The sequence below is a fragment of the Novosphingobium nitrogenifigens DSM 19370 genome, from assembly GCF_000192575.1.
GTDB lineage: Bacteria > Pseudomonadota > Alphaproteobacteria > Sphingomonadales > Sphingomonadaceae > Novosphingobium > Novosphingobium nitrogenifigens.
This window is the reverse complement of record NZ_GL876926.1, coordinates 342727-400397: the sequence shown is the minus strand read 5'-3', so window position 1 is coordinate 400397 and position 57671 is coordinate 342727. Positions and strand designations below refer to the sequence as shown.

Annotated in this window: 51 protein-coding genes (1 of these 51 running past the window's edge); 25 read left to right on the top strand and 26 right to left on the bottom strand. The window is 64.1% G+C overall.

Going from position 1 to position 57671, the window contains the following annotated elements; translation table 11 throughout:
- The first annotated feature begins 78 nt into the window (after positions 1 to 78).
- Together Y88_RS02160 and Y88_RS02155 are read left to right on the top strand one after the other, a co-directional pair.
- Complete coding sequence (locus Y88_RS02160) at positions 79 to 2892, top strand: ATP-dependent DNA helicase (RefSeq protein WP_018075241.1); 2814 nt, start codon at positions 79 to 81, stop codon at positions 2890 to 2892.
- Positions 2889 to 3434, top strand: a complete 546-nt coding sequence (locus Y88_RS02155; protein ID WP_008065829.1) for a SixA phosphatase family protein — start codon at positions 2889 to 2891, stop codon at positions 3432 to 3434. Before Y88_RS02160 ends, Y88_RS02155 begins: the two co-directional genes overlap by 4 nt.
- 66 nt (positions 3435 to 3500) lie before the next feature.
- On the opposite strand, the gene Y88_RS02150 is transcribed toward Y88_RS02155, so the two are convergent.
- The 5 genes from Y88_RS02150 to rpmF all read right to left on the bottom strand — a co-directional run bounded on the left by Y88_RS02150 (position 3501) and on the right by rpmF (position 6993).
- Complete coding sequence (locus Y88_RS02150) at positions 3501 to 4115, bottom strand: MerR family transcriptional regulator (protein WP_008065828.1); 615 nt, start codon at positions 4113 to 4115, stop codon at positions 3501 to 3503.
- A 10-nt stretch (positions 4116 to 4125) separates the two neighbouring features.
- The gene (locus Y88_RS02145) at positions 4126 to 4425 is read right to left on the bottom strand and encodes an integration host factor subunit alpha (protein ID WP_026166765.1); all 300 of its coding nucleotides are present in this window, start codon (positions 4423 to 4425) and stop codon (positions 4126 to 4128) included.
- 145 nt (positions 4426 to 4570) lie between these two features.
- On the bottom strand, positions 4571 to 5557 hold the full coding sequence (locus tag Y88_RS02140) for a beta-ketoacyl-ACP synthase III (RefSeq protein WP_008065826.1): 987 nt from the start codon (positions 5555 to 5557) through the stop codon (positions 4571 to 4573).
- Positions 5554 to 6663, bottom strand: coding sequence for a phosphate acyltransferase PlsX (gene plsX / locus Y88_RS02135; protein ID WP_008065825.1), 1110 nt, complete (start codon positions 6661 to 6663; stop codon positions 5554 to 5556). Before plsX ends, Y88_RS02140 begins: the two co-directional genes overlap by 4 nt.
- 150 nt (positions 6664 to 6813) lie before the next feature.
- Positions 6814 to 6993: a 50S ribosomal protein L32 gene (gene rpmF / locus Y88_RS02130; protein ID WP_018075242.1), complete on the bottom strand. Its 180-nt coding sequence runs from the start codon at positions 6991 to 6993 to the stop codon at positions 6814 to 6816.
- A 232-nt stretch (positions 6994 to 7225) separates the two neighbouring features.
- On the opposite strand from rpmF, the gene Y88_RS02125 reads away from it, so the two are divergent.
- The gene (locus Y88_RS02125) at positions 7226 to 7615 is read left to right on the top strand and encodes an MAPEG family protein (protein WP_008065820.1); all 390 of its coding nucleotides are present in this window, start codon (positions 7226 to 7228) and stop codon (positions 7613 to 7615) included.
- 9 nt (positions 7616 to 7624) lie between these two features.
- Here Y88_RS02125 and Y88_RS02120 read toward each other — a convergent pair whose 3' ends face one another.
- Both Y88_RS02120 and Y88_RS02115 read right to left on the bottom strand, forming a co-directional pair.
- Positions 7625 to 8305: an MBL fold metallo-hydrolase gene (locus Y88_RS02120; protein ID WP_036499972.1), complete on the bottom strand. Its 681-nt coding sequence runs from the start codon at positions 8303 to 8305 to the stop codon at positions 7625 to 7627.
- Between the two features lie 42 nt (positions 8306 to 8347).
- A complete protein-coding gene (locus Y88_RS02115; protein WP_008065806.1) occupies positions 8348 to 9100 on the bottom strand; it encodes a S24 family peptidase in 753 nt (250 codons plus the stop codon).
- Positions 9101 to 9204: 104 nt separating this feature from the next.
- On the opposite strand from Y88_RS02115, the gene Y88_RS02110 reads away from it, so the two are divergent.
- Positions 9205 to 9747, top strand: a complete 543-nt coding sequence (locus Y88_RS02110) for a hypothetical protein (protein ID WP_008065805.1) — start codon at positions 9205 to 9207, stop codon at positions 9745 to 9747.
- Positions 9748 to 9862: 115 nt separating this feature from the next.
- Here Y88_RS02110 and cysS read toward each other — a convergent pair whose 3' ends face one another.
- The 4 genes from cysS to Y88_RS02090 all read right to left on the bottom strand — a co-directional run bounded on the left by cysS (position 9863) and on the right by Y88_RS02090 (position 14781).
- Entirely contained in the window at positions 9863 to 11320 is a 1458-nt protein-coding gene (gene cysS, locus Y88_RS02105; protein WP_008065804.1) for a cysteine--tRNA ligase, read from the bottom strand.
- A 96-nt stretch (positions 11321 to 11416) separates the two neighbouring features.
- Positions 11417 to 13234, bottom strand: a complete 1818-nt coding sequence (gene cobT / locus Y88_RS02100) for a cobaltochelatase subunit CobT (protein WP_026166766.1) — start codon at positions 13232 to 13234, stop codon at positions 11417 to 11419.
- Positions 13235 to 13308: 74 nt separating this feature from the next.
- Positions 13309 to 13962, bottom strand: a complete 654-nt coding sequence (fsa, locus tag Y88_RS02095; protein WP_008065802.1) for a fructose-6-phosphate aldolase — start codon at positions 13960 to 13962, stop codon at positions 13309 to 13311.
- Positions 13963 to 14103: 141 nt separating this feature from the next.
- Positions 14104 to 14781: a DUF4197 family protein gene (locus Y88_RS02090; protein ID WP_008065801.1), complete on the bottom strand. Its 678-nt coding sequence runs from the start codon at positions 14779 to 14781 to the stop codon at positions 14104 to 14106.
- Between the two features lie 79 nt (positions 14782 to 14860).
- Between Y88_RS02090 and Y88_RS02085 the strand changes: the two genes are divergently transcribed.
- The 4 genes from Y88_RS02085 to Y88_RS02075 all read left to right on the top strand — a co-directional run bounded on the left by Y88_RS02085 (position 14861) and on the right by Y88_RS02075 (position 19934).
- Positions 14861 to 17026, top strand: a complete 2166-nt coding sequence (locus Y88_RS02085) for a primosomal protein N' (protein ID WP_008065799.1) — start codon at positions 14861 to 14863, stop codon at positions 17024 to 17026.
- Positions 17027 to 17162: 136 nt separating this feature from the next.
- The gene (locus Y88_RS19090; protein WP_157132568.1) at positions 17163 to 17366 is read left to right on the top strand and encodes a hypothetical protein; all 204 of its coding nucleotides are present in this window, start codon (positions 17163 to 17165) and stop codon (positions 17364 to 17366) included.
- A gap of 6 nt (positions 17367 to 17372) precedes the next feature.
- The gene (locus Y88_RS02080) at positions 17373 to 18260 is read left to right on the top strand and encodes a bestrophin family protein (RefSeq protein ID WP_008065790.1); all 888 of its coding nucleotides are present in this window, start codon (positions 17373 to 17375) and stop codon (positions 18258 to 18260) included.
- A 51-nt stretch (positions 18261 to 18311) separates the two neighbouring features.
- Positions 18312 to 19934: a cryptochrome/photolyase family protein gene (locus Y88_RS02075; RefSeq protein ID WP_008065788.1), complete on the top strand. Its 1623-nt coding sequence runs from the start codon at positions 18312 to 18314 to the stop codon at positions 19932 to 19934.
- On the opposite strand, the gene ada is transcribed toward Y88_RS02075, so the two are convergent.
- Complete coding sequence (ada, locus tag Y88_RS02070; RefSeq protein WP_026166767.1) at positions 19886 to 20929, bottom strand: bifunctional DNA-binding transcriptional regulator/O6-methylguanine-DNA methyltransferase Ada; 1044 nt, start codon at positions 20927 to 20929, stop codon at positions 19886 to 19888. The genes Y88_RS02075 and ada overlap by 49 nt on opposite strands.
- A 119-nt stretch (positions 20930 to 21048) precedes the next feature.
- Between ada and Y88_RS02065 the strand changes: the two genes are divergently transcribed.
- The 6 genes from Y88_RS02065 to Y88_RS02040 all read left to right on the top strand — a co-directional run bounded on the left by Y88_RS02065 (position 21049) and on the right by Y88_RS02040 (position 27789).
- Positions 21049 to 22647 carry a S1C family serine protease gene (locus Y88_RS02065; protein WP_018075246.1) on the top strand — a complete coding sequence of 533 codons (1599 nt, stop codon included), beginning with the start codon at positions 21049 to 21051 and terminating at the stop codon, positions 22645 to 22647.
- 235 nt (positions 22648 to 22882) lie between these two features.
- Complete coding sequence (locus tag Y88_RS02060; RefSeq protein ID WP_008065783.1) at positions 22883 to 23437, top strand: F0F1 ATP synthase subunit delta; 555 nt, start codon at positions 22883 to 22885, stop codon at positions 23435 to 23437.
- 33 nt (positions 23438 to 23470) lie between these two features.
- Positions 23471 to 25000 (top strand): F0F1 ATP synthase subunit alpha, encoded by a 1530-nt coding sequence (gene atpA / locus Y88_RS02055; protein WP_008065782.1) that lies wholly within the window; start codon positions 23471 to 23473, stop codon positions 24998 to 25000.
- 128 nt (positions 25001 to 25128) lie between these two features.
- The gene (locus tag Y88_RS02050) at positions 25129 to 26001 is read left to right on the top strand and encodes a F0F1 ATP synthase subunit gamma (RefSeq protein ID WP_008065781.1); all 873 of its coding nucleotides are present in this window, start codon (positions 25129 to 25131) and stop codon (positions 25999 to 26001) included.
- A gap of 29 nt (positions 26002 to 26030) precedes the next feature.
- A complete protein-coding gene (atpD, locus tag Y88_RS02045) occupies positions 26031 to 27476 on the top strand; it encodes a F0F1 ATP synthase subunit beta (protein ID WP_008065778.1) in 1446 nt (481 codons plus the stop codon).
- A gap of 58 nt (positions 27477 to 27534) precedes the next feature.
- Positions 27535 to 27789, top strand: a complete 255-nt coding sequence (locus Y88_RS02040) for an ATP synthase F1 subunit epsilon (protein ID WP_018075247.1) — start codon at positions 27535 to 27537, stop codon at positions 27787 to 27789.
- A gap of 160 nt (positions 27790 to 27949) precedes the next feature.
- Here the strand turns inward: Y88_RS02040 and Y88_RS02035 are convergent, their stop codons facing one another.
- A complete protein-coding gene (locus Y88_RS02035; protein ID WP_018075248.1) occupies positions 27950 to 28675 on the bottom strand; it encodes an MIP/aquaporin family protein in 726 nt (241 codons plus the stop codon).
- A gap of 169 nt (positions 28676 to 28844) precedes the next feature.
- Between Y88_RS02035 and Y88_RS02030 the strand changes: the two genes are divergently transcribed.
- Both Y88_RS02030 and Y88_RS02025 read left to right on the top strand, forming a co-directional pair.
- Complete coding sequence (locus Y88_RS02030) at positions 28845 to 29516, top strand: response regulator transcription factor (protein ID WP_008065772.1); 672 nt, start codon at positions 28845 to 28847, stop codon at positions 29514 to 29516.
- A gap of 51 nt (positions 29517 to 29567) precedes the next feature.
- Entirely contained in the window at positions 29568 to 30356 is a 789-nt protein-coding gene (locus Y88_RS02025; protein ID WP_008065770.1) for a glycosyltransferase family A protein, read from the top strand.
- Positions 30357 to 30410: 54 nt separating this feature from the next.
- Here the strand turns inward: Y88_RS02025 and Y88_RS19310 are convergent, their stop codons facing one another.
- From Y88_RS19310 to Y88_RS01990, 6 genes are all read right to left on the bottom strand, one after another.
- Positions 30411 to 31043, bottom strand: coding sequence for an RcnB family protein (locus tag Y88_RS19310; protein WP_008065764.1), 633 nt, complete (start codon positions 31041 to 31043; stop codon positions 30411 to 30413).
- An 86-nt stretch (positions 31044 to 31129) separates the two neighbouring features.
- Positions 31130 to 32557: an efflux transporter outer membrane subunit gene (locus tag Y88_RS02010; RefSeq protein WP_008065760.1), complete on the bottom strand. Its 1428-nt coding sequence runs from the start codon at positions 32555 to 32557 to the stop codon at positions 31130 to 31132.
- Positions 32554 to 33663 (bottom strand): HlyD family secretion protein, encoded by a 1110-nt coding sequence (locus tag Y88_RS02005; RefSeq protein WP_008065757.1) that lies wholly within the window; start codon positions 33661 to 33663, stop codon positions 32554 to 32556. The genes Y88_RS02010 and Y88_RS02005 overlap by 4 nt, the downstream gene beginning before the upstream one ends.
- 15 nt (positions 33664 to 33678) lie before the next feature.
- Positions 33679 to 34398 (bottom strand): ABC transporter ATP-binding protein, encoded by a 720-nt coding sequence (locus Y88_RS02000; RefSeq protein WP_018075251.1) that lies wholly within the window; start codon positions 34396 to 34398, stop codon positions 33679 to 33681.
- 2 nt (positions 34399 to 34400) lie between these two features.
- On the bottom strand, positions 34401 to 35537 hold the full coding sequence (locus tag Y88_RS01995) for an ABC transporter permease (RefSeq protein WP_008065752.1): 1137 nt from the start codon (positions 35535 to 35537) through the stop codon (positions 34401 to 34403).
- Positions 35538 to 35650: 113 nt separating this feature from the next.
- The gene (locus Y88_RS01990) at positions 35651 to 36556 is read right to left on the bottom strand and encodes a LysR family transcriptional regulator ArgP (RefSeq protein WP_008065746.1); all 906 of its coding nucleotides are present in this window, start codon (positions 36554 to 36556) and stop codon (positions 35651 to 35653) included.
- A 74-nt stretch (positions 36557 to 36630) separates the two neighbouring features.
- On the opposite strand from Y88_RS01990, the gene Y88_RS01985 reads away from it, so the two are divergent.
- The 4 genes from Y88_RS01985 (at position 36631) to Y88_RS01970 (ending at position 40051) form a co-directional block, all read left to right on the top strand.
- Positions 36631 to 37251, top strand: coding sequence for a LysE/ArgO family amino acid transporter (locus Y88_RS01985; RefSeq protein WP_008065744.1), 621 nt, complete (start codon positions 36631 to 36633; stop codon positions 37249 to 37251).
- Positions 37252 to 37276: 25 nt separating this feature from the next.
- Entirely contained in the window at positions 37277 to 37507 is a 231-nt protein-coding gene (locus Y88_RS01980) for an FMN-binding negative transcriptional regulator (RefSeq protein WP_008065742.1), read from the top strand.
- A gap of 171 nt (positions 37508 to 37678) precedes the next feature.
- Entirely contained in the window at positions 37679 to 39001 is a 1323-nt protein-coding gene (locus Y88_RS01975) for a GGDEF domain-containing response regulator (RefSeq protein ID WP_008065740.1), read from the top strand.
- Between the two features lie 117 nt (positions 39002 to 39118).
- Positions 39119 to 40051 carry a CHAD domain-containing protein gene (locus Y88_RS01970; RefSeq protein WP_008065738.1) on the top strand — a complete coding sequence of 311 codons (933 nt, stop codon included), beginning with the start codon at positions 39119 to 39121 and terminating at the stop codon, positions 40049 to 40051.
- Here the strand turns inward: Y88_RS01970 and Y88_RS01965 are convergent.
- From Y88_RS01965 to Y88_RS01950, 4 genes are all read right to left on the bottom strand, one after another.
- Entirely contained in the window at positions 40041 to 41477 is a 1437-nt protein-coding gene (locus Y88_RS01965) for a M20/M25/M40 family metallo-hydrolase (protein ID WP_008065736.1), read from the bottom strand. The genes Y88_RS01970 and Y88_RS01965 overlap by 11 nt on opposite strands.
- 489 nt (positions 41478 to 41966) lie before the next feature.
- A complete protein-coding gene (locus Y88_RS01960) occupies positions 41967 to 42956 on the bottom strand; it encodes an NADPH:quinone oxidoreductase family protein (RefSeq protein WP_026166771.1) in 990 nt (329 codons plus the stop codon).
- Positions 42957 to 43107: 151 nt separating this feature from the next.
- Positions 43108 to 44697 (bottom strand): flavin monoamine oxidase family protein, encoded by a 1590-nt coding sequence (locus tag Y88_RS01955; protein WP_008065730.1) that lies wholly within the window; start codon positions 44695 to 44697, stop codon positions 43108 to 43110.
- Positions 44698 to 44766: 69 nt separating this feature from the next.
- On the bottom strand, positions 44767 to 45219 hold the full coding sequence (locus Y88_RS01950) for a c-type cytochrome (RefSeq protein WP_008065727.1): 453 nt from the start codon (positions 45217 to 45219) through the stop codon (positions 44767 to 44769).
- A gap of 274 nt (positions 45220 to 45493) precedes the next feature.
- Between Y88_RS01950 and Y88_RS01945 the strand changes: the two genes are divergently transcribed.
- Positions 45494 to 46009 carry a Rid family hydrolase gene (locus Y88_RS01945; RefSeq protein ID WP_008065723.1) on the top strand — a complete coding sequence of 172 codons (516 nt, stop codon included), beginning with the start codon at positions 45494 to 45496 and terminating at the stop codon, positions 46007 to 46009.
- Between the two features lie 53 nt (positions 46010 to 46062).
- On the opposite strand, the gene Y88_RS01940 is transcribed toward Y88_RS01945, so the two are convergent.
- The 3 genes from Y88_RS01940 to Y88_RS01930 all read right to left on the bottom strand — a co-directional run bounded on the left by Y88_RS01940 (position 46063) and on the right by Y88_RS01930 (position 49417).
- Positions 46063 to 46983, bottom strand: coding sequence for a response regulator transcription factor (locus Y88_RS01940; RefSeq protein WP_008065721.1), 921 nt, complete (start codon positions 46981 to 46983; stop codon positions 46063 to 46065).
- Between the two features lie 2 nt (positions 46984 to 46985).
- Positions 46986 to 48863, bottom strand: a complete 1878-nt coding sequence (locus Y88_RS01935) for an ATP-binding protein (RefSeq protein WP_232280886.1) — start codon at positions 48861 to 48863, stop codon at positions 46986 to 46988.
- A 350-nt stretch (positions 48864 to 49213) separates the two neighbouring features.
- Entirely contained in the window at positions 49214 to 49417 is a 204-nt protein-coding gene (locus Y88_RS01930; protein WP_008065717.1) for a hypothetical protein, read from the bottom strand.
- A 345-nt stretch (positions 49418 to 49762) separates the two neighbouring features.
- Between Y88_RS01930 and Y88_RS01925 the strand changes: the two genes are divergently transcribed.
- From Y88_RS01925 to glgC, 4 genes are all read left to right on the top strand, one after another.
- On the top strand, positions 49763 to 51784 hold the full coding sequence (locus Y88_RS01925; protein WP_008065715.1) for a TonB-dependent receptor plug domain-containing protein: 2022 nt from the start codon (positions 49763 to 49765) through the stop codon (positions 51782 to 51784).
- A gap of 266 nt (positions 51785 to 52050) precedes the next feature.
- Positions 52051 to 54489, top strand: coding sequence for a glycogen/starch/alpha-glucan phosphorylase (locus tag Y88_RS01920; protein WP_008065714.1), 2439 nt, complete (start codon positions 52051 to 52053; stop codon positions 54487 to 54489).
- Between the two features lie 89 nt (positions 54490 to 54578).
- A complete protein-coding gene (glgB, locus tag Y88_RS01915) occupies positions 54579 to 56759 on the top strand; it encodes a 1,4-alpha-glucan branching protein GlgB (protein ID WP_008065713.1) in 2181 nt (726 codons plus the stop codon).
- Positions 56756 to 57671, top strand: partial view of a glucose-1-phosphate adenylyltransferase gene (gene glgC / locus Y88_RS01910; RefSeq protein WP_026166772.1) — the 5' portion only. 359 nt of this gene lie beyond the right edge of the window; 916 of the gene's 1275 nt are visible here — the first part of the coding sequence; it begins with the start codon at positions 56756 to 56758; its stop codon lies off the right edge, out of view. The genes glgB and glgC overlap by 4 nt, the downstream gene beginning before the upstream one ends.

Genomic DNA, 57671 nt, shown 5'->3' with positions numbered 1-57671 from the left:
ACGGGCGCGCCATCCGTTTAAGGGGGAAATTGCGCGCGCCGTTTACTTTGACCGGCAACCCCGCCAGAGGACGGGGTGATGATCCCCGCCCCTGCCCTCTCCCTGCCGGCCCTTCACGCAAGCCACGGCGGATGCTGGCTGGACGACGGCAAGTCGGGCGAGGGAAACAACGCCCGCGCCGTCGGAAAGGGCGAAGCGATCGTCGCGGCAGCCGATACCCCGCTGATCGTGCTCAATGCCCCGCTCGTGGCCAGCCGCCTGGGTTATCCCGACTTGTCCGGGCTGGACCTCCTCGAACTGTTTGCCTTCGTCTTTCCCGCACGCTTCGTTGTCCCGACCCCGCGTGGTCTGGCGCAAGCCCTCGACTTGCCCGAACCTGCCGGTGACGCGGCCGTTCCCGGTTTCCTGAGACAGGCCGCAGCTGCTCTTCTGGCAACAACCGGTCGGGCGGACTGGGAACAGCGCGAGGGCGCCTGGACCGTCCTGCAGTCGCTGGCCCGCCAGCGCTGGCCCTGGACAGCCCTCCTGACCGACGCAATCGCCCGTCCCGACCGCGCCGAACGATGGCTCTTTACGCGCCTGCCCGAATGGGATGAAGCCGCCCCGCGCCCGCAACCGGCCCAGATCACACTGGAACCGGACGAGATCACCGCGCAGCTTGCCGCGATCACCGGCCATGGCGCCGAGGAACGCCCCGCCCAGCGCGCGTTCGCCTGCGAAGCGGGAGAAGCCTTTGCCCCCCGTCGCGAGGTGCAGACGCCCCATGTCGTGCTGGCGCAAGCAGGGACCGGGACCGGCAAGACATTCGGGTATCTTGCCCCGGCCTCGCTATGGAGCAGATTGTCGGGTGGGACCGTCTGGGTTTCGACTTACACCAAGGCGCTGCAGCGGCAGTTGCGGCGCGAAAGCCGCCGAGCCTATCCCGACCGGCGCGGCACTCAACCCGCCGTCGTCGTGCGCAAGGGACGCGAGAATTATCTCTGCCTGCTCAATCTCGAAGACGCGCTGCAAGGCGGGTTTCAAGGGCGCGCGGCGATCCTTGCCCAACTCGTCGCGCGCTGGGCCGCCTATAGTCAGGACGGCGACATGGTCGGCGGCGACTTGCCCGGCTGGCTCGGCACCTTGTTCCGGCGGCGCGGCATTTCGGCCCTGACCGACCAGCGCGGCGAATGCATCTATGCCGCGTGCCCGCATTACCGCAAATGCTTCATCGAGCGGGCAACCCGCGCCTCGGTCGAAGCCGATCTCGTCATCGCCAATCATGCCCTCGTCATGATCAATGCCGCGCGCGGCCGGGAAAACGGTGGCCAACCGACCCGTATCGTCTTTGACGAAGGCCATCATGTCTTCGACGCTGCCGACGCGACGTTCGCCGCCGCACTGACGGGCGCGGAAACCATCGAACTGCGCCGCTGGGTGATCGGCCCCGAAGGGAAATCGCGCGGACGCAGGCGCGGCCTAGCCGCCCGACTCGCCGACGTTGCAAGTTATGACGAGGAAGGTGCGCTTGCCATTTCGAGCGCCCGCGCGGCGGCCGAAGCCCTGCCCGGCGAAGGCTGGCTCGCCCGGATCGGCGAAGGCGCGCCGTGGGGTCCGGTCGAAAACCTGCTCGCCGCCACCCGCGCAACGGTTCATGCCCGCGACGAAAGCGGCGGCAGCGAAGCAGGATATGGTCTCGAGACCGAAGCGGCAGGCCTTGACGGCGACATCATCGTCAAGGCCGCACTGGCGCAGGATGCTCTCGAAGCCTTGCGCCAGCCCCTGCTCAAGCTCAACGCACGGCTCGAGGCGATCCTGAGCGATCCCCCCGACTGGCTCGACGGGGCCGCCCGCGCCCGGATCGAAGGCGCGCGCGGGTCGATCCAGTGGCGCAGCGACCTGCTCTCTGGCTGGATCGCCTTGCTTGCCCGCCTTGGCGGCCCCGCTGATCCCGATTTCGTCGACTGGCTCGCGGTCGAACGCTCCGAAGGGCGCGAGTGGGATATCGGTCTTCATCGTCACTATCTCGACCCGGTGAAGCCTTTCGCCATGACCGTCCTCGCTCCGGCGCACGGCGTCTTGATGACCAGCGCGACCCTGTGCGACCGCACCGCCGACGGGCCGGACTGGGAATCAGCGATCGCGCGCAGCGGTGCGGGATACCTTGCCGGGGCGCCACATCTCTTCGCGGTCGAAAGCCCGTTCGACTATGCCAATCAGGCCGAAGTGCTGATCGTGACCGATGTCCCGCGCGGCGACATCGCGGCTTTGGCTGCGGCCTATGCGCGGCTGATCGAGGCGGCGGGCGGCGGAGTGCTCGGGCTGTTCACGGCAATTCGTCGCCTCCGTGTCGTCCATGGCCGGATCGTCGATCGCCTCGCTCGCGACGGCCTGCCGCTCTATGCCCAACACGTCGACCCGATCGACACTGGCACGCTCGTCGACATTTTCCGCGACGATCCCCGCGCTTCGCTCCTCGGGACCGACGCTCTGCGCGACGGGGTCGACGTTCCGGGCGAATCGCTGCGAGTCGTGGTGATGGAACAGGTGCCCTGGCCCAAGCCATCGATCCTGCACCGTGCACGCCGACTGGCGGCAGGCGCGAAGGCCAACCGCAATGAGGGATCGCGCAGCAATGGAGGCCAGGCGCACGACGACGCCATCATCCGGGCCCGGCTGGCACAGGCCTTTGGCCGCCTGATCCGCTCGGGCGAGGACCGCGGTCATTTCGTCGTACTTTCGTCGGCCTTCCCATCGCGGCTGTTGAGCGCTTTTCCGGCGGGGACTCCGGTACGCCGCGTAACACTCGATGCCGCTTTACAAAGTATCGCCGGCGGTGTTTCTGGAACTCGCCGCGCCATCCCCGGCCCTGTCGGGGCCGACACACCTAACGATGACGGGAAACCTGCGTGAAGACGCTCGCCCTGTTCCGCCATGCCAAGTCCGACTGGTCCGATGCCCGCGCGCGCGATTTCGATCGCCCGCTCAATGAACGCGGGCAGCGCGGTGCAATCGCGATGGGGCGGCACATCCGCAATGGCCGCTGGCGCTTCGACCGCATCATTGCCTCGCCCGCTGTACGCGTTGCCGAAACCATCGAAACAGCCAGCCGCGCCTGGGGCCGCGCCTTTCCGGTCGAATGGGACCGACGCATCTATCTCGCCAGTTCAGCGACTCTCATCGACCTGCTGCGCGAAATGGACGGCGATCCCGAAAGCGTGCTCATGGTCGGGCATAATCCGGGGCTCGAAGACCTGATTTTCGATCTGGTGCCCGATGACGGCAGCAGCCCCTTGCGCGAGATCGTCGAGCGGAAATTCCCGACAGCTACCTTTGCCGTCCTGGAGCTGGCCATCGACCGCTGGGAAGACCTTGACCTGGGATGCGCGCGGCTCGTCGAACTCACGCGCCCACGCGACCTCGACGCCACGCTCGGGCCCGAACTTCCCGACTGAACCGGCGCCGACACTACGGTGCCATGCCGGTTGTCGGGTTTCGTACCACGCATCAAGAGCGGAGGATCAGTCCTCTGAAATAGCGGCCGAAAGTCGGCTTCGCACCCCTTCGAGATGCCCGCGAAGAAGAAGCAGCGCTTCGACAATGACCTGTTCGGCATCCGAGCCCACCGGATGGTCCGCTGTTGCTTGCGGCTCTGCCACAGCTTCCGTCATCGGTTCGACGGCAAGGCTTTCGAGCGAAGGGAGCGCCTCCGGCTCGGTGTCCAGCGCCTCGCTTGCCGCAGCAGAGCGCACTCGGGACGGACGGCGACCGAGCGCCTGCCTTGCCCCGCGAATGGTATACCCCTCGCGGTTGAGCAGCCGGTCAATCTCGATCAACAGGGCGATGTCTTCGGAACGGTAATAGCGCCGTCCCCCGGCCCGCGTCAGCGGGGTCAATGTCGGGAACTGCTCTTCCCAATAGCGCAGGACATGCTGGCGCAAGCCCAAAGCCTTGGCCACTTCACCGATGGTGCGCAGCGCGTCGACATCCTTGCCGTCATTGAACAGTTCGTCATGACCAGTCCGGTCACCTGCGGTTCGCTCTGTCGCAGCGCGCGTGCGCGTTTCACTCGCACGACGACGGACAGGTGTCTTGCGCCCCGCAGGCGCTCCGGTTGAACTCGTTGCGGCACTCATCCGCGCACGCTCAGTCGCCTGTGCAAATGCGATCCTTCAGCATCTGGCTGGCGCGGAACGTCAACACCCGGCGCGGGGTGATCGGCACTTCCACGCCGGTCTTGGGGTTGCGACCGATCCGCTCCGCCTTGTCGCGCAGCAGGAACGTGCCGAAACCGGAAATTTTCACATTCTCGCCTTCGGCGAGAGCGTCACACATCTGCGACAGAATGGCTTCGACCATCTCAAGCGATTCCGCGCGGGAAAGCCCCACACGGCGATTGATGCTTTCGGCCAGATCAGCTCGCGTCAACGTACCAATAGAGCGCATCCTCAAGTTCCCCCAATTTGGAACAGTTCCCCACTACCCAACGGCAAAATAGCGTTTTTTCCGGGCAACGCAATGCAGGCCGGGAACCAGCCGAGGACAAACATCTCCATCATCGTGCGATGTCGGGACAACTGTGGCCTGTCGCTCACACTCGCGCGAGCGCAGCACCCCACGTAAAGCCGCCGCCCATGGCCTCGAACATGACCAGTTGGCCCGGACGGATGCGTCCGTCGCGAACCGCTTCGTCATAGGCCAGCGGCACCGAAGCCGCGCTGGTGTTGGCGTGATGATCGACCGTGACGACCACTTTCTCGGCCGGAAGCCCCAGTTTGCGGGCAGTCGCGTCGAGAATGCGGAAATTGGCCTGGTGCGGGACAACCCAGTCGATGTCCGATGCCTGACGCCCGGTCGAGGTCAGAACTTCCTCGAGAACGCTGGCGAGATTGACCACGGCGTGACGGAACACTTCGCGCCCCTTCATCCGCAGCTTGCCGACCGTCTGCGTCGTCGAAGGTCCGCCATCGACATAAAGCATGTCGTTGTAGGCCCCGTCGGCGTGAAGGCGGCTGGCCAGAATGCCCGGCGCCTGCGGATCAGTCGGATCGACGTCGCGCGCCTGAAGCAGCATGGCACCGGCACCGTCACCGAAGAGAACGCACGTCGTGCGATCTTCCCAGTCGAGAATCCGGCTGAAGGTTTCTGCGCCGATGACCAGAGCGCAACGGGCATTGCCCGCGCGCAGCATCGCATCAGCCGTCGTCAGGGCATAGAGAAAGCCCGAGCAGACCGCCGCGATGTCAAACGCGATCCCGCCGTTGCAGCCCAGATTGTGCTGAACGATCGTCGCGCTCGCCGGAAAGGTCTGGTCCGGAGTCGCGGTTGCCAGAATGATGAGGTCGACGTCCTTGGCATCGACTCCGGCCGCATCCAGAGCGCGGCGAGCAGCAAGCGTCGCCAACGAACTGGTGGTTTCGCCTTCCCCGGCGATGTAGCGGGCGCGAATGCCGGTCCGCTCGACGATCCATTCGTCGGTCGTATCGACCATCTCCGCCATTTCGGCATTGCTCACGATGCGTTCGGGCAAAGCCGAACCGCTGCCGATAATGACGGCGCGACGTTCAAGTACGCTCATGCGCCCTGCTCCGAGGCGAGATCGGATTGAGGAGAGGCTTCAACCTGACCGCGCTGCCCCGCACGAGCGGGATTCTGGATCATTTCGGCTCCGACATTGGCAAGGTCGGCGGCAATGCGCTCGGTCAGATTTTCCTCCAGCAGGCGGGCAGTGATTTTGATGGCATGGGCCACGCCGACGGCCGAAGCCCCGCCGTGACTTTTCACCACGACGCCATTGAGACCCAGAAAAATGGCGCCATTGTGTTGGTTGGGATCGAGATGGTGGCGCAGGAGATCGGTTGCCGGACGCGAAATGAGGAAGCCGAGCTTCGAGCGCAGCGAACTGGCGAAGCTGCGGCGCAGGAGATCGGCGACGAACCGCGCCGCACCCTCCATCGCCTTCAACGCGATATTGCCGGAAAAGCCGTCGGTCACGGCCACGTCGACATCGCCACGGCTGAGCTTGTCCGCCTCGATGAACCCTTCGAAGCTCAGCGCCAGCGAGCCGTTGACCTGCTTGAGCAAGGCAGCGGCATCGCGCAGATCTTCGGTGCCCTTCGTCTCTTCGGAGCCGATGTTGAGCAGGCGAACGCGCGGACTGGCAAGACCGTTGACGATCCGGGCATAGGCAGCCCCCATGATCGCGAACTGAACGAGATTGCGTGAATCGCAATTCGTGTTCGCGCCGAGATCGAGCATGACGAGATCATGGTTGCCCAGAGTGGGCATCAGCGCGGCAAGCGCGGGCCGGTCGATCCCGGAAATCGTGCGCAAGGCGAGCTTGGAGATCGCCATGAGCGCGCCGGTATTGCCCGCGCTGACCGCGGCTCCGGCATCGCCCCGCTTCACGGCATCGACGGCCATGCCCATCGACGTCGTACGCGCCCGTCGCAAGGCCTGCGTCGGACGTTCGTCGCCCGAAATGACTTCGGGCGCATGTCGGATCTCAACCGCTTCGGCAAGACCGGGATAAAGCGCGAGCCTTTCGGCCACCTTTGCTTCATCACCGACGAGCAGGAAACGAAGGGAGGGATTGCATCCGTGAGCGAGAGATACACCCTCGACCATCACGCGAACGCCTTCATCACCGCCCATCGCGTCAATTGCGATACGCGGCAGGCTCATGACGCAAAAATCCCCCCTGATGCGCTTGGCGAGTGCCCTGCCCGATGAGGGGAGGCAATCGTGACCACTTGGTCGAAACGCACGTCGATCTCGATTCGTTTATCGGAATTTGCGCGCCGAATCATGCGATCCGGCGCAGCCCTGTCCGACTCAGTTTCCGACAGCGAGAACTTCGCGGCCGTTGTAGTGACCGCAAGCGGTGCACAGCATGTGCGGACGCTTGAGTTCACCGCAGTTCGAGCATTCGTGGAAGGCTTCAGCCTTCAGAGCGTCGTGGCTGCGGCGCATGCCGCGACGGGACGGCGAGGTCTTTCGCTTGGGGACGGCCATTTCGGCACCTGTTCCTGATTACTGTCTATCTGAGTCACGGGCGCGATAGGCAAATCCGGTCTGCCAGACAACCCCCACATGTCTTTTCCAAGACTCATGGAGGGTGTGCGAGGCGTTGTTGGCCGAAAGGTGCCGTTCGCGGGCGAAGGCGCGCCTATACGCATTTCTGGATGATTTGCAAGCATAGCTGGGTTAGCCTCCTGCAAAACAGAACATGTGGAGGGACGAGAGGATGTACCTGCCCATTACACTGACAGCTGCCGCAGCCGCCGCTTTCATCAATCTGTGGCTGACCTTGCGCGTCGGCATGGTGCGCACCACGCGAAAGATTTCCATCGGCGACGGCGGCGACGAAGAACTGATCCGCCGCATGCGCGCGCAGGCCAATTTCATCGAGAACACCCCGATCGTGCTGATCCTGATCGCCGCGATCGAGGCGTCCCGTCCCGCAAGCGGCTGGCTGGCGGGCGTCGCGCTCGTCTATACGCTGGGGCGCGTTGCCCACGGCATCGGCATGGACGGCGGTCCGCTCAAAGGCGGACGCCCGCTCGGCACGCTCATCACGATGGCAACTCTGCTGGGCCTTGCGGTCTGGGCCGTCACCATCGCTCTCGACAGATGAGTCTATAGATCAGGCCAGAGCGCTGTCCGCGACATAGGGATTGCTCTGGCGCTCGCGCCCGAACGTGCTGACCGGACCGTGCCCGGGAACGAAAGTCACATCGTTGCCGAGCGGCCAGAGCTTCTGCGTGATCGAATCGATGAGCTGCTGGTGATTGCCCAGCGGAAAGTCAGTGCGCCCGATCGATCCCTGGAACAGGACGTCGCCCACGATCGCGAACCGCGAAGGCGCGTGGTAAAAGACGACATGCCCCGGCGTGTGCCCCGGGCAGTGCAGGACATCGAGCACGCATTCGCCGATCGTCACCGTGTCGCCGTCATGAAGCCAGCGATCGGGCTCGAACACTTCGCCGGTAATGCCATAGCGCGGCCCGTCCTCGTCCAGCTTCGCGATCCAGAAGCGGTCAGCCTCTTCGGGCCCCTCGATGGGAACGCCCAACTCGCGGGCAAAGGCAGCCGTGCCGCCGCAATGGTCGATGTGGCCATGGGTGACGAGCAGCTTTTCCACTGTCACGCCCGTCTTGGCGATCGCCTGGCGCAAAAGCGGCAAGTCGCCGCCGACATCGATGAAAGCCCCGCGCATCGTTTTCGTGCACCACACCAGCGTGCAGTTCTGCTGCAAAGGGGTAACGGGGATGATCGCCACTTTGAGAGGGGGCGTTGCTTGGGCGGGGGGCGTTGTCTGGGTCATCGCCGGCCAAGATGATGTGCCCCGCCCCACTTCGCAACCCTTTCAGATACGCCCGCCTTTCCAGACCACCCGTCCGATAATCGCGACATCCTCGTACGCGCGCTCGATACGCGGATAGGCGGGATTGTCGCTCATCACCCGAATGGTCCCGGCCGGCCCCGTTTCCAGCCGCTTGACCAACAGCACCTCGTCGATCCGCACGACATGAATGCCGTCGCGCCAGGGACGCGGGCTGCGATCGACCAGAATCTCGTCCCCGTCATGCAAAGTCGGCTCCATCGAGTCGCCTGCGACCTCGATCACCGAAAGCTGCCCCGGATCGAGCCCCAAAGTCCGCAGCCAGCGCTGACTGAACCGCAGCCGCCCACTTTCCGCTTCATCGAGCGCCAAAGTGCCCGGCCCCGCCGAAGCGCCCAGAGCAAGGCGCGGAATGTCGACCCATTCAGCCTCGACCGGCCGAGATGCGCTCCTCGCGCTCCCGTTTCGGGCAAAGGCCAGTCGCCCGCCCGATTGCACCACCGCAACCTCGTTCGCGGCCGGGGCGCCCAGTTCGCTTTCATCGACACCGAAAAACATCGCCAGCGTGCGACGGTCGTTTTCCTCCAGCTTGCGCGGCGACCCCTTGCGCACGAACTGCTGGAGATAGGCAGCATTGCGCCCGATCATGCCCGAAAGCGCAGACAGACTGACGCCCCGTTCGCGCGCCAGCGCAACCAGCCGCGCCTGTGGCCCCGCCGCATCGCCCGCTTCGCCGTCTCCGTGCGATCCTCCAGAAAGGCCCGGCGCTTTCCCCATTCTTGCCAAATCCTTACCCCAAATTCGAAGGATATTTCCTAGACCGAAGGATATTTTCGGTCAATCTAAGAAATATCCAATATCGAATCGCAGGAAAGATCACCATGTTCATCGACCGCTTCGCTCGCTCCATGCGCACCTCGCTCGCCATTGCGACCGGCAATGCCATCACCCGCGATCCAATTTCCCGTGGCGGCCGCCAAACCACTCCCACGCACGGCGAAGAACGGGCGGAACATTTCATGAACAACGATTGGAGCACTCCCATGTGGCGCAATTCGGACCAGACGCTCACTCCGCCCCACCACAGCCTGCGCAAGCCGATGCGCAAGCCCATGACGAGCGGCCAGAAGCTCGCCCAAGCCCTGTTCGACCGCGCAGGCCCCCTCGCCCGTCTGGTCCGCCATGGGGAAACGCAGTGGTCGAGCGCGACGTTCACCGGTGCCCGTCACACCTTCGTCCTGCGCTTTAGCGGTCATGAGGCCGTCGCGGACGCCGAAACGCTGACCATGCTGATCGCGGACGAGGAACTGACCATCCCCGGCGCACTCATCGCGGAAATCGACGTTCGCCGCTTTACCCAGACGCTGCTGCCCCATCCCGAGGCCGAACTCGAGATCGCGGTGCTGCTGCTCGATCGCCATTGATCCGCCGCGCACGAGGATGACGCAACGCGCAAAGCGAACTCGTCATCCTCAGATATGCCGATGTCAGCGGAAGAGGCGAACTGCCCTAGATCATCCCCGGCGATCCTGACGAGGATCAGGCGGGCTTCCAGTCCCAGCCGAGCGGGTCGCCGTCCATCACGTCCACGCCTGCAGCGGCCAGTTCGTCGCGAAGCGCGTCGGAACGGGCAAAGTCCTTGTCCGCACGGGCGGCGCGACGCGCGTCGAGCACCTCGGCGATCGCTGCCTCGTCGATGGTCGCAGTGCGGGGACGCAGGCGCAGCGCAGCCCGATCGAGCGTGAGCAGATCGAAACCGAGGACGGAATCGACAAGCGCGATCGCCGCCAGCTTTTCGGCCGGATCGACTTTCTTCATGCCCACGATCTCGTCGAGCACAGTCAAGGCGACCGGGGTATTGAGATCCTCGCTCATCGCCGCATCGAACCGGTCGAGCGCGTCGGCAAACTTCGGCCCGGGGGCGGCGGCGGGCTCGGCCGCACGCTCCTTGAGCTGCCCCACCGCCATGACCAGCCGCTTCAGCCGGGTCAGCGCGGCACCAAGCCCTTCCCAGGAGAATTCCAGTTCGCTGCGGTAATGCGCCTGAAGGCACATCATGCGGTAGGCGAGCGGATGATAGCCGCGGTCGATCAGCAGTTGCAGGCGCAGGAACTCGCCCGAGCTTTTTGACATCTTGCCCGAGCGTTCGACCAGGAAGTTGTTGTGGAGCCACATGCGGGCGCCCGAATTGGCCGGATCGGTCAGGCTGCCTGCGCAGCGGAACGCCTGATTCTGCGCGATCTCGTTGGGATGGTGGATTTCGCGATGGTCGATCCCGCCGGTGTGGATGTCGAAGGGAAAGCCGAGCAGAGCCCCACTCATGACCGAGCATTCCAGATGCCAGCCGGGCGCACCGCGTCCCCATGGCGAATCCCATTCCATCTGCCGCTTTTCACCCGGCGGCGTCTTGCGCCAGATCGCGAAGTCGGCCTTGTGCCGCTTGCCTTCGACGTCCTCGATCCGGCCTTCGCCTTCCTCGGTCGTCGCGCGCGCAAGCCGACCGTAATCGGCAACGCTGCCTACGTCGAAATAAAGACCGGTCGGCAATTCGTAGCAGTGCTTGTCGGCGATCTTTTCCGCAAAGGCGATCATCTGCGGAATGTAATCCGTCGCAATCGACCACTGGGCGGGCTGACGGATGTTGAGCGCGGCGATGTCGGCCCAATAGGCCTGCGTATAATGGCGGGCGATGTCCCAGATCGACTGTGCCCCTTGCGCGGCGGCCTTTTCCATCTTGTCCTCGCCATCGTCCGCGTCGTCGGTCAGATGGCCAACGTCGGTGATGTTGATGACATGGGTCAGCTTGTAGCCTTTGTAGGTCAGCGTCCGCCCGAGCACGTCGGCAAAGACATAGGCCCGCATGTTGCCGATGTGGGGATAGTTGTAGACGGTCGGCCCGCACGAATAGACGCGTGCCTCGCCGGGGTGGACCGGCTGAAACGGTTCGGACTGACGGGTCAGGCTGTTGAACAGCACGAGCGGGCGCGGATCGGTCATGGCGTGGGGCCTTGCCTCTTCCGCGCCCGCACCGTCAAGTGCGGGTTGCAGGGACGACAGTCACAGCCGCGCCCCTTCCCGGTGCGACCCCGCCCGTCAATCCGTCTCGAACAGGTCCGCAAGCTGTTCGACGATCGTCCCGCCGAGCTGTTCGACATCCATGATCGTCACCGCGCGGCGATAATAGCGCGTCACGTCGTGGCCGATGCCGATGGCGACAAGCTGCACCGGCGACTGCTTCTCGATCCAGTCGATCACTTTGCGCAAATGCTGTTCGAGATAGCCCGCGCTGTTCACCGACAAGGTCGAATCGTCGACCGGTGCGCCGTCGGAAATGACCATGAGGATACGACGGTCCTCCGGTCGGGCCAGCAGGCGGGTATGCGCCCAGAGCAAGGCTTCGCCGTCGATGTTTTCCTTGAGCAGCCCTTCGCGCATCATCAGGCCGAGATTCTTGCGCGCGCGGCGCCAGGGCTCGTCGGCCTTCTTGTAGACGATGTGGCGCAAGTCGTTGAGGCGCCCGGGGCTCGCCGGCTTGCCGCCCGCAAGCCACGCCTCGCGCGACTGCCCGCCCTTCCAGGCGCGGGTGGTAAAGCCCAGCACCTCGGTCTTGACCGCGCAACGCTCGAGCGTGCGCGCCAGAATGTCGGCGCTGATCGCCGCGATCGAGATCGGACGCCCGCGCATCGACCCCGAATTGTCGATCAGCAGCGTGACGACGGTATCCTTGAACTCGACGTCGCGCTCAACCTTGTAGGACAGCGAATGCCCCGGCGAGATCACCACGCGAGCGAGCCGCGCGGCATCGAGCAGGCCTTCTTCCTGGTCGAAATCCCACGAACGGTTCTGTTGCGCCATCAGGCGGCGCTGCAGGCGGTTGGCAAGACGCGTGACGACGCTCTGCAACCCCTTCATCTGCGCATCGAGATATGTGCGCAGGCGGGTCAGCTCGTCCTCATCGCACAGATCGCTCGCCGCGACGACTTCGTCGAACTGCTCGGTATAGGCGTGGTAGTCGAAATTGTCGGGAATGTCGGTCCAGGGACGATTGGGCCGGGTCGGCAACATGCCTTCCTCGCCCTCGTCGGAAATGTCGGCGTCCGCGCTTTCCTCGGTTTCGCCGGTTTCCTGCTCCTGCTCGCTGTCCTCGCCGCCTTCGCTGGTTTCACCCGCGACTTCGCTCGGGCTCTGCTCGGGCGAATCCTCGTTCTGTTCGGGCTGTTCCTCGCCGTCGTCCTCTTCGTCCTCGGCGTTCTCATCCTCGGAATCGGTTTCGGGCGCATCGGTCGGCTGGGTCAGTTCGAGATGCCCGAGCATGTCGAGCGCGAGCTGCTGGAACGATTTCTGATCCTCGAGCGCGGCGGCAAGCGCGTCGAAGTCCTTGTCGGCGCGCGCTTCGACCCAGCTGCGCACCATATCGGTGCCCAACCGGGCTGCCTCGGGCACCGGTTGTCCGGTCAGCCGTTCGCGCAAGAGCAAGGCGACGGCCGTCTGCAACGGCACGTCGCTGGCCCGGGCCGCGCGGGAAATGGGGTCGCTGGCCACGCGCATGTCGGTCGCGGCACCGATATTACCGCGAATCCCGGCATAGCCCTCGGACCCCAGCGCTTCGTAACGGACCTGTTCGATCGCATCATAGACCGCGCGCGCGACCGGTTCGCCCGGCGCGCGGCTCTGATGCAGCGCCGCATTGTGGAAACGCAGCTTGAGCGCCATCGAGTCGGCAAAGCCGCGCGCCTCGGCCACTTGTTCGGCCGGAAGCGCGCGGGGGGGCATCGGCACCCGCAAGGCCGTGCCCGACTGCCCCGGTGCATCGGCGGTCCATGCCACCTCGATTTCCGGTTCATCGGCCAGGGCCCGTGCCGTTCCAGTCAGAGCGGCACGGAATTGATCGAGAGGCGATTCGTCACGCAAGGCCACAAAGTATCCCTGATTGAAAGCGTATCCCTGATCGAAAACCAGGGTGGGCCGCAGAACGGCCCCGACTGTCAACCAATGCTTTGACCGGTCTTTGCCCAATCCGCAAGGAAGCCTTCGATCCCCTTTTCGGTCAGGACATGACGGAACAGTCCCTTGATGACCGCCGGCGGAGCCGTGATCACGTCCGCACCGATCTTCGCGCTTTCAAGCACATGGACGCCGTGACGGATCGAGGCGACCAGGATTTGCGTCGCATAGTCATAGTTGTCGTAGATCAGGCGAATGTCGCTGATGAGCTGCATCCCGTCGAAACCGTTGTCGTCGTGACGACCGACGAACGGCGAAACGAACGTCGCACCGGCCTTGGCCGCGAGCAGCGCCTGCGTCGCGGAGAAGCACAGCGTCACATTGACCATGGTGCCGTCGGCGGTCAGCTTCTTGCAGGTCTTGAGCCCGTCGATGGTCAGCGGAACCTTGACGCAGACGTTGTCGGCAATCTTGCGCAGGATTTCTGCCTCGCGCATCATGCCTTCATGGTCGAGAGCGACCACTTCGGCGCTGACGGGACCAGCCGTCAGCTTGCAGATTTCCGCCGTGACTTCGAGGAAATCGCGGCCCGACTTGGCGATCAGGCTGGGATTGGTGGTGACGCCGTCCAGAAGGCCGGTCGCGGCAAGGTCGGAGATTTCGGCAGTGTCGGCGGTGTCGACGAAGAACTTCATGGGGAATGCGTCCTGAAAAACGAAGGGCGCACCCGCAAGCGCGCCAGATCATGCTGGCGCGCCCTATAGGCAAAAGCCGCGCCGGGGCCAATCCCGCTTAGCCGATCACGCTTCACCGGTCCGCAGGAGCAAGGTCGTCCCTCAACGCGTCCCCAGAACGGCCGCCAGTTGCGGGTCGCCACCCGCCGTCGGATCGGCACGGATCGCGGCTTCCTCGTCGCCCACCGCATCCCAGACTGCTTCATCGGCATGGTCCGCAAACGTGCGGGCCAGCCCGTCCGCCCCGATCCCGGCAAGGGCACTGATAATCGGCCCCAGCACGGGATCGTCGAGCAGGCGGAAGAAATCGCGAAACTCGGGAAACATCGCCTCGACCACCGCAGGCCCCATCGAACTGCGCAAGAGATCGGTCGCGGCATGGGGCCCTCCGGCCAGAACCGCGCGGGCATTGGCAATGCCGATCGTGCGGACTGCCGCCGTGATGCGCGGCGCTGCGTCCCTTGCCGCGCGCATCGCCACGGGACGCAGCGTTTGCGCCAGCCGCTCGCGAAAGGCGGGGGAGGTCAGCGCAGATTGCAGCAGCAATCCGGCCGGGCCATATGTCTGGGGCAAGGCTGCACGGGCAAGAAAATGATCCCATGCCCCGCCGGGCTCGGCAAGCCGCGCGAGCGCCCGATCCGTCGAACGGCGCAACAGGCGTCGCACCGCTTCATCGAGGCTGAGCGGCGGCAACGAGGCGCAAGCGCCAAGCGCAAGGCTGGCACACAAGACCAATCCGCCTCCCAGCATGTCCCGTCGCAATAGGACCCGGTCGATCATTCCTGCCTCCGATTTCCGTATTCAATATCCGGCTCGGGGCTTGGCCCGGCCCGGCCCTGCCCCCTATAGACGCCCGAACATGAACCGTTGCCGATGCCTTGTCCTCAATGCCGCACTGGGTCCGCTCGACTATCGCGTGCCCGACGGCATGCATGTCGAACCCGGCAGCGTGGTGGTCGCTCCGCTTGGCCCCCGGCAAGTCATGGCCGTGGTCTGGGACGAAGGGCGCCTGCCCGGCACCGAAGTTCCCGCAGGCAAGCTGCGTCCCCTGCTCTCGGTCCTGCCGGTGCCGCCGCTGGCCGCACCCTTGCGACGACTGATCGAGTGGACCGCCGACTATTACCTGGCTCCGCTGGCGTCGGTCGTGCGCATGGCACTTTCGAGCAGCGCCGCGCTTCAGGGCGGCGGCATGGTCACCGAATATCGCCTGACCGGTGCGGAACCCGGCCGCCTGACCGCACAGCGGACACAGGCCCTGGAACGGCTGGAAGGGCAACAGGCAACGATTCGCGAACTCGCCGAGATCGCGGGCGTCTCCGACAGCGTCCTGCGCGGCATGGTCGGCGCCGGTCTCCTCGAAGCGGTCCGCGTCGACAGCGATCGCCCCTACCCAGAACCCGACCCGCACCATGCCGTACCCGATCTCAGCCCGGCACAGGCGGAAATCGCCGCGCGGCTGGTCGCCGTCGTCGAGGAACACCGGTTCCAGCCCTTTCTCCTCGACGGGGTGACCGGCTCGGGCAAGACCGAGACTTATTCCGAAGCGATTGCCGCCGCGATCGAAGCGGGACGACAGGTATTGATCCTCCTGCCCGAAATCGCGCTGACCCAGAATTTCCTCACCCGTTTCGAGGCGCGTTTCGGCTGTCCCCCGGTCGCGTGGCATTCCTCGCTCAAGAGTTCGGAACGGCGCCGGGCCTGGCGCCAGGTCGCGTTCGGCGGCGCCAAAGTGGTCGTCGGTGCCCGCTCGGCGCTATTCCTGCCCTTTGCCGCGCTTGGCCTCATCATCGTCGACGAAGCCCACGAAATCGCGTTCAAGCAGGAAGACGGCGTGCGCTACAACGCCCGCGACGTCGCCGTGATGCGCGCACGTTTCGAACAGATCCCGGTCGTTCTCGCCAGTGCAACGCCCGCGCTCGAAAGCCTGCAAATGGCCGAAGCCGGGCGGTACGAGCGCCTGATCCTGCCCGACCGGTTCGGCGGGGCCCAAATGCCCGACATCAAGATCGTCGATTTGCGCACCGAACAACCCGAACGCGGGCACTGGCTCGCTCCAACGCTCGTCCGCGCGCTGGTCGAACGTGCCGAACGGGGGGAACAGAGCCTGCTGTTCCTCAACCGGCGCGGCTATGCCCCGCTGACCTTGTGCCGGACATGCGGCTATCGATTCCAGTGCCCGAACTGTTCCGCATGGCTGGTGGAGCACCGGCTGTCGCGGCGGCTGGCCTGTCACCACTGCGGCCATGAAGTCCCGACGCCCGAACGCTGCCCCGAATGCGGCGAGCCCGACTGCCTTGTCGCCTGCGGTCCCGGCGTCGAACGCATCGCCGACGAAATGGCCGAAATCCTGCCCGACGCGCGCGTGGCGGTGGTCACATCCGACACACTGACGAGCCCGGCCAAGGCCGCCGAATTCGTCGACCTTGCGACCCACGGCGGCATCGACGTGATCGTCGGCACACAGTTGGTGACCAAGGGCTTTCACTTCCCCGAACTCACGCTGGTGGGCGTCGTCGACGCGGACATGGGTCTTGAAGGCGGCGACTTGCGTGCGGCCGAGCGCACCTATCAACAGATCGCCCAGGTCGCCGGACGCGCCGGGCGCGGGGAAAAACCGGGCGAAGTCCTGCTTCAGACCCGCCATCCCGAAGCCCCGGTGATCGCCGCCCTTGCCTGTGGCGACCGCGATGCCTTTTACGCCGCCGAAACCGAGGCTCGCCGATCGGCCGGAGCACCGCCGTTCGGTCGTTGGGCTGCGATCATCGTCTCGAGCGAGGACGAGGCCGAAGCCCGCGAAGCCGCACGGGCCATCGGCGGCACGCGCCCGGCACTTGACGACGTGATGATCCTCGGCCCGACCCCGGCGCCGCTCGCTCTCCTTCGCGGACGGTACCGCTATCGCCTGCTCATCAACGCGCGACGGTCGAGCGGCCTGCAGACGATCCTGCGCGAATGGCTCGAACCCCTCAAATTCCCGCCCGGGGTCCGTGTCGCGGTCGACATCGACCCCTACAGCTTCGTCTGAGGACGGCTGTGCATCACCGGCTTGCCGCACCGCACCATCGTTGTGCGGCGCGATAACATTTTGTTACAAAGCGGCAATTCAAAGGACAGATCGTTCGGCCAAATGAGGAGGCGTCCAGAAGATCAAGGAGTTGCCGATGTCTTCCGAACCACCCGCGCCAAAATCCGTCGCTCGCCCCGCACGCCGCCCGTCGCGGCGGGCCATGATCGAACTCACGCTGTTCTGCTGTGCAGTGCTGACGTATCTGGTCGCGACCGGGCGCCCTGAATGGTTCGACCTCTCTTCCGCCACGGCCACGCCGGTGGCATCCTTCCTGGCTCAGGCTCCCCACGGTAACTGATACCCCATGATCCTCAGTACGCCTCATACACTCAGAAACATTGCCGGGGCGATCCGCACGCCGGTCATCCTGCTGTTCGTCTGGGACGTGATCGTCACGGTCACTTATTACCTGTTCCCGTTCCCCGCGCCGGGTCTGCCGCTTACCCTCTTCGGCAGCGCGCTCGCGCTCATTCTCGGGTTCCGCAGCACCTCGGCCTATCAACGCTGGTGGGAAGGACGCGGTCTCTGGGGGCTGATGATCAACGCCAGCCGCAATCTGGCGCGCGCCGCGCGCAATTTCATGCCCGGCGAGGAAGGCTCGCGGCTGGCCCGCGCCATCGTCTTGCGCCAGATCGCCTATGTGAACGCGCTGCGCTGCCAGTTGCGCCGCCTGCCGCTCGACGCGTCGATCCTGCCGACCATTCCCGCCGGGGAAGCGAGTGCAGCCCTTGGCCGCACCAATGTCGCCAATGCCCTGCTCGACGAGACCGGCCACCAGATCGCCGACGCCCGCGCCAAGGGCATCATCGACACGATCCAGCAAGCCCAGCTCGAACGCGTCCTGGTCGACATCGCCAATTCGCAGGGTGGTATGGAACGGCTGAAAAATACGCCCCTGCCCTCTCAATTCCGGCTGTTCCCGACCTATTTCACCCATCTCTTCTGTATTCTCCTTCCGTTCGGACTGGTCGAGGCACTGGGCCCGGCAACGCCGCTCGGCTCGACCGTTGCGGGCATGATGTTCATGGCGGTGCTGGCCATCGGCGACGATCTGGTTGATCCTTTCGCCAACACCATTCACGACCTGCCGCTCGATGCCATGTGCCGCACGATCGAAATTGACCTTCTGCAAGGCCTTGGCGAACCCGCGCCCGCACCGGTCACGGCGAACGACGCCAACGTGCTCTGGTAACACCCCAAGGGGCAGCTTGATCGCCCCCCCTTCGAAGCGCAGCCGGGGTCGATGCACGCCATCGGCCCCGTTCTCGTTCCCGTCCTCGGGGATCAGTTGTCCCCGGCGATTTCCAGCCTGTCGGATCGCACGCGCAAGGATACCGTCGTCCTGATGATGGAAGTCGGTCAAGAGACCGGATACGTCCGCCATCATCAGGCCAAGATCGCCCTGATCCTCTCGGCCATGCGCCATTTCGCACAGGACCTGCGCGCCGACGGCTGGCAGGTTGACTATGTCCGCCTCGACGATCCCGACAACACGCACAGCTTTTCCGGGGAAGTCGAACGCGCGGCCCGCCGCCACCGGGCTCGCGGCATACAGGTGACCGAACCGGGCGAATGGCGCGTGCGCGCGATGATGCACGAATGGTCGGCAACCCTGGGCCTGCGCGTGCGGATCATGCCCGATACCCGTTTCATCTGCCCCTTGCCCGATTTCTTCCAATGGGCCGCCGGACGCAGCGAATTGCGGATGGAATGGTTCTACCGCACCATGCGCCGCAAGACCGGGCTCCTCATGGACGGAGACAAGCCTGTCGGCGGACGCTGGAATTTCGATGCGGAAAACCGTTCCGGCCCCGAGCCCGGCCTCTCGCCCCCCGCCCTACCCCGGTTCACGCCCCATTCGATCACGGGCGACGCGATCACGCGCGACGTGCTCGATCTGGTTTCCGACCGCTTTGGCGACCATTTCGGATCACTCGACGCGTTCGGCTGGCCGGTGACGCGACAGGACGCAGAGACCCTGCTCGACCACTTCATCGAACGGTGCCTCCCCCATTTCGGCCATTGGCAGGACGCGATGATGGCGGGCCACGACACCATGTTCCATTCGCTGCTCGCCCCGGCAATCAATCTTGGCCTTCTCGACCCGCTTGCCGTGTGTCGCCGTGCCGAAGCGGCCTATCGCTCCGGACAAGCGCCGATTGCCGCAGTCGAAGGGTTCATTCGCCAGATCATCGGCTGGCGCGAATATGTGCGCGGCATGTACTGGCTCGACATGCCCGGGCTTGCGGGGGCAAATGCTCTGGACGCGCAGCGACCGCTGCCCGAATTCTGGTGGACCGGGCAGACGCCGATGCGCTGCCTTGCCGAAACGGTCCGCTCCACGCGCGAGAACGCCTATGCCCACCATATCCAGCGCCTGATGGTGATGGGCAATTTCGCCCTGCTTGCCGGATTGCGGCCGCAAGAGGTCGCCGACTGGTTCCTTGCCGTCTATGCCGACGCCTTCGAATGGGTGGAATTGCCCAATGTCGCCGGCATGGCGCTCCACGCCGATGGCGGTCGCCTCGCGTCGAAACCTTACGCAGCGAGCGGGGCCTATATCGACCGCATGAGCGATTATTGCGGTGCCTGCCGCTATGACGTGAAGCGCAAGACCGGGCCGGACGCCTGCCCGTTCAATGCGCTCTACTGGCATTTCCTCGATCGCAATGCCGATCGCCTGTCCGGCAATCCCCGCCTTGCCTATCCCTATGCCACATGGGCACGGATGAGCCCGGAAAAACGGGCTGAAACCCTCGCCAGTGCCGAAGCCTTTCTCGCGACACTCCAACCGGCTGCCCCCGGCTGGGCCCGCAGTCAGGATTGCTCGCGGTCGAGCAACGCCTGCTTGATCGCCAGACCATAGGCATAGCCGCCAAGGCTGCCGTCGGTGCGAATCACCCGGTGACAGGGAACCAGCACCGCCACCGGGTTGGCGCCATTGGCACTGCCCGCCGCGCGCACGGCTCCCGGACTGCCGACCGCAGCCGCAATCTGCGCATATGTGCGGGTTTCCCCCGGCGGAATCGTCCGCAAGGCGCGCCAGACGGCCTCCTGAAACGCGGTCCCGCGCACATCGAGGGGGATATGATCCGCTCGCCCCGGCGTCTCGACTGCCGCCACGACCTGGGCGAGCAAGGCTGCGAATTCCTCTCCGCCCTCGATCCGCTCGGCGTTGGGGAAACGGGCTGCCAGCGATTCGCCATCCTCTCCAAAGGCCAGACGACACACCCCCTTTTCCGTCGCCGCGACCAGCATCGATCCCAAACTGGTCGGAACCACCGCCCATCGGATGCTCGTCCCGCGCCCGCCATCCACCCATGCCGAAGGCGTCATGCCCAACCTCTCCTGTCCTGCCTCGTAAAACCGCGACGGCGCGGAAAAACCAGCCGCATAGATCGCCCCTGTCACGTCATCTTCGCAAGTGAGCGCCTCGGCCATGCGCCCCGCGCGCAAGGCACGGGCATAAGCAGCCGGTGACAGCCCCGCCTGACGGGTAAACAGGCGTTGGAAATGGGCCGGACTATAGCCGACCGCATCGGCAAGCTCCGCCAAAGTCGGTATGCCTTCGCTTGCCCGGATACGTTCGATTGCCGTCAGCACCGCTGCATCGTCGCGCGCAAGATCGTCGGGCCTGCACCGCCGACAGGGCCGGAATCCCGCCGCCCTTGCCGCAGGCCCGTCGGCCAGGAAACGCATATTCCCGCGCGCCGGATGCCGCGCCGGGCACGACGGGCGGCAATAGATCCCGGTCGAGGTGACCGCCATGACGAACCGCCCGTCGAACTCGCGATCGCGGTCGAGCACGGCCTGCCAGGCCCGCTCGTCCCCAATGCTGTCATCTGCGGCCGGGTCCGGCATGGTGGTTCCCTCTCGAAAGGCGTTCGGCATGAAATCCATGCCGTTCTTTTGCTCTCCGGGACATGACTTACGCATCCCGCGCCTTGCGATCAAAAGCGAACCGGGCAAGAACGGCGGCCATGGCTCGTTTTCGCACTGCTTTCCGCCTGCCCGCGCTGCTGCGCGCGCCGTTGCACGCCTTTGCGCTGATTCTCTCCGCCCTCTTTCCCTTGGCACCGGCCCATGCCGACCCGGCCGACATCGCCGCCGCCAGTCGGGGCGTGGTCCGCGTCGTCATCGTGCGCAGCGGATGGATGGGAACCAGCCTGCTCGGCCACGGCTCCGGCTTTGCAATCACGCCCGACCTCATCGTGACGAATGCGCATGTGGTCGAAGACGCCCACAACGATTCCAACGTCCTGATCGGCGTCATCCCTTCGCAGGGCCGATCTAGCTTCCCGGCAAAGATCGTTGCCTTTTCGCCCGGCAACGACCTTGCCCTCCTGCAACTGGGCAACCATGCCTCGCTGCCTCCGCTCACCCTGTTCCCCGGTCCGGTCCAGGACGGCGCACAGGTTTCGGCGGTCGGCTATCCCGGCAATGTCGATCAGGCCCAGGGTCTCGGCGTCGGCGATCTCGTCACCCCGCAGGATACAGTGAAAACCTATGGGCAGGTTTCGGGAGGCCGCTCGTCGAAGGAATTCGACACGATTCTCCACACCGCCCAGCTTGGCGCGGGCAATTCCGGCGGCCCCCTGCTCGACACGTGCGGCCGGGTGATCGGCGTCAACAGCTTCGGCACGATCAGCGACAACGGCACGGATTCCTCTTTCTTTTTCGCGGTTTCCATGCGGGAATTGGAGCCGTTCCTGAAAACAGCCGGGGTAACGCCGCATCTGGCGGGCCTGCCCTGCATCTCCATTGCCGACCTCGATCGCGCCGACAGCCAGCGCGCCGCCGACGATCAAGTCCGCGCCTCTGCGCAACAGGCCGCCCGCGCCGCCGCGCATGACCGCGCCCTCGACAAGGCCCGCCGCGACGCGGAACTCAATGTCCTCTCCGAACGCGACAACGGACTTGCCATTGCCGCCCTGCTGCTCGTCGTTGCCATCGGAGTTGCCACTTTCGCCTATCTCCAGTGGCAGAAAGGCAATCGCCGGAACATGAAGATCGCGCTCGGCCTTTGTGTGGTCCTTGTCCTTGCCGCCGTCTTCGCCTGGCTGCTGCGCCCCTCGCTCGGCGCCATCGATGACCGCGCCAAGGATATTCTGGCCGAGGCCGATGCCAGTGCGGCAGCCTCTCCCGACGCCTCGGGAAGCCCCGCGAGCGATGGCACCGGCAAGCTCATCTGTGTACTCGACCCGCAGCGCAGCCGCGTCACCGTCTCGGACATCACCGACGTGCCCGTCGAATGGAGCGCAGGGGGCTGCGTCAACGGGCGCACCCAGTACGGCCTTTCCCAGGACGGCTGGTCACGCATCCTCGTCCCCAACGGCGAGGACACCATCTCGGTCACGCATTTCGATCCCGACACCCGCACTTATACCGTCGAACGCTTCCTCATGGGGATCGACGACATGAACCGCGCCCGGGCCGAACGGCAAAAGATCTCGATTCCCTCATGCGGCGGCAATCAGGACCTTGCCCGCCAGTTCGGTGCGGCCCAGGGCGCCATCAAGGCCCTGCTCCCGCCCGAACCCAACGAACGCATGCGTTACAACTGCCAGCCGATGCGCTAAGGACAAGGACAGGAGGGAGCCGACTGGATCGTTCGAACGCGGCTTTTGGGGGCCAGAGTCGCGTTTTCGGGACAGGAAAATGCATACGTCTGCACAGACAAGCACCGGACTTGCGAACTGCTATCTTGTAATACGCAACCGAGGTTGCTAGGCGCCCCCCGATTGCAGGCTGTGACACCCGCTCGAAGCGGGGCGAACAGCCATGAGGACTCATCCGACGAGGGGACGAAAGCGCGTGGGGATTTCCGGCGCCATTACGGCAAGTCTGGCGGGGCGTTACGCCTCGGCGCTCTTTGATCTGGCCAGCGAGCAGGGTGCAACCATCGTTGTCGAGAGCGATCTCGAACGCCTGGCTGCAGCGATCAGCGAATCGGCTGACTTCGCCCTGCTGATCCGCGATCCGCAGATCACCCGCGAAGCCGCTGCCAAGGCAGTAAAGGCTGTTGGCGAAGTGCTCGGCGTTTCGCCGATCACGGCCAATTTCCTGGGGGTTCTGGCGGAAAACCGCCGCCTGGCCTCGCTTCCTGACATCGTTCGCGCCTTCGCGACGATTTCGGCCGACGTGCGTGGCGAAGTGACGGCAAGCGTCACGACCGCTCATCCGCTCGACGATGCCCAGCTTGCCGAACTTTCGGCCAAGCTTTCCGCGCGCGAAGGCCGCGCGGTCAAGATCCGCACCCGGGTCGATCCCGACATCCTCGGCGGTCTGGTCGTCCAGATCGGCAGCCAGATGATCGATGGTTCGATCCGCACCCGTCTCAATTCGCTTGCCCAGGCCATGAAGGCCTGAAGCGCCTTCGACAGTTTGCACGAAAGGCAGAACATGGAAATCCGCGCCGCTGAAATCTCAAAGGTCATCAAGGACCAGATCGCCAGCTTCGGCACAGAAGCGCAGGTCTCGGAAGTCGGCTCGGTGCTGTCGGTCGGCGACGGCATCGCCCGCATCCACGGCCTCGACAAGGTCCAGGCCGGCGAAATGGTCGAATTCGCCAATGGCGTTAAGGGCATGGCGCTCAACCTCGAAGCCGACAACGTCGGCGTCGTGATCTTCGGCACCGACTCCGAGATCAAGGAAGGCGACACCGTCCGCCGCACCGGCACCATCGTGGACGTTCCCACCGGCAAGGGCCTGCTCGGCCGCGTCGTCGACGCGCTCGGCAACCCGATCGACGGCAAGGGCCCGATCATGTACGCCGAACGCCGCCGCGTCGAGCTCAAGGCTCCGGGCATCATCCCCCGCAAGTCGGTGCATGAACCCGTCCAGACCGGCCTCAAGGCGATCGACGCCCTGGTCCCGATCGGCCGTGGCCAGCGCGAGCTGATCATCGGCGACCGTCAGACCGGCAAGACCGCCGTCGCGATCGACACCTTCATCAACCAGAAGCCGGCCAACACCGGTTCGGATGAAGGCAAGAAGCTCTACTGCATCTACGTCGCAGTCGGCCAGAAGCGCTCGACCGTTGCGCAGATCGTCCGTCAGCTCGAAGAAAACGGCGCGCTCGAATACTCGATCGTCATCGCCGCGACCGCTTCGGAACCGGCTCCGCTGCAGTACCTCGCGCCCTACACCGGCTGCGCGATGGGCGAATTCTTCCGCGACAACGGCATGCACGCCGTGATCGTGTATGACGACCTTTCCAAGCAGGCCGTTGCCTATCGCCAGATGTCGCTGCTGCTTCGTCGTCCTCCGGGCCGTGAAGCTTATCCGGGCGACGTGTTCTATCTCCACAGCCGTCTTCTTGAACGCGCTGCGAAGATGAACGACGACAACGGCGCCGGCTCGCTGACCGCGCTGCCGATCATCGAAACCCAGGCGGGCGACGTTTCGGCGTACATTCCGACCAACGTGATCTCGATCACCGACGGCCAGATCTTCCTCGAAACCGGCCTGTTCTATCAGGGCATCCGTCCGGCCATCAACGTCGGCCTCTCGGTCAGCCGCGTCGGCTCGGCCGCCCAGACCAAGGCGATGAAGAAGGTTTCGGGCTCGATCAAGCTCGAGCTGGCGCAGTACCGCGAAATGGCGGCCTTCGCCCAGTTCGGTTCGGACCTCGACGCTTCGACGCAGAAGCTTCTGAACCGCGGTGCACGCCTGACTGAACTGCTCAAGCAGCCCCAGTTCTCGCCGCTCGCGTTCGAAGAACAGACTGTCGTCATCTTCGCCGGCACCAGCGGCTACCTCGACTCGATCCCGGTCAACCAGGTGACGCAGTACGAAGCCGAACTGCTGAGCTACCTGCGCACCGAACGCGCCGACATCCTCGCCGAAATCCGCGACTCCAAGGATCTTGGCGACGCGACCAAGGCGAAGGTCAAGGAAGCGCTCGAAACGTTCGGCAAGCGGTTCGCGTGATCGCAAGGGAACCGGTCCTTTCGGGACCGGTTCCTGTCGACCGGCCGGTCTGACCCGGCCGGATTTCCCCGGTTCGTGCCGCCTGATTTTCCGTTCGCGGACAGGGGCGGCTACAAAGGAAACGACGAGTGGCCTCGCTCAAGGAACTCAAGCTCCGGATCAACTCGGTCAAGTCGACCCAGAAGATCACCAAGGCCAAGCAGATGGTCGCTGCAGCCAAGCTGCGCAAGGCGCAGGCCGCCGCCGAAGCCGCGCGTCCCTATGCGACGCGCCTTGCCGACGTTGTCGGCAGCCTCGCCAGCCGCGTGACGCTGAGCGAGAGCTCGCCGCGCCTTCTTGCCGGTACCGGCAAGGATCAGGTGCATCTGCTGGTCGTCGCGAACTCTGACCGCGGTCTGTGCGGCGCGTTCAATTCGAACATCGTCAAGGCTGCAAAGCTCAAGGCGCACGAACTGACCGCGCAGGGCAAGACCGTGGTGTTCTACCTGGTCGGCCGCAAGGGTCGCGTGCCGATCCGCCGCGACTTCCCCAAGGCGATCATCGGCTCGTTCGACACGACCACCGTGCGCGAAGCCGGCTTCACCGAAGCCGAAGCGATCGCACAGGAACTGCTCGCGCTTTATGATGCGGGCAAGTTCGACATCGCCCACCTCTTCTTCGGCAAGTTCCGCAGCGCTCTGGTGCAGGAACCGACCGTGCAGCAGATCGTCCCGGTGCCCGCCCCCAAGGCGGCCGTGAGCGACGGTGCGGTGGTGCAGTACGAACCCGACGAGGAAACCATCCTCGCCGAGCTTCTGCCGCGCTATCTGCGCACCCAGATCTTCGGCGCGCTGCTCGAAAACGCAGCGAGCGAACAGGGTGCGTCGATGACCGCGATGGACAACGCCACGCGCAACGCCGGCGAACTCATCAAGAAGCTGACGATCCAGTACAACCGCAGCCGTCAGGCCGCGATCACCACCGAACTCGTCGAAATCATTGCTGGCGCGGAAGCGCTGTGACGACCCGATAAGAACGCAAGGAAAAACCCATGGCCACCGTGCTCACCTCTACCGGCAAGATCAGCCAGGTCATCGGCGCCGTTGTCGACGTGCAGTTCGACGGCGAACTGCCGGCGATCCTCACCGCGCTCGAAACCGACAACAACGGCAATCGCCTTGTTCTCGAAGTCGCGCAGCACCTCGGTGAAAACACCGTCCGCACGATCGCGATGGACTCGACCGACGGCCTGACCCGCGGGCAGCCCGTCAGCAACACCGGCGCGCAGATCTCGGTTCCCGTCGGTCCCAAGACCCTCGGCCGCATTCTGAACGTCGTCGGCGACCCGATCGACGACAACGGCCCGGTCGGCGCCGACATGTTCGCCCCGATCCACGCCAAGGCTCCGGAATTCATCGAACAGTCGACCGAAGCCGCGATCCTCGTCACCGGCATCAAGGTCATCGACCTTCTCGCTCCCTACGCCAAGGGCGGCAAGATCGGTCTGTTCGGCGGTGCGGGCGTCGGCAAGACCGTTCTCATCCAGGAACTGATCAACAACATCGCCAAGGGTCACGGCGGCGTGTCGGTCTTCGCGGGCGTCGGTGAACGTACCCGTGAAGGTAACGACCTCTACCACGAATTCCTCGATGCCGGCGTTATCGCGAAGGACGCGGAAGGCAACGCCACCTCGGACGGTTCGAAGGTTGCGCTCGTTTTCGGCCAGATGAACGAACCCCCGGGCGCCCGCGCTCGCGTCGCTCTCTCGGGTCTGACGATGGCCGAATACTTCCGCGACCAGGAAGGCCAGGACGTTCTGTTCTTCGTCGACAACATCTTCCGCTTCACCCAGGCGGGTTCGGAAGTGTCGGCGCTGCTCGGCCGTATTCCTTCGGCGGTGGGCTATCAGCCGACCCTGGCGACCGACATGGGTCAGCTGCAGGAACGCATCACCTCGACCACCAAGGGCTCGATCACCTCGGTTCAGGCGATCTACGTCCCTGCGGACGACCTTACCGACCCTGCTCCGGCTGCTTCGTTCGCCCACCTCGACGCGACCACCACGCTGTCGCGTTCGATCGCCGAACTCGGCATCTATCCGGCGGTCGACCCGCTCGACTCGACCAGCCGCGTTCTCGAACCGCGCATCGTCGGTGAAGTGCACTACAGCACCGCTCGTCGCGTTCAGGAAACGCTGCAGAAGTACAAGTCGCTTCAGGACATCATCGCCATCCTCGGGATGGACGAACTGTCGGAAGAGGACAAGCTGACTGTCGCCCGCGCGCGCAAGATCCAGCGCTTCCTGTCGCAGCCGTTCCACGTCGCCGAAGTGTTCACCGGCTTCCCCGGCAAGTTCGTTCAGCTCGAAGACACCGTCACCTCGTTCAAGGCGGTTGTGGACGGCGAATACGACCACCTGCCCGAAGCCGCGTTCTACATGGTCGGCGGCATCGCGGAAGCGGTCGAAAAGGCCAAGAAGCTGGCTGCTGAAGCCTGATCAGGCGAAACCCGCCCCTGCATAGTGCCGGGGCGGGCCTTACCGGGACTGCATGACCATGCCGCTGCATTTCGAACTCGTTACTCCCGCCCGGCTCGTCCTGTCGGAAGAAGTCCATCAAGTCGTCGTGCCCGGCACCGAAGGCGAATTCGGCGTGCTCGAAGGCCACGCTCCGTTCACTTCGACGGTGAAGGACGGCGTGATCCGCGTCTGGCGCAGCGAAAACGGCCACCCGGAAGAAATTCCGGTCAAGGGCGGTTTCGCGGAAGTCAGCGCCAAGGGCCTGACCGTTCTTGCCGAACACGTCGGGTGAGCCAGGACTGATCCGGGAAACCGGGCCAGAAACCGAGCGAAACGAAAAAAGGGGCGGTCGGAAACGACCGCCCCTTTTTTCGTTGTAAGCTTTCCGGGACAACCCTGGTTTCTCTCGTTTGGCGTCCACGCCCGATGCACGACGCCACCGCCTTTCCGCCTCAGATGATCCCGGTCGCCCGGACGATCACTGCGCCGACCACGCCGCCGAGCAAGGGAGCCACGACCGGCACCCACGCATAACTCCAGTCAGCGTCACGCTTCCCCGCGATCGGCAGCAGGGCATGGGCGATACGCGGCCCCAGATCGCGCGCGGGATTGATCGCATAGCCGGTGGGACCGCCGAGCGAGAGCCCAAGCGCCCAGACCAGAATGCCCCACAGGAACGGCGACAAGCCCGGCGCAAGGCCACTTGCCGAGACGCCCTTCGACCCGATCGCGGTCCCGACCACGATCAGAGCGACTGTGCCGAGGAATTCAGTCAGGGCATTGGCGGCCGGAGCCCGGATCGCGGGTTGCGTGCAGAACACTGCCAGCTTGCTCTCCGGATCGGATCCGGCCCAATGCGGCAGATAGACCAGCCAGACCAGAACGCCCGAAACGATCGCCCCGGCCATTTGTGCGGCGATATAGGGCACGACATGGCTGTAATCCCCCGAAGTGACGGCACCCGCGAGTGTCACGGCAGGGTTGAGATGGGCAACGCCGCCGACAGCAAGGCTGGTGACGATCCCGCAAAGGACCGCAAAGCCCCATCCGGCGGTAATGACGATCCAGCCGCCGTCCTTGCCTTTCGAGTCCGCCAGCAGGGCATTGGCGACAACGCCATTCCCGAACAACAGGAGCACCATCGTCCCCAAAAACTCCCCGAACAACGGGCCATGCATGATCCTGTCTCTCCCTCGTTTTTGGAAACTCGCCCGTTCGCGGGCGGCGCGCAGCTAAGCCTGCCCGAACCGGATGCGCAAGCCATGTGCGCATCGTCATGGACCCGTCACATTCCGCAGACAAAGAGCGCATCAGGCCACCTTCCCGGCATCATTGCGACAGGACCCCATGCGGCAGATCGACATTCTCGTGACCGGCCAGATGCCGGGCGGCAGCGACAGCTTCGTCCACGGCGACTTGCGCGTGGTCTTTCACAAGTGGGGCGGTTCGGCTCCCCTGCCCCTGATCGATGGTCGCCCGTGGGCTTTCGTGGACTGGGTCTTGCCGGACCTGTCGGGACTGGAACTTTGCCGCCGCTTGCGCTGCGATCCGCAGACCGAGACCGCGCATGTGACCATGGTGCTCGAAGAGGACGAGGCCGAAGCGAAGCGCCGGGCCCTGCGTGCCGGAGCCGACGACTATATCATCGGCCCGATCGATCGATCCTCGGTCCTCGACCGCGTTCTCTCGGTCCAGTTGCCCGAAGCGGAAATCCCGGCGCGCACCTTGCGGCTGGGTGATCTCTCGCTCGACCTTTCCGCATTGCAGGCACGGTGGAAGGACAAGCCGATCGGGCTCATGCCCAACGAGTTCCGCCTCCTGCGCTATCTGATGGAACAGCCCGGCCAGGTCTTTTCGCGCGGGCAGTTGATCGCCGCGCTCGGCAAGGTGGAACAGCCGATCGACGAACGCACGGTCGATGCCTGGGTCAGCCGTCTGCGCCGGGCTCTGCGTGACGCCGGTGCGGGCTATCCCTTGCGCACGGTGCGGTCGCTCGGCTACGTGCTCGACAAGCCCTGAGGGCCGTCGAGGCGCACCCCCGCGCCGGCCGGGGCAGTTCTGGATCGCACCTTGTCCTCGACTTCGCCCCGCGTCTCTCTGGTTCTTCCCTATTACAACGAAGAGAACTTCATCCTGCCGACGCTCAAGGCGATTGCGGCACAGGATACCCGGGACTTCCGCCTGATCATCGTCAACAACCGCTCGTCCGACGCGTCGCCCGCGATGGTCGAAGAGTTCCTGTCACAGAGCGGGCTCAATTATCTCCACGTCGTCGAGGAAACGCCGGGCGTCGTCTCGGCGCTGATGAAGGGGATCTCGCTCGCGAGCGGGGACTTCATCACCTTTCTCAATGCCGACACGATCTACCCGCCGCATTATGTGTCGCGGGTGATCGAACTGTTCGATGCCAATCCCACCGCGACCAGCGTGATGGCCATCGACATCTATGGCCCGCCCGAAAGCGCCGAAGCGAAAGCACGCCTGCGCCGGGTGCTTTTCGCCAGCCGAATGTTGCCGAAAAAGTGCCACGCGGGGACTTATGCGCAATCCTGGCGGCTGGCCCCGTTCCGTGCAGCCGGTGGCTTCGACACCGCAATCTGGCCCTATGTTCTCGAAGATCACGAGATCATGGTGCGCATGATGGACAAGGGGCCCTCGATCTATGACGAGCGGCACTATTGCTTCCCCTCGCCCCGCCGTACCAATTCGACGGCCGTCAGCTGGAACGGATGGGAAAAGATCGCCTATGGCTTGCTCCCTGCCCGCGCGATGCCGTGGTTCTTCTACAGCTATCTTGCGGGCAAGTTCGCCCGTCGCAAGATGATGAGCGCGGCGCTGCGCAACCGCAGCTGGGAATGAAACGAAACGGGCCGCTCGGTTGAGCGGCCCGTCCGATTTTGCCTGATAGTCTGCTTAGAGGAAGCGGCCGTAGATCACCTGCAGGATTTCGCCCGTACGAATATCGATCAGCAGCGCGTCCGGGCCATAGCGAACCCATTCGCAATCGACCGGCGGCACGTCGAGACCGAACAGCCAGTAGTCCGACATCCAGTAATTGCGGCCCCAATAGGCACGCGGCAGGACTTCCCCATAGCCCCAGCGGCGATAGCGATAGCCGTAAGGCGCCCGATAGGGACCGACGTGGTAGCCGTGGTCGGCGTTGAAATTGTGGTTGTAGGCCCGACGATCGATGCTCTGCGGACGCGAAGGCCCACCCCCCTGCATCGAGGGGGGCGAATAACCGTTGGGTGCGCGTTCGCGTTCGACCTGACGCCCGCCGCGATCGCCGCCCTGCATCCCGCCAGCCGATCCGCGTTGACCACCGTATTGTCCGCCGGACTGCTGCCCGCCGCCAAAACCGCCGCCCTGGCCGCCGCCACTCTGGCCGCCACCCCCTTGGCCACCGCCACCCGGCCCACCGGAATGACCGCCCTGTCCTCCGCCTCCGTTCGGGGCATGCTGGGCGAATGCGGACATCGGCGAGATTGCCGCCAGAACGACAAGACCGGCAACGATCCCGGCGCGCGCTCCGTTTGTGCGACGCATGATTGTCTCCTTTCCGTGATTGTCGCCGCCTGATGCTGCGGGGGTAGTCGTGAACCCTGATAAGACCAACGCATTGGAGTGTGGTCTCATTCCTTCGCCGCTTCCGTCAGATCGCCTCCACCGAGTGCGACATAAAGCGCAACGATATCCTGCAGATGCGTCGAACGTGCCGACAGCGCAGCGATACGCGCCTGCTGCCACGTCACGCGAGCGGCTTCGAGATCAGCCGCGCTGAGCAACCCTGCGCCTGCATTGGTCTGCGCCAGATGCCAAGCCAGATCCGCGTCCGCGAAGGCCTTGGTCGCGGCGGCATCGGCAGCCCCGTCTTCGGCATTGGCCGTCAGGGCATCGGCGACTTGTCCGAACGCGGTCAGGACGGTCTGCCGGTAATCGGCCATGGTGGCAACGAACGTGGCCTTTGCCGCCTTACGCCGGTTGATCAGTGTCCCGCCTTCGAAAATCGGCGCAGCGACACCGGCCGCATAACTCCACACGCCGGTCCCGCTGGTAAACAGGCGTTCGAAATTGTTGGTCGTCGACCCCGTGCTCGCGCTCAGAGTGATCTGCGGCAGCATCGCGGCCGTCGCCACGCCAACCTGCGCACTGGCCGCATGCGCCGTCGCTTCGGCCACGAGAATGTCGGGCCGATGCCGCACGAGCTCTGACGGCAGGCGCAAGGGCACCGATCCGGCCGGACTGAAGTCTGCGAGGGTCAGCGAGGGCAACCCGGCTCCGGCCGGTGGACTGCCGATCAGAACGGCGAGCGTATCGTCGGCCTGCCGCGCTTTCACCCGGGCGGCATTGCGATCGATCCGCGCCGTTTCGAGTTGATTGGACAAGACGATCTCGCTCGACAAAGGCTGTGTCCCGGCGACCGTACGCGCATGGGCGGCGGCCAGTTGCACTTCGTCGGCACCGACGATCGCATCCCATGCCTCCACCTCTTCGTGGAAAGCGGCACGGGCAATGGCAGTTGTCGCGATATTGCCCGCCAGTGTCAGTTGCGTGCCCCGCAAGGTCTCGCGCTCTGCCACCGCAGTCGCACCGAGCGCCTCCACCGTTCGCCGGTTGGCGCCAAAGATGTCGAGCAGGTAGCTGACCGACAGAGAGGGCGTGAACACCGAGAAGACATTGCTGTTGTTCGACACGCCAAGGCGCGTGAGGCTGTATTTCTCGCGCGTTGCATCGAAACTGGCGCTCGCCTGAGGGAAAAAGGCGCCATACCCGGCCCGCAGTGAGGCTTCGGCCGAACGCAACCGGGCCTTCGCCGCATCGATCTGCGGGCTGCCAGTCAGCCCTCGCTCAACCAGCGCATCGACTTGCGCATTGCCGAGCGCATGCCACCAGTTTCCGGCGATCGGCCCGGGCGCTGCGGCGCCATCCCCACCATCGCGATAGCTCGCCACCGAAGGCGCCGCCGGGCGATGGAAATTCGGTCCGACCGCACAGCCCGCCAGCCCCGAGCACAGGATCGTCCCCGCACACAGGATCAGGACTGCGCAACGCGCGCTCATTTCCCGTCCCCACTGATATAGATGTCGACGAGCTGACCGGGATAGACGGTCATGCCCTTGGGCGGAGTGAAGGAGAAAATCACCGGCAGCACGCGCAAGTCGACGCGTTCCTGCCGTTGGTCCGACAACGAGATCTTGGGCGAGACATAAGGCTGCACCCGTTCGAAATGCAGCGGGATATGAACGTCCGAGCCGCGCAGGCTCATGACCGCTTTCACTTGTCCCTTGCCGTCCGGACCGATCGGCAAATGCGGCAACAGGATCTCGTCGACATAGGCGCGCACCTGCAACCGTCCTCCGGTCGCCGGACCATACGTGATCACCGGAACGGTCGCCTGCGTGCGCGGGTCATAGACGCCGCCGGTCGAGACCGTGCTGCCGACAGTCGCGGCAATCGCCATGACGACGCCATCCGCAGGCGCACGCAAAGTGAACTTGTCGAGCGTCGCATGGGCCGCTTGTGCCGCCTTGGACGCCGCACGCGCGGTAGCTTCCTGATTGGCGATGTCGAAATGCCATGCCCCCGCGCGCACGAGGTCGGTGTTGCGCCGGGCCACCTTGTAGGCGGTCGCCGCAATCGCTTCAGTATTGCGCGCATTGTCGAGTGCGTCCCGGCTGACCGAACGCGGATCGAGTGCAAAGGCGCGCTCCTGCTTGGCGCGCGCGTCGGCGGCGTTGCGCAAGGTTGCCGCGGCGTTTTCGGTCTGTGCTTCGGACACGGCGAGCGTTTCGGGGCGCGGCTGGGCATGCAATTCCGCCAGCGTTCCGGCTGCCGCAGCGGCTGCGGCGTCGAGCTGCTCTGCATTGGGGCGCTGAATGCTGTCGTCGAGTTGCAACAAGGGCTGCCCGGCACGGACATGGTCGCCTTCGCGCACCAAGACGCGGGCAACCTTGCCTGACACTTCGGGATTGAGCGCGAGGTCGATACCCTGGGGCTGAAGGCTCTCGATCATGCCGTTGGCATAGATCCCGTCGGCATAGGGGTTCGAGACCGGCTTGAAGAGCGGCTTTTCCGCCGCATGATGCTCGCTCAGGACCCATGCGCTGCCCAGCGCGAGCGCAAGCCCGGCAACGGCGGCCAGATAGACGGGACGTACGCGGATCATGCCCTGTTTCCTTGTTCAAACGCCTTCGTGCGCGACATGGGCCATCCCTCCCTGATCGATCCGGGTGACGCGGCCGTCCTCCATCGTCATGATGCGGTCGGCAAATTCGAAAATGCGGGCATCGTGCGTGATGATGAGGATGCAGCGCTTGTCGTTGAGCACTTCGCGCCGGACGAACCCGATGATGTTACGACCGGTATCCCCGTCGAGCGAGGCCGTCGGTTCGTCCAGCACGAGAATGTCCGGCTGGCCGATCAGGGCACGGGCGATCGCCACGCGCTGCTGCTCTCCGCCCGACAGCTTGACCGGCGGGATGTCCGCGCGGTGGCCGAGCCCCACGATGTCGAGGAAGCGCCGCGCTTCGGTGAGCGCCTCGCCCCAGTCGCGACGCTGGATGACCAACGGGATCGCCACGTTTTCTGCCGTAGTCAGGCGCGGAAACAAGTGGAAATCCTGAAACACGAAGCCGATGCGGTGCAGGCGGAAATGCGCGAGGGCGTCTTCACCCATGGCCCAGATATCCTCGCCCTCAATCATGACCCGCCCGGAATCGGGGCGCAAAATGCCCGAGACCATCGACAGCATCGTCGTCTTGCCCGAACCCGACGGGCCGACGATGAACAGCATCTCGCCCCGATAGGCTTCGAAGCTGACATCGCTCACCGCCAGCGTGAACGTCTCGCCCTGGCCGAACCCCTTGGTCAGCCCTTCGGCGCGGATGGCCACCTCGCCCATGACTACCCCCTGAAGATGTCGAAAGGTTCGATCCGCAAGACCCGGCGGACCGCGAACCAACTGGAAATCCCGGCGATCACCACCACCATGCCGAGCGCGAGCAGCAAATTGCCCCAGGTGATGATCGCGGCGTAGTCGGGCATCCGCGCACGGGCGATCCAGATCATCGTGGCGCAAAGCCCGGTGCCCAGCCCGTACCCCGTCAACGAGACGAAGCCCGCCTGGAACAGGATCATCGCGACCAGTTCCCGCGACGTCATCCCGATGGCCTTGAGCGCACCGAACTTTTCAAGATTTTCAAGGATGAAGGTGTAAAACGTCTGCCCGGAAATCGACAGCCCGACAATGAAGCTGATGACGGTCATCATCAGCAGATTGGTGCCGATCCCGGTCTTGTACTTGTAGAAATCGCTGATCTGCCGAACGAAGGCGTCGCGGGTCAGTGCGACATACCCCGCACGGGCAACGGCAGCCTGAATGGCAGGAATGTCCGCCGCGCTCTTGGGCTCGACCAGAATGTAGGAAATGGTGAAGCGGGAATTGGGCAGGTATTGCAGCGCCCGGCTATAGGTCGTGTAGAGCGTCGGCACGCCGAACAACCCGTTGCTGCTGACTTTTGCCAGACCGACGATCTTGGCCCGGTGGTCGTTGATCTGGAATTCCGCACCGATTTTCGGGCTGCCGATCTTGGTATATTCGGAATCGGTCACCGCGATGAAGCCGTTCTCGCCATAGATGTCCTCGATCCGTCCGGCTTCCATGACCGGCCGTCCGAACAGGCTGGTATCGTCGAGCCCCATGATCGTGACCGCCTGATAGGTCCCGTCCGCCATTTTCACGAGGCTGCCGCCCGAATAGATCGGCACCGCGAACTTGACCCCCGGCAAGGAACGCACCTGATCGAGCACGCTGTCGGGCATGGGAATCGAATTGGCGACCGTCTGCACCGCCGGATCCATGACCCACACCGACGCCCCGACATTGTAGACCGTCGCCGACGAGCGCGACAGCACACCGGCGAACATCGACGTCATCTGCACCATCAGGAACACGGCGAAAGTGATCCCCATGACCAATGCAGTGAATTTGGCCCGGTCGTTCGCCAGCAATTTGTAAGCAATGCGCAAAATGCCGAACATCAACAGCCCCTGCCGAACAGCATCCCCCGATGGAGCATGAAACGCATCCTGAATATGCCCGTGATCAAATCACAGCACGACAGTGTCACAAATTGTCGCATCAAGCATTTGATTTATTGCTTTTCACCACGCCCAAGTGCTTCCCGCGCCGCTGCCTGGATCGCATCGGTCAAGACCCGCAAAGAGGATGCATGGAGGCGCACGACGTTCCAGTAGAGCCGCACGTTGAGCAGGCTCCCCGGAACCAGTTCGACCAGACGCCCCGCAGCAAGATGATCGCGCGCGAGAAGGAGCGGCTGCATGCCCCATGCGAGCCCCGCCAACGCGAAATCCTGAAAGGCGTGGGTCGAAGGCACCCACAGGGTCGGCGCCTGCAATTCGCAATCGAACGTCTCGCGCACCCAGCGCGCCTGCAACCGGTCCTTGTGGTCGAACCGCAGGCAAGGTGCCTTGGTCAGCGATGCCGGGTCGACGCCATCGGGAAAATGCCGCTCGACGAATTCCCGGCTGGCACAGGCGGCATAGCGCAAGGCGCCGAGCGCAACAGCCCGGCACCCCGGAAGCGGTTCCGGGTCGGTCGTCACCGCCCCCAGCACTTCACCCATGCGAAGCCGTTCGGCGGTATGCCCCTCGTCCTCACGCGTGAGATCGAGGAGCAACCCGGTTGCGCGCACAAACCGCGTCACCGCATCGGGAAACCAGGTCGCCAGACTGTCGGCATTGACCGCAAGACGGATCGTCGGCGTGGTTTCGTTCCCGGCAAGGCGCGGTTTCAGCGCGGGGTCGAGATCGGCTTCGAGCAGGCGAACCTGATCGAAATGGGAACAGAGCGTGCGACCAAGTTCGGTCGGAACGCAAGGCTGGCCACGCTGGACCAGTACCGTGCCCAGCTTTTCCTCAAGCCCGCGCACGCGTTGCGAAACGGCCGAAGGCGTCACGCCCAGAGCCTGCGCCCCGCGTTCGAAACTGCCTTCGCGGATGACGGCGGCCAAAGCCGCAAGGGCCGGATAGTCGAGCATTGAATTAAGGTGCACTTCATCAAGATAAGAATGATAAGTTAGGCTAAGCCCACAAGCTCTGTCAAACCGGGGGCATGACCAATCCCCTTACCCCGTTCGTCACCGGCTTTGCCCTTTCCGCCGCCCTGATCATGGCCATCGGCGCCCAGAACCTGTTCGTCCTGCGTCAGGGTCTGCGACGCGAACATGTCGGCGCCATCGTCCTCTTCTGCGGCTGTGCCGATGCCGTCCTCATCGCCTTGGGCGTTGGAGGGCTCGGAGCTCTGCTATCGCTCGTCCCGGCACTGACAACGATCCTTTCCCTCGGCGGCGCCGGCTTCCTCGGCTGGTACGGGGTCAAGGCACTCCAACGCATGGCGGCGTCCGAGACCTTGATCGTGTCGGATGGCGGCGCCATCACACTGGGCAGCGCGCTTGCCTCGACGGCGGCGTTCACATTCCTCAACCCCCATGTCTATCTCGATACGGTGCTGCTGATGGGAGCAGCCGGTTCGGCCCAGCCGCTTGCCTTGCGTCCGCTGTTCGTCGCGGGAGCTGCTTGTGCAAGTTTCACCTGGTTCACCGCGCTCGGCTATGGCGCCCGCCTGCTGGTTCCGCTGTTTGCGCGACCGATGGCATGGCGCGTCCTCGACGCGGTAGTCGGCATCACCATGCTCTCGCTCGCCGTCTCTCTCGCTCTCACCGCCCTGCGTTGAACCGCACCAGTCGGGGGCCCCGCCCATGTATGTGCCCCAAGCCTTTCGCCAGACCGATCCGCCCGTTCTTTTCTCCACGATCCGCGACCGTCCGCTCGGCCTGCTGATCACCCACGGAGAATCCGGGATCGAGGCCAATCACATCCCCTTCCTGCTGATCGAGGACGGCAACGGCGGGGGCGTCATTGCGGGCCTGTCGGAACACGATTTCTCCTGTCCGATGGCAAAGACCGTGAGGGTTGCGAAGCAGGACTGAATCCCGGCGTCACAGCAAACGTTGTCCTCTAGGTAAATCTACCGGAATCCGTTCTCTCGATGTCTTAGACTTTCAAACCTATCGCCTGTGCCAGGACGGAAAAATGCAGTGCGCCGGGCGCGTCTGCGTGCGAGCCCGCCACACTGCCGTTCTGGGGGATAGTTTGTCGAAATGACCCGCTTTCGGAAACAGGACCGTCAATCGAACCAAGCCGACCTTGCCGAACAGGAGCCGACCGTTTTCCTGATCGAGGACTCGATCGCGCTGGGCATCCTGCTCAAGAACCGGATCGAGGAAGTCTCTCCGGCCAATGTCCAGCTCTACCGCACTCTGGCCCATGCGACCGCAGCCTTGCAGGAAAACCGCCCGACGCTCGCGATCACCGGGCTCAACCTGCCCGATGCGCCCGACGGGGAAATGCTTGACGTTCTGGCTGAATACGGCGTCCCGACGATCCTGTTCACCGCGACATTCGACCGCAAAGTGCGCGAGCGTTTCGCCTCGGCAAAGCTGGTCGACTATTTCGTCAAGGATACCGTCGACGCGGTCGATCAGCTCGTGCGCACCGTCGTTCGCCTGACCGGAGCGGGTTCGACCGCCATTCTCGTGGTCGACGATACCCTCAGCGTCCGCGCAGCGCTGGTCGATCTCCTCCAGCGCCAGAAATACCAGGTGTTCGACGCAGGCTCGGGCACCGATGCACTCAAGATCCTGTCCGCCAATCCCCAGATCAGGCTGGTCATCACCGATTTTCACATGCCCGACATGGACGGACAGCAACTGACGCGCGAAATCCGCCAGACTTATTCCACCGAAGACCTGCGCGTGATCGGCGTGTCCTCGTCATCCGACCCCTTCCTCTCGGCCGCCCTGCTCAAGGCGGGGGCGTCGGACTTCGTCTATCGCCCCTATATCGCCGAGGAAGTGCTCTGCCGCGTCGAAAACAACATCGACACGATCAAGCAGATGAAGCGCCTGCGGCATCTGGCCGAACGCGATCCCCTGACCGGGCTTTACAACCGCCGGGCCTTCTTCGAACGCGCCTACAAGATTCTCGATGGCCTCAAAGCCGGCAATGCCCCCGGCTCGCTGGCCATCCTCGACATCGACCACTTCAAGACCGTGAACGACACGTATGGGCATGATTGCGGCGACGTCGCCCTGAACGCGGTTGCCAACGTCCTGTTGACGACGGCGCAGGAACGCGGGTTCCTGACCGCGCGGCTGGGCGGCGAGGAATTCGTGATGATGTTCCATCACCGTGACAGCACGCAGGTCTTCGCGCTGTGCGAGGACATCCGCCAGGCGATCGAAGCCTGCGACGTGCGCAGCGAGGAGGCCCCGATCGCGCTCACGGCCTCGATCGGCGTATCGGTCATCCACCTCGAGGAAGGCATGGACAACCTGCTCAACGCCGCCGACCAGATGCTCTATCTCGCCAAGTTGCAGGGACGAAACCGCGTCATCAGCGACGCCCAGTTCTGCGACGCGTAAGACCGCCGGACACATCGCCCAGCCCCGCAGCCAAATTCGCTTTGCCTGCTTGCGGGCGAAGTGCTCAATAGTCGGGCAGAGTGCCGGGACAGGCCGGAGTCGAGTGCCGTGACGCCCATGAGCGATTGCCGCGAACCCAAGACCGTCGAACGAATTGCCCCTGTCGCGATCAGCGACGGGATGAATGTCGGCGAAGGGTTCCGCGCTATCGCCCGCAACTGCCTCGACCAGCTCGGTACGGCCATGACCCTCGTCACTACCGAAGGCGATCACGAAGCCATCCATCAGTGCCGCGTCGCGATCAGCCGCTTGCGCATCGCCTTGGCCCTCTTCGGTCCCGCCGTCGATCAGGCCGAAGCAAAGCGACAGCGTCGGCGATTGCGCCGGCTTGCCCATGCCCTTGCCCCGGCACGCGATCTCGATGTCCTGATCGAACGGATCGCGCCGGAAGGCAGCGTGCAACTGGTCTCGCACCTCGCCGTACTCCGCGACGAGGAAGTGTCGAGAGCCGCTGCCTGCCTCGCTCGCCCCGACACGATCCATACCCTTACCGTCCTGCGGGCGTGGCTCGACAAACAAGAAGCAGCCGGAGCACTGGAGCCTTTTGCGGCAAAGGCGCTCGATCGCTATCGCAAGTCCCTGCCCCGCAAGCGTCGGCGCCTGCGGGCCATGGATGACGGGGAGCTTCATCGGCTGCGATTGAAAGTGAAACGGCTGCGCTATGCGACCGGATTTCTCGCACCCGTTTTCCGGAACGCGGACGCTGCGCCCCACGAGCATCTGCTGGCGAGACTTCAGGACAAGCTCGGCACTCTGCACGACATGGCAGTGGCGCATTCGGGCGTCGCGGTCGAGGATCTCGCCCCCGAATACAACGCCGAACTTCGTGCGCTTCTCACCCACAAGGGCGCGTCACGGGGAAAATTGCTGCGCAGCATTTCCCGATTGCTCAAGCGCCATCGTCATGCGCCGCGCTGGTGGCGGGACGAGACCGGCGAGACGGACGGCACTTCCCCGCCCGCCTCGCCCGACAGCAGCCTTAGCGCGTAAGGTCGGGAATGAGATTGAAGTAATACGTGAGCGCGGGCTTCACGTTGACGGTGCGCACCCGTTCGTTGAGCCCGTGGCTGAAGCTTTCATCCGACCGGGTGAAGACCGGGCTCGCATTGTAGGCCGGAACCCCGATCGAGCGGTAGAACATCGAATCCGATGCGCCCGATGCCTGCGAGGGAATGACCGTCACGGCCGAGCCCCATGCCGCATGGATCGCCTTTTCCAGCGCGCCGACGACGTCCGCCCGCATCGGCGAGGCCGGGGAATCGATCGACCCTTCGGTCACGTCGGAAACCTTGACCACCGGCGAGCCGATCACCTTTTCCAGCTGAGCCGCGATTTCGGCACGGCTGTGGCCGGGGAAGATGCGGCAATTGACATTGGCGTCGGCCCGCTGGGGCAAGGCATTGAGCGCGTGCCCGCCCGAGAGCATGGTAGGAACGCAGGTCGTCCCTGTCTTTCCGACCATCGAGGGTTCCGCGCGCAGCACCGCCAGCGCCTTGGCATCGGCTGGATTGGCCGCAAACGCCCGCATGGCGGCTGCCTTGGCCGGGTCAGCCTCGAACGCGGCGGCGCGCGTGAACCATGCCTTGGTGATGGCATTCTGTTCGGGCGGGAACTGGTACTTGCCGACCTTGATCACTGCCTCGGCCAGTTGCACGATGGCATTGTCGGGGCGCGGTTCAGAGCTGTGCCCGCCCGGGTTGGTCACTTCCAGCTTGTAGTCGGCATAGGACTTTTCCGCACCGTCCCACATCCAGTAGAGCGGCTTGTCGGTGCCGTCAGCGAACGTGCCGCCACCGCCATCAGCATTGATCACCGCCTCGGCGCCCTTGAGCTTGTCCGCAAGGACGGCGCTGGTCGCCATCACCGTCTCTTCGTCGCCCGAGAAGGCCAGCACGATCGTCCTGCGCGGACGATAACCGTGGCGACGCAGGTCGACGAGCGAGGACAGCAGCATCGAACCGTCGAACTTCATGTCGGTGGCGCCGCGACCATAAAGCACGCCATCTTCGACCACCGGACCGAAGGGATCGCGTTGCCAATCGGCGCGCTTGGCCTCGACGACGTCCATGTGCCCCGACAGGACCAGAGGCTTGAGCTTGGGATCGGTGCCGACCCAGGTCGCGACCAGCATGGCGGTGTCGTGCATCGGGGTGATGACCACATCGGACGGCGCCCAGCCACCGGCGACCAGGCGGTCGCGGAACAGGGCCGCGACATCGGCAGCGCGGTTGCCTTCCCCGCGCACCGAGCGGATGGCAATCGCCTTCATGGCGAGGTCCAGCGCCTCGGTGGCTTCGGCCGTGGTGGGCGCGGCGACCGGAGCGGCAGCAAGCGCGGGAACCGAAAACGAAGCCGCAACGAGCGCCGCGAACGTGGTTCCGGCAAGCGCGCGATGGGCGACAGAAGTCTTCGTCATGATGGCATGGATCTCCTTTGGCGGGATAGCTGCCGCCTCTCCGTGATCATGGCAACAGCTTTTCCTTATGCGAATCGGTGCCGTCGAAAGGCGAAAAATGCTGCACAGAGACGAGCCGCCAGCGCCTTCCCCCGCGTTTTCCGGACGAGCGCAGGCGCAAACGGCGATAGCGGCAAAAAACGATTGCGAGGTCGGTGACTTGCACCAGGTGCACTTTTCGCCGCACACCCGCTCTTTATGCATACGTGTGAAACAGCTATGAAAAAAGGCTTTTTCCCGAGATAAAAACAGACCTTTCGAACTGATCGGGAAACCTCCAATTGAACGGATGCGTTTTTTGCACCTTTAATTGCCTCTTTCGCACTTGCATCAAGAGGCCCGAAAAGTCATCAAGAACCTGCCTTTCAGGCATCCTCTCCCAAACCTTCCAGAGCCGCTTTTAGCGGCTCTTTTTTTGCCCGCAGCATTCTGGTTGTGCACGGCAAGGGCTCATGCCTGAGGCAAGAGGACAGTGCGGCCGACGACGCGGCGCTCCTGCATCCCCCGATAGGCCTCCCTCCATTCCCCGAGCGGCAAGGCAGCATGAACATGCGGCCGAATGCGCCCCGCTTCGGCCAGGGCCTGAACGGCGGCGATATCCTCTCGCCCATGGTCGGGGAAACGGCGTCCATATTCCCCCGCCCGCACGCCCACGATCGAGAATCCCTTGATCAGGGGGATATTGGCACCCACCGTCGGAATGCGCCCACTCGCAAACCCGACCACCAGCAGGCGTCCGCCAAATGCGGTATAGCGGCAGGCCTCGTCAAAGACGTCGCCCCCTACCGGATCATAGACGAGATCGGCTCCGCGACCGCCCGTCAGATCAAGCACGGCTTCACGAATGCCGACCGGACCGACCAGCCCATGCGCCGGATCGTACAGTGCTTGCACAGCCGCGAGCTTGGCGTCCGACGAGGTCACCGCGATGACTTGCAGACCAAGAGCCCGGGCCAGATCGACCGCTGCAAGGCCAACTCCACCCGCAGCCCCATGAACCACCACCCAGTCACCCGCCTGTGCTCGCCCGAGCCGGACCAGCGATACCCACGCCGTCAGGTAGGCGACGCGCAAGGCGGCCCCTTCGGCAAAGGACAGGGGCGATGGCAAAGGCTGTACGCTCCCTGCCGGAAAGACGCCATATTGCGCAACGCAACCGGTCAGGCCCGCCGCCATCACCCGATCACCCTCGCGCCAGCCATGACGGCGCGCTTCCTCCCCCAAAGCCGTCACCACACCTGCGCACTCCATGCCGGGTACGAACGGCAACGGGGGTTTTGCCTGATACAAGCCTTGGGTCATCAGGAAATCGGGAAAGCCGAGCGCTGCGGCCTCGATCCGGACCTGCACATCGCCCGGTCCGGGCATCGGGATCGGTCGTTCGACCAGAGACACTCCGGACAAGTCCGGTGATAGCGCGCGAACTTCAAGGGCTGACATGGTCATGGCCGGCAGACTTCTCCCGCATTGCCTTGTTTTGCCGGTGACTGTCTCCCGCTCTCGTCGTGGATGCAAGAACCCAGGGCGAATACGAAAAGGGCCCGGCAGTCTTGCTGCCGGGGCCCAATTGTCCGCTTGAACGGTAATTCGATCAGGCCGCCAGAGCGCGTTGATGCAGGCGCGTGATCGCATCCAGCGAGGAAAGCAGCGCGCCTTCCTGCCAGCATCCATAGTACGAGCAGTGTTCGCCCGCGAGGACGATACGCCCCTCCATCGCCACGAGATCCTGATAATGCTTCTCGCGGCTTTCCTCGGTCCAGGTAGCGCAGCACCCCAGGATCCACGGCATGCGGCTCCAGGCAACCGTCGCGCCCGAGCGGAATTCGCTCTTGTATTCGGCCGGGTGGAACACCTGCCCCTGGTCGAGTGCAGCCGCGATCCGCTTTTCCGGAGTCATCCCGGCCAGCATGTAGGCGCCGATCCCGAACGGATAGGCCCCGAGAATGACCGCCGGGCCATCGCCGAAGAAATTGCCGGTGGGATAGGAAATGAGGCCGATCGGCTGGTCGGTGAACGAGTGACCGCCATAGATCGCATAGTCGGTTTCCCAGAACCGGCGCTTCATTTCGAGGCCGATCTTGACCGAGTTGCCGTAAGGCAGCGCGCGAATGGCGGCCTTCTTGGTCTCGCTGATCTGGAAATCCATCTGGTTCAGCACGGGCGCGGGGATCGTGCAGACCATCCAGTCGGCATGGGTCTCGCCCGTCGCGCCGGTCTTGGTATCGACCCAGCTCGCCGAGACGCCCTTGTCGTCCTGCGCGATCTTGGTGACCTTGGTGTTGTACCGGATCAGCTTGCCGACCTTGGCCGCGAACGCCTTGCCGATGTGATCCATCCCACCCTTGGGCTGGAACATCGTCGTCTGCATGACGTGCTCGGTATAGAAACCGATCTGTTCCCACACCTTGGTCGACAAGGTATCGGACAAAGTGCCGACGTCACCCGGGATCGGTGCGCCGTTGACGCCGCCGCCCGGCGCACGTTCCCAGCCGCGCTGCTCGCCGACATGCATGCCCTTGGTATAGGCCATCGACTTGTCGAGCACGCCCCATTCGCGCATCGCCTGGAACAGCTTGGCCTTGTCCTCGGCCGTGACCGCCGTGTCGAGCGCCCCGGCGTTGAGCGACTTCGACAAGAGCTCGGCGACGTGGCCCTTGAAGTCCACGTAGAGGTCGCGATAGCGCTGCGGCTTGCCGCCGTAGGCATCTTTGCGGTGGATGAAGGCGTTGTGATTGAGCTGGGCGAAATGCTCGAGCTCGACACCCAGTTCCTTGCAGTAATGCAGCACGGTGCGGTGGTGATAGGGAATGCGCCACGGACCGGGATTGAGATAGTTGCCCGGCGCGAACTGCACCTGCTGGGTCGAGCCGAGTTCGGTGATGGTATCGCCGCCGCGCACCGAATAGTTGCGGCCACCGGCACGGTTCTGGAATTCCAGGATCTGCACCTTGTACCCGGCCTTGGTCAGTTCAAGCGCGGCAAGCATGCCCGCAAGCCCGGCGCCGAGCACCAGCACGGTCGAGCCGGGACGAGCGCCGGACAGCTTGGGCGGACCGTTGAACTGGCTGTCGGCGGCATGGCCGAGCACGGTCATCGCCTGATAGAGCGCCATGGCGCCGCCGGTCTTGCCGATCATGGTGAGAAGCTGGCGACGGGTCGGCGGATTGAGCGAATCGATCATGTCAATTCCTTGAAAAACGCGAAACACAGCGATTGGAGCGGCGGATGGCCCCTCGGAGAGATGGTTGGATCAGTGACCGCAGTTGCAGTCGGGGACCGGCGGATTGGCGACACCGATCCGCTCGATGTCCGCCACCGTCACAGGGTCCTTGTAGTCGTTGAAATGACCACGCACGTAAGTGATCACCGCCGCGATCTGTTCCTTGGTCAGGATATCGGTGAACCACGGCATCCCGCCCCGCCCTTTCAGCAGGATAATGATCGGGTAATCCTTGTTGGCGAGATTCTTGTTCCCTGCGAGAGCGGGAACCCGCGCGCCCGGTTCGCCACCACCCTTGGCGTCGGGCATGTGGCATGCCTGGCAGATCTGTTCGAAGATTTCCTTGCCGCTGGCTGCAACCGCAGCATCTCCACCCGACGGTCCCGGCCGATCCTGAGCAAAACCGGGCTTTGCGCATGTCGCCGCGACCAATGCGGTCATCGCCGCAAATCCGACCAGTCCGAACTTGTGCTTGCTGCCCATTCCCCGCCTGCTCTCCATATGAAGTAATGCAACCCCTCGGGCTTCTTGCCGCATCTGCGAAGATACCTGCGATCCGCCACCATGACAGATCCCCTGCCGCCCCAGCACCCCGGTTGCCCATACGTCGATCCGCGTAGCACGGCCCACCCTTTTGCGCATCGGCGCCGGAACACGCTTTAGAAAAACTGGATATGACCTTATCGAAACACAAACGAGAGCGGCTCAGCCCGAACTACGTTCCGTGTTTCCAACCGTGTCTGCAAAGGTTCCAAACATGCGTATCACCTCTGCGATTTCCGCCATGCTGGCAGCGACTGTTGCGGCAGCCATCGTGCCTGCCGCCTCTGCCAATGCGCAGGTCGTCAAGTACCAGAGCAACCCCGGCGCCCTTATTCTCGACGGCGCGGAAGTGAAGGCGGGAACCGACCTGTTCTTCCTCTCGGGCCAGCTGGCATCGCCGATCGACCCCAAGAAGAGCTGGGGCGACATCAAGTCGACCGAGGATCTCGGCGACACCAAGACCCAGACGATCAGCGCACTTACGAAGATCAAGGCCCTGCTGGAAAGCAAGGGCTACAAGATGAGCGATCTCGTCAAGCTCACCTTGTTCATCGCGCCCGATCCGAAGCTCGGCAAGCTCGATTTTGCGGGTGCGAACGAAGGCTTCAAGCAGTTCTTCAAGACCGGCGAAAACCCCGAAACGGTTGCCCGTTCGGCGTTTCAGGTCGCGGCCCTCGCGGGTCCGTACTTCCTGATCGAGATCGAAGGCATCGCTGCCAAGAAGAAGTGACGGATCAGCGCCGGTCGGACCTCTGACCGGCGCATTCCCTTATGGCTCGCGCCTTACTGCTCGGACGACCGGATCGCGATGGCAGCCGCCGCTGCGCGGGTTTCGACACCGAGCTTTTCATAAATGCGTTCGAGGTGTTTTTGCACCGTACGCGGGCTGATCGCCAGCACGTCGCTGATGTCGGCATTCGACTTGCCGTAGCTGATCCACAGCAGCACTTCGGCTTCGCGCTCGGTGAGGCCAAGGCGGCTCTGCAGTCGGTTGGCATCGCCCTGCGGATCGAGTTCGTTGAGCCGGATCAGCACCTCGTTTTCACGATATTGCGCGATCAGGACCAGTTCGAGCGACCAATCCCCGTTTTCGATGCGGACCGAAACCCCGGGTGCATCCCCGCGTTGCAATAACCGCTCGATCGCCTGGCGCAGGACTTCGGGCACCATGCCGCGCTCGCGGCTCCAGCCTGCCTCGACCCGCGCGATCGCGCGCTCGGCCAAAGGCGTGCACCACAGGAACTGCCCGGCAAGATCGGTCGAAAGCATCATCCGCCCGGTCGCATCGAGCCCGACTGTACTGGCCTGTACCGCCCGCGCATGGCCCATGTGGACGCGAACGCGCGCGAGCAATTCGTGGACATTGACCGGCTTGCGCACATAATCGACGCCGCCGACCTCGAAGCCCTCGATGACGTGCTCGCTTTCGGTCAGGCCGGTCATGAAGATCACCGGAACGTGCCGGGTGGCCGGATTGGCCTTGATCCGCACGGTCGCCTCGAACCCGTCCATGCCCGGCATGACCGCATCCATCAGCACGAGATCGGGAACGACATGGGCAATGAGGTCGAGCGCCCCCTGCCCCGACGTCGCGACCAACACGGAAATCCCGGCATCCTCGAGCGTATCGGTGAGGAGACGCAACGATTCCGGCTGGTCATCGACTACCAGCACCGTATCCCGGTGAAGCGGCAGTTCGGTCATCGTCAGGCCTTTTCCAACATCCGGGCCATTCCGGCGAGGTCGAAGCGGTCGAGGCAATCGTATAGCCTTGCGACCAGCGTGCAACCCTCCGGCACCCGGCTTTCCAGTTCGCGGATTTCCGCCTCGATCCCGCGAACGTGACCGATGCGCACTTTGTCACGCAGGCGATCGAGATGGACGCGGGCTTCCGGCGTCAGTTCGATCACCTCGTCTTCGCCTGTCTCCACCGAGGCAACGGTCTCCGGCTCGGCATCGGAAGGCGCAAATATCCAGGTCAAATCGAGCAGCTCCCCGATCGTGTCGACCAGCGTGTCGATCTCGACCGGCTTGACCAGGAAACGGTCATGGACCGTCTCGATCCCCGGCTCGGCAGGGCCGTGCCGTTCGTGAGCGTTGGCCGAAAGCATGACAATGCGCAAGTCCGGCCCGGCTGCCTCGTGCAGCGCGCTCGCGGTTTGCCAGCCCGACCAGCCGGGCATGGCAATGTCGAGCAGCGCAAGATCGAAATGCCTTGCCCGCGCCATGGCCAAAGCCGTCTGTCCGTCCGGAGCCGCGCTGACGTCGAACCCCAGATCGGTAAGGACCTGCCGCACGAAGGCAAGCTGGCGCGGATCGTCGTCGGCGACCAGGATCGCGCGACGCATGCCGAGATAGCCGGTCGCACAGCGCCGGTTCTCTCCGGTCCCTTCGCCGGGACCATCGCGATGCCCGACGACCTGCCCGAGCATGACCCGCACCCGGAACACCGAACCCTCTCCGGGCGTGCTCTCAAGTTCCAGTTCACCGCCCAGGATCTGCACGATCGCCCGCGTGATCGGCAGCCCCAGGCCAATGCCCCCGGCGCGCCCACCTTCGACCCCGCGATCGAACGGCGCGAAAATGCGCTCCTGCGCTTCGGGCGGGATGCCCGGACCGGTATCGCGCACTTCGAACGTCGCGACCTGCCCCGAATAACGGATGGCAAGAACCACTTCACCCTTGTGCGTGTACTTGATTGCATTGGTAATCAGGTTGATCAGCACCTGGCGCAAACGCTTCTGGTCGGTGCGGACATAGTCGGGCAGATGACCGACGATCTCGGTCCGAAAGACCAGCCCCTTGGCCTGCGCGGACGGGCGGAACATCCGTTCGATCTGCTCGATGAATGACGGCAGGCGAACCGTGTCAGTCGAAACCCGCATGACCCCGTTCTCGACCAGCGACATGTCGAGCAGTCCTTCGACAAGATCGGTCAGATGTTCCGCACTGCGCCGGATCACCCGCGCCGCATCGGCAACATCGACGGCAGATCCCCGCTCGAGCAATTGGGCATAGCCGTAGATTGCGTTGAGCGGCGAGCGGATCTCGTGACTGACATTGGCAAGATAGCGGCTCTTGGCGGCATTGGCCGCTTCGGCAGCGGCTTTCTGCCGGGCAAGGTCGGTGTAGGTGCCCGCGTCGTCATCGCCGGGGACTTCGGCGTCCTGGCTGTCGGGGCCCGTCATCTCGGGAGCCCTCATCTCGGGAACCCTCATCTCGGGAATGGGGCTTTGCGAGGACGGACGCATCTCAAGGACCGTCGGCTTGCGGCTCCGTGCCGTCATCACGCCCTGCACCACGCCGCTTGCAAGACCGCCCAGAACTCCGGACATCAACGAGGTCGCGGCCGACGGCTTTTCCCCGCCCCGCACCACCTGAAACGCGCGGGAGACCAGGAAGCCTGCAACGCCCCCCGCAATGCCGGTCGCGGCATGATAGAGCAGCCCTGTCGCGAATGCGGTGCTGTCGATGGGGAGAGTGTCGGAAGGCGATCCTGTGGCAGAAGATCCGGAAGCGGAATTGCCGTCATCGTCGATCGCGGACGATTTTGCGGGGGAAAAGTCGCGCATGGGCCTGCTCATCGGGCACCTGTCCGGCGCACTCGAAGCGTCAGTTCATGCCCGCGCGGGCCCGAATGCCGATTTCGGGCGCTGAGTCCACTGGACCGCGCCCTGCAGAAATTTGTCATTTTTGCGTTGCTTGACCCTGATCGACGTCGCAACGGACCAGTTCCGCTACGAAGACGACCCCAATCTTGTGCACTGCAAATGACCGGGGTTCAACCCCCGAGCCCAGCCCCCCGACCTTTGAGGGAGCCTCGATCATGCCGGCGCGGAACCCCCAAAAACCTTACCGCGCCCCAGGACTGAGATCGCACCCCCAATTCGGCGATCGCAGTCCGGGTTTTGTAACATTGATCCGTTAGCGGGCGTCAGATCACTTCGTCACGCTGCAGGCGCTGAAGAAGGCGGACGGCGACCGAATGACGGATAGCCTTGCCTTCACGGAGCTTTACCCAAGTGTTGAGGCCGATCCCGAAATGGCTCTGGATCACCTCGGGCTTCTGGCAATTGATGATCGAGCGCATCTTGGCGACCACAGTGGGCTCGACATAAGTCAGTTTCTGAACGCGCATCTTCCCTCAACTCGATTGCGTTATAGCGTTGTGATGACAGATTATGTCGTGCAGCCGCTGGGCCCATACGCAATTTGACCCATCGCAAAGGAAATCCCGAGTCGTTAACCACCCGCCTTTGCCGTCTCAGCAAAACCCGAAAAGCAATCGGTTGCCCAAAAAGGGTTCTCCCATCGCTGGTTTTCCCCGGAAATGCGCCATTTCCCACCGCGATCGTACTTTTTTGCAGGTTGGCAAAACTCCCGCCCCGGAGCAGTGATCGCAAACGAGAGGATGGGGGTCGCGCTCGGCTGAACGCAGCCTGACTCATCAATTCATACGAATTCGAACAGGTCGAATCACACAATGACTCTTCTGCTGGTCCTTGCCGCCGCAGCCCCTGCTGCGCTGTCCCCATCGCCCCAAACCGATGCCGGAACCGCTCCATCCCCAGCGCAAGGCAGCGCGGAAACCATTGTCGTGACCGGCAAACCGCTTGCCGACCTGCCCGCCGCCGCAGCCTATGCAGTAACCACGATCGACCATACCCGCATTGGCCAGGTCTCGTCCGGACGCATCGAGGATGCCCTTGCGGACGCTGCCGGACTGCAACTCTATCGCCGCTCGGACAGCCGTTCGGCCAACCCATCGGCGGACGGCTTCACCTTGCGTGCGCTCGGCGGGAATGCTGCCAGCCGCACGCTTGTCCTGATTGACGGTGTTCCCCAGGCAGACCCCTTTTTCGGATCGATCCCGCTTGCCGGGATCAATGCCTCCGACATCGGCAGCATTCGCGTCATCCGTGGCGGCGGCAGCGGCGCCTTCGGCTCGGGGGCCGTCGCAGGAACGATCGACATGACCAGCGCGGGACCTGCCGAGCGCGGTTTTCTCGACGGCGAAGTCCTTGCCGACAATCGCGGGGACACCACGGTTTCGGCCGGATTGGCGCCGCGGCTCGGCAACGGCTTTGCCGTCGTGTCCGGCCGCTGGGATCGCGGCCCCGGCTTCTGGACCACGCCCCCCGGCCAGCGGGTCACAGCAAGCGCCAAGGCGCGCTATGAAAACTGGTCCGCGTCTGCACGAGGCGTTGCAGCCCTCGCCCCCGATGTCGAAATCCAGGGCCGCCTGTCCTTCTTCGGCGACAATCAGACCTTGCGCTTCAAAGGCGCCGACACCGGCATGAGCGGAGAGGATGCGAGCTTGCGCGTGGTCGGCCACGGCCGCTGGCAATTCGATGTGCTGGCCTATGGACAGTTCCGCAATTTCAACAGCGAGACGATCAGTTCGTCGACGTATCTCCCGACACTCAACCAGACCGGCACGCCGTCCTCGGGGTTCGGCGGCAAAGTCGAAGTGCGCCCGCCGGTGGGTGGTGGCCATGTCCTGCGCCTTGGTGTCGACTGGCGACAGGTCGAGGGCCATACCGAGGAAGACACGTATACCAAGGGCGTCGTCAGCGGGCATCGCCGCGCGGGCGGCACCAACACCGACCTTGGCCTTTATGCCGAAGACGCATGGACCATCGGCATCCTGCGCCTGACCGCCGGTGCACGCGCCGACCGCTGGGGACAGCGCGACGGCGAATACCGGACCTGGACGCTGGGATGGAGCCCGCTGCTCAACACGAATTACGCCGGGCAATCGGGCTGGACCGGATCGTTCCGGGGCGGCGCCGTGGTTCAGGCAACCCACCGGCTCGCCCTGCGCGGCTCGGCTTATACCGGCATGCGCCAGCCCACGCTCAACGAACTCTATCGTTCGTTCACGGTCTATCCGGTGACGACCCAGGCCAATGCGACCTTGCGCAACGAACGCCTGCGCGGGGTCGAAGGCGGCATCGACTGGCAACCCCTGCCCGCCGTCACGCTCGGCGTGACCGGCTTCGTCAACGAGATCCGCAACGCGATCGCCAACATCACCATCGATGCCACGACACAGATGCGCCAGAACGTCCCGGCGGTTCACGCCCACGGGGTCGAATTTTCCGGCGCGGTCAAGGCCGGGACGGTCTCGCTGACGGGATCGCTGGCATGGACCATCGCCCGGATGAGTGCGCCGGGCCAGGCCTATGACGGATTGCGTCCGGCCCAGACCCCGCGCCTGTCGGCTTCGGCCAGCGCCGTGTGGACGCCGCGCCCGCATTACGTGCTGGGCCTGACCGTGCGTCATGTCGGGGTCGCGTTCGAGGACAACCTCGCCACCGCCGCCCTGCCCGCCGCAACCACTCTCGGCGCCTTTGCCTCTGCTCCGATCGTCGGCCCGGTCAGTCTGGTCCTGCGCGGCGAGAACCTGACCGACGTGACCGTCGTCACCCGCAATTCGGGCGGAACGGTCGATGTCGGCATTCCCCGCACGATCTGGGCCGGCATCCGCATCGCCGTTCGCTGACCCCACGCAATCGTCCGCGCTTCATCCTGCACCCATCAGGGGTGCGGGATGCGTTCGGATGCACTTTTTTTCGGGAGGGCGACTTGTAGCTTGAAAGCTTAATGAAGACTGTCCTACCCAATCAGCGGAGAGAGTGCCGATCCAGTCGCCGGATGACAACACAGGCGTCGGGTTTGCCGGAAGGGCCAGGAAAACCTGTCTGCCGATGAGGTGCGCGGCTGTTCGCGTGGCCCACCTGCGGACGACTGCATAGGGAGCTGCGTTCCATGAGCCTCGACATCCCGCTGAGCACAGGTTCCAAGGCCGCCGAAATCGACATCCATATCATTGATGTACTGCGGCACCGGGTCGGCAAGGACGAACGCGCGGCAAAGCCCCATGACTGGTATACGGCAACCGTCCTGACCCTGCGCGATGCGGTGATCGACGTCTGGATGGAAACGACCCGCCGCACCTATGAAAACGGCGAAAAGCGAGTCTATTACCTCTCGCTCGAATTCCTGATCGGGCGGCTCCTTCGCGACGCGCTGTCCAACATGGGCATGACCAGCGAAATGGAAAAAGCCCTGCGCGATCACGGCTTTGACCTGACCGCACTTGAAGAACTGGAACCCGACGCGGCACTCGGCAACGGCGGCCTCGGGCGGCTTGCCGCCTGCTTCATGGAAAGCCTCGCCAGCCTCGACATCCCCGCCTACGGCTATGGCATCCGGTACAAGAACGGCATGTTCCGCCAGCGCATCGACGACGGCTGGCAGGTCGAACTGCCCGAAACCTGGCTCAGCCACGGCAACCCCTGGGAATTCGACCGCCGCGAAAGCTCGTACCGTGTCGGCTTCGGCGGCGAAGTCATGGACCGGGGCGAAGGCGTCGAATGGCTGCCCGCCGAACAGGTCGAGGCGAGCGCCTTCGACACGCCCGTCGTTGGCTGGCAGGGCAAGCGCGTCAACACGCTGCGCCTGTGGACCGCCCGAGCGCTCGATCCGATCCGCCTCGACGCATTCAACGCGGGCGACCACGTCGGCGCCCTTGTCGAAGACGCGCGGGCCGATGCGCTCGTGCGCGTGCTCTATCCCGCCGACAGCACGCCTGCGGGCCATGAACTGCGCCTGCGGCAGGAATTCTTCTTCACCTCAGCCTCGATCCAGGACATCGTCCGCCGCCACGCCCAATACGACGGCGACGTGCGGACCTTGCCCGACAAGGTCGCGATCCAGCTCAACGACACGCACCCCTCGGTGGCGGTTGCCGAACTGATGCGCCTGCTCGTCGACGTTCACGGGCTTGAATTCAACGAAGCGTGGGACGTCACCAAGAAGACCATCGCCTATACCAATCACACGCTGTTGCCCGAAGCGCTCGAATCCTGGCCCCTGCCCCTGTTCGAGCGTCTGCTGCCGCGTCACATGCAGATCATCTATGCGATCAACAGCCGCGTCCTGCGCGAAGCCCGTCGCGCCGGGCTGAGCGACCAGCAGATCGCCGCGATCAGCCTGATCGACGAACATGGCGAACGCCGGGTCCGCATGGCCAATCTCGCTTTCGTGGGCGCGCACAGCGTCAACGGCGTCGCCGCACTCCACACCGAACTGATGAAATCGACGGTCTTTGCCGACCTTCACGCGCTCTATCCCGACCGCATCAACAACAAGACCAACGGCGTCACCCCGCGCCGCTGGCTGCATCAGTGCAATCCCGGCCTCGTCTCGGTGCTCAAGGATGCGATCGGCGACAGCTTCCTCCATGACGCGGAAAAGCTCACCGACCTCAACGCGCTGGCCGACGACACCGTTCTCGGCGAGCGGATCGCCGAAGTGAAACGCTCGAACAAGGTCGCCCTTGCCGCCCATATCAAGCAGTTGACCGGCGTACGGCTCGATCCCGACGCGCTGTTCGACGTACAGATCAAGCGCATTCACGAATACAAGCGCCAGTTGCTCAACCTCATCGAAACGGTCGCTCTCTACGACCAGATCCGCAGCCACCCCGAACGCGACTGGGTGCCGAGGGTCAAGATTTTCGGAGGCAAGGCCGCGTCGAGCTATCACAATGCCAAGCTCATCATCAAACTGGCCAACGACATCGCCCGCCGGGTCAATTCCGATCCCGCAGTCGGCGGCCTGCTCAAGGTCGTGTTCGTTCCCAATTACAACGTGACGCTGGCCGAACGGATCATCCCCGCCGCCGACCTCTCCGAACAGATCTCGACCGCCGGGATGGAAGCCTCGGGCACGGGCAACATGAAATTCGCGCTCAACGGAGCGCTTACCATCGGCACGCTCGACGGCGCCAATATCGAGATCAAGGATCACGTGGGCGACGACAACATCGTCATTTTCGGCCTGACCGCCGAAGAAGTGCTCTCGCGCCGATCCAACGGGTACAACCCGCGCGCGATCATCGAAGGATCGCGCGAATTGCGCCAGGCGATCTCGGCCATCGCGTCCGGGGTGTTCAGCCCCGACGACCCGCATCGCTATGCCTCGCTCATGGGCGGGCTTTATGACAGTGACTGGTTCATGGTTGCGGCCGACTTCGATTCCTATCACGCGGCGCAACGGTCGATCGACACCCGTTGGGAAGACCAGAAAGCGTGGCGCGCCAGTGCCATCCGCAATATCGCCAATGTCGGCTGGTTCTCTTCGGATCGGACCATCGGCGAATATGCCCGCGACATCTGGGGCGTCGTGCCTCAACCGACTTGAAGTTATGCCCGACAATAAATTGTAACTCTTGCTTATTCTTGTTCCGTATATCTAGGTAAACAAGAAGCGGAACGGAGAGGGATCGGATCATGAAGCCGCCGGCGCAAGCCATCGAAGCCTTGCTGGAAGGCACTCATGCCGATCCCTTCTCGCTTTTGGGCATCCATCCCGGCCCGGGCGGCAGTTTTGCCCGGGCGATTCTGCCCGGCGCGGCAGAAGCACAGGCCCATACCCTTGCCGGAGAGCCGCTCGCCTCGCTCACCCGCATCGACCCGCGCGGCCTGTTCGAAGGACCGGTTCCGGGTGGGCGTCAGCCGCTGCGCTATCTGTGCCGCAACGGCCCGCACCAGTGGTGGGTGACGGACCCTTATTCGTTCGGCCCGGTGCTCGGCCCGACCGACGATTTCCTGATGGGCGAAGGCACCCATTACCGCCTGTTCGACAAGATGGGCGCCCATGTGATCGAACACGAAGGCGCACGCGGGGTTCACTTCGCGGTCTGGGCCCCCAATGCGCGCGTGGTTTCGGTTGTCGGCGATTTCAACGACTGGGACGGTCGCCGCCATCCCATGCGCCTGCGCCGCGACAACGGGATCTGGGAAATCTTCATCCCCGACATTGCCGAAGGCCGCCCCTACAAGTTCCATGTGGTCGGCCCGGACGGCGTGCTTCAGCCGCTGAAGGCCGATCCTTTCGCCTTCTTTTCCGAACTGCGCCCCGCGACCGCTTCGATCGTCGCCCAACCGGGCAAGGACAGCTGGGACGACGAGGCCCATCGCGATTACTGGGCCCGGACCGATATCCGGCGCGAGGCGATCTCGATCTACGAAGTGCATCCCGGGTCGTGGCGCCGCCCGCCCGGACGCGAATTCCACACATGGGACGAACTGGCCGACCAGCTCATCCCCTATGTCGTGGAAATGGGTTTTACCCACATCGAATTCCTGCCGGTCTCGGAACATCCCTATGACCCGAGCTGGGGCTACCAGACGACCGGTCTCTATGCCCCGACCGCGCGCTTTGGCGGACCCGAAGGGTTCGCGCGCTTTGTCGAAGGCGCACACCAGGCAGGGATCGGCGTCCTGATCGACTGGGTTCCCGCGCATTTCCCGACCGATGCCCATGGCCTTGCCCGGTTCGACGGGACCAGCCTTTACGAACATGCCGACCCGCGTCAGGGTTTCCACCCCGACTGGAACACCGCGATCTACAATTTCGGGCGGCGCGAGGTGGAATCCTTCCTCGTCAACAACGCCCTGTTCTGGGCCGAAGTCTATCACGTCGACGGCCTGCGCGTGGATGCTGTCGCCTCGATGCTCTATCGCGACTATTCCCGGCGCGAAGGGGAATGGATCCCCAACGAGCAGGGCGGACGCGAGAACTGGGAAGCGGTCCGTTTTCTTCAGGCGATGAACAAGGCCGTCTATGGCCAGCACCCCGGCGTCCTTACCGTCGCCGAGGAAAGCACCGCGTGGCCGGGCGTGTGCCTGCCCGCGCACGAGGGCGGACTGGGCTTCGGCTTCAAGTGGAACATGGGCTTCATGCACGACACGCTGAAGTACATGGCCCGCGATCCGGTTCATCGCCGCTATCACCACGACGAGATCACCTTCGGGCTGATGTATGCCTTTTCGGAGAATTTCGTCCTGCCGCTGAGCCATGACGAAGTGGTCCACGGCAAGGGTTCGCTGCTCAACAAGATGAGCGGCGACGATTGGCAGAAATTCGCAACATTGCGCGCCTACTACGGCCTCATGTGGGGTTATCCGGGCAAGAAGTTGCTGTTCATGGGGCAGGAGTTCGCCCAGCGCGCCGAATGGAGCGAGGCGCGCGAACTCGACTGGCACCTGCTCGCCCATGCCCCGCACGAAGGGATGCGTCGCTGGGTCCGCGATCTCAACCACGCCTATCGGCGCCACGGCGCGCTTCATGCGCGCGATTGCGAAGGCGACGGCTTTGCCTGGGCCGTTGTCGACGATGCAGCTGCCAGTGTCTTTGCCTGGGTCCGCCATGCGCCGGGCGAACCGCCGGTCGCGGTCGTGTGCAATTTCACGCCCCAGGTTCATTCGCACTATCGCCTGCCCCTCCCGATCGACGGCACCTGGACCGAAATCCTCAACAGCGATGCCCCCGACTACGGCGGCTCGGGCCAGGGCAATCTGGGAATGATCGAAGTCAAGGACGGCGCCGCGCTGGTCGTGCTGCCTCCGCTCGCGACAATGATGTTCGTCTACGCCGGAAAAGAGGAAAGGACTGAGTCAGAGGGATGAGGGACAGGACCCACGGACAGCCGCTGGCCCGCGACGCCATGGCCTATGTTCTGGCCGGAGGACGCGGCAGTCGTCTGAGAGAACTGACAGATAACCGCGCCAAACCGGCCGTCTATTTCGGCGGCGTCAGCCGCATCATCGACTTTGCCCTCTCCAATGCGCTCAATTCCGGCATTCGCCGCATCGGCGTCGCCACCCAGTACAAGGCGCATTCGCTGATCCGTCACATGAACCGCGCGTGGAACTTCCTGCGTCCCGAACGCAACGAAAGCTTCGACATCCTGCCCGCCTCTCAGCGCATTTCCGAACTGCTGTGGTACGAAGGCACGGCGGACGCGGTGTTCCAGAATATCGACATCATCGAAAGCCACGCACCCAAGTACATGGTCATCCTGGCGGGCGACCACATCTACAAGATGGACTACGAGCTGATGCTGCAACAGCACGTCAACTCGGGCGCGGACGTCACCATCGGCTGCCTCGTCGTCGGCAAGAAAGAGGCCTCCGGCTTTGGCGTCATGGCCGTCGATGGCGACAGCCGCATCACCGCCTTTGTCGAAAAGCCTGCCGATCCGCCGACGATCCCCGGCGATCCGGAGCACTGCCTCGCTTCGATGGGCATCTATGTCTTCGAGACGAAATTCCTGTTCGACCAGCTTCGCCGGGACGCCGCGACGCCCGGATCGACCCGCGATTTCGGCAGCGACATCATTCCCTATATCGTCAAGCACGGGAAAGCCGTCGCCCATCGCTTCACTGACAGCTGCATCCGCGCGGCCGAGGAGATGGAGGAATACTGGCGCGACGTCGGCACGCTCGACGCCTATTTCGACGCCAATATCGACCTCACCGATACCGTACCCAAACTTGACATGTACGACCGCGAATGGCCGATCTGGACCGACCAGATCA

Bases quoted from the DNA above. Each gene is read 5' to 3' on its own strand.
- Y88_RS02120 (WP_036499972.1), bottom strand. From the start codon at position 8,305: ATGACCCAGACAACGCCCCCCGCCCAAGCAACGCCCCCTCTCAAAGTG.
- Y88_RS02125 (WP_008065820.1), top strand. From the start codon at position 7,226: ATGTACCTGCCCATTACACTGACAGCTGCCGCAGCCGCCGCTTTCATC.
- Y88_RS02010 (WP_008065760.1), bottom strand. From the start codon at position 32,557: ATGAGCGCGCGTTGCGCAGTCCTGATCCTGTGTGCGGGGACGATCCTG.
- Y88_RS01940 (WP_008065721.1), bottom strand. From the start codon at position 46,983: ATGACCGAACTGCCGCTTCACCGGGATACGGTGCTGGTAGTCGATGAC.
- Y88_RS02030 (WP_008065772.1), top strand. From the start codon at position 28,845: ATGCGGCAGATCGACATTCTCGTGACCGGCCAGATGCCGGGCGGCAGC.
- Y88_RS01945 (WP_008065723.1), top strand. From the start codon at position 45,494: ATGCGTATCACCTCTGCGATTTCCGCCATGCTGGCAGCGACTGTTGCG.
- Y88_RS01985 (WP_008065744.1), top strand. From the start codon at position 36,631: ATGACCAATCCCCTTACCCCGTTCGTCACCGGCTTTGCCCTTTCCGCC.
- Y88_RS02065 (WP_018075246.1), top strand. From the start codon at position 21,049: ATGGCTCGTTTTCGCACTGCTTTCCGCCTGCCCGCGCTGCTGCGCGCG.
- Y88_RS01960 (WP_026166771.1), bottom strand. From the start codon at position 42,956: ATGTCAGCCCTTGAAGTTCGCGCGCTATCACCGGACTTGTCCGGAGTG.
- Y88_RS02005 (WP_008065757.1), bottom strand. From the start codon at position 33,663: ATGATCCGCGTACGTCCCGTCTATCTGGCCGCCGTTGCCGGGCTTGCG.
- Y88_RS02040 (WP_018075247.1), top strand. From the start codon at position 27,535: ATGCCGCTGCATTTCGAACTCGTTACTCCCGCCCGGCTCGTCCTGTCG.
- Y88_RS19090 (WP_157132568.1), top strand. From the start codon at position 17,163: ATGTCTTCCGAACCACCCGCGCCAAAATCCGTCGCTCGCCCCGCACGC.
- Y88_RS01995 (WP_008065752.1), bottom strand. From the start codon at position 35,537: ATGTTCGGCATTTTGCGCATTGCTTACAAATTGCTGGCGAACGACCGG.
- atpA (WP_008065782.1), top strand. From the start codon at position 23,471: ATGGAAATCCGCGCCGCTGAAATCTCAAAGGTCATCAAGGACCAGATC.
- rpmF (WP_018075242.1), bottom strand. From the start codon at position 6,993: ATGGCCGTCCCCAAGCGAAAGACCTCGCCGTCCCGTCGCGGCATGCGC.
- Y88_RS02000 (WP_018075251.1), bottom strand. From the start codon at position 34,398: ATGGGCGAGGTGGCCATCCGCGCCGAAGGGCTGACCAAGGGGTTCGGC.
- Y88_RS01990 (WP_008065746.1), bottom strand. From the start codon at position 36,556: ATGCTCGACTATCCGGCCCTTGCGGCTTTGGCCGCCGTCATCCGCGAA.
- Y88_RS02080 (WP_008065790.1), top strand. From the start codon at position 17,373: ATGATCCTCAGTACGCCTCATACACTCAGAAACATTGCCGGGGCGATC.
- Y88_RS02145 (WP_026166765.1), bottom strand. From the start codon at position 4,425: ATGCGCTCTATTGGTACGTTGACGCGAGCTGATCTGGCCGAAAGCATC.
- fsa (WP_008065802.1), bottom strand. From the start codon at position 13,962: ATGAAGTTCTTCGTCGACACCGCCGACACTGCCGAAATCTCCGACCTT.
- Y88_RS19310 (WP_008065764.1), bottom strand. From the start codon at position 31,043: ATGCGTCGCACAAACGGAGCGCGCGCCGGGATCGTTGCCGGTCTTGTC.
- Y88_RS02110 (WP_008065805.1), top strand. From the start codon at position 9,205: ATGTTCATCGACCGCTTCGCTCGCTCCATGCGCACCTCGCTCGCCATT.
- Y88_RS02115 (WP_008065806.1), bottom strand. From the start codon at position 9,100: ATGGGGAAAGCGCCGGGCCTTTCTGGAGGATCGCACGGAGACGGCGAA.
- Y88_RS01975 (WP_008065740.1), top strand. From the start codon at position 37,679: ATGACCCGCTTTCGGAAACAGGACCGTCAATCGAACCAAGCCGACCTT.
- Y88_RS02035 (WP_018075248.1), bottom strand. From the start codon at position 28,675: ATGCATGGCCCGTTGTTCGGGGAGTTTTTGGGGACGATGGTGCTCCTG.
- Y88_RS02150 (WP_008065828.1), bottom strand. From the start codon at position 4,115: ATGAGTGCCGCAACGAGTTCAACCGGAGCGCCTGCGGGGCGCAAGACA.
- plsX (WP_008065825.1), bottom strand. From the start codon at position 6,663: ATGAGCCTGCCGCGTATCGCAATTGACGCGATGGGCGGTGATGAAGGC.
- Y88_RS02085 (WP_008065799.1), top strand. From the start codon at position 14,861: ATGAACCGTTGCCGATGCCTTGTCCTCAATGCCGCACTGGGTCCGCTC.
- Y88_RS02075 (WP_008065788.1), top strand. From the start codon at position 18,312: ATGCACGCCATCGGCCCCGTTCTCGTTCCCGTCCTCGGGGATCAGTTG.
- Y88_RS01965 (WP_008065736.1), bottom strand. From the start codon at position 41,477: ATGACGAAGACTTCTGTCGCCCATCGCGCGCTTGCCGGAACCACGTTC.
- Y88_RS02160 (WP_018075241.1), top strand. From the start codon at position 79: ATGATCCCCGCCCCTGCCCTCTCCCTGCCGGCCCTTCACGCAAGCCAC.
- Y88_RS01955 (WP_008065730.1), bottom strand. From the start codon at position 44,697: ATGATCGATTCGCTCAATCCGCCGACCCGTCGCCAGCTTCTCACCATG.
- Y88_RS01980 (WP_008065742.1), top strand. From the start codon at position 37,277: ATGTATGTGCCCCAAGCCTTTCGCCAGACCGATCCGCCCGTTCTTTTC.
- cysS (WP_008065804.1), bottom strand. From the start codon at position 11,320: ATGACCGATCCGCGCCCGCTCGTGCTGTTCAACAGCCTGACCCGTCAG.
- glgB (WP_008065713.1), top strand. From the start codon at position 54,579: ATGAAGCCGCCGGCGCAAGCCATCGAAGCCTTGCTGGAAGGCACTCAT.
- Y88_RS01950 (WP_008065727.1), bottom strand. From the start codon at position 45,219: ATGGGCAGCAAGCACAAGTTCGGACTGGTCGGATTTGCGGCGATGACC.
- Y88_RS01920 (WP_008065714.1), top strand. From the start codon at position 52,051: ATGAGCCTCGACATCCCGCTGAGCACAGGTTCCAAGGCCGCCGAAATC.
- ada (WP_026166767.1), bottom strand. From the start codon at position 20,929: ATGCCGGACCCGGCCGCAGATGACAGCATTGGGGACGAGCGGGCCTGG.
- Y88_RS01930 (WP_008065717.1), bottom strand. From the start codon at position 49,417: ATGCGCGTTCAGAAACTGACTTATGTCGAGCCCACTGTGGTCGCCAAG.
- atpD (WP_008065778.1), top strand. From the start codon at position 26,031: ATGGCCACCGTGCTCACCTCTACCGGCAAGATCAGCCAGGTCATCGGC.
- Y88_RS01970 (WP_008065738.1), top strand. From the start codon at position 39,119: ATGAGCGATTGCCGCGAACCCAAGACCGTCGAACGAATTGCCCCTGTC.
- Y88_RS02140 (WP_008065826.1), bottom strand. From the start codon at position 5,557: ATGAGCGTACTTGAACGTCGCGCCGTCATTATCGGCAGCGGTTCGGCT.
- Y88_RS02090 (WP_008065801.1), bottom strand. From the start codon at position 14,781: ATGATCGACCGGGTCCTATTGCGACGGGACATGCTGGGAGGCGGATTG.
- Y88_RS01935 (WP_232280886.1), bottom strand. From the start codon at position 48,863: ATGAGCAGGCCCATGCGCGACTTTTCCCCCGCAAAATCGTCCGCGATC.
- Y88_RS01925 (WP_008065715.1), top strand. From the start codon at position 49,763: ATGACTCTTCTGCTGGTCCTTGCCGCCGCAGCCCCTGCTGCGCTGTCC.